54 protein-coding genes, 2 tRNA genes, 2 rRNA genes and 4 pseudogenes (1 of these 62 running past the window's edge) are annotated in these 56927 nt (G+C 62.5%); 47 read left to right on the forward strand and 15 right to left on the reverse strand.

The genetic code is table 11. From position 1 onward, the window contains the following. The 3 genes from V5734_RS02865 to V5734_RS02875 form a co-directional block, all read left to right on the forward strand. Window positions 1-514: ribosomal RNA gene (locus V5734_RS02865) — 23S ribosomal RNA — on the forward strand (it extends 2325 nt beyond the left edge of the window). 70 nt (window positions 515-584) lie between these two features. Then, window positions 585-699: ribosomal RNA gene (gene rrf, locus V5734_RS02870) — 5S ribosomal RNA — on the forward strand. 75 nt (window positions 700-774) lie between these two features. Then, window positions 775-851, forward strand: a tRNA-Met gene (locus V5734_RS02875). Between the two features lie 339 nt (window positions 852-1190). On the opposite strand, the gene V5734_RS02880 is transcribed toward V5734_RS02875, so the two are convergent. Beyond that, complete coding sequence (locus V5734_RS02880) at window positions 1191-1529, reverse strand: phage terminase small subunit P27 family (RefSeq protein WP_347312023.1); 339 nt, start codon at window positions 1527-1529, stop codon at window positions 1191-1193. A 161-nt stretch (window positions 1530-1690) separates the two neighbouring features. Continuing rightward, window positions 1691-2047: pseudogene (locus V5734_RS02885) on the reverse strand (transposase); the annotation flags it as partial. A gap of 145 nt (window positions 2048-2192) precedes the next feature. Here V5734_RS02885 and V5734_RS02890 point away from each other — a divergent pair. Then, window positions 2193-2282 (forward strand) — tRNA-Ser (locus V5734_RS02890). 332 nt (window positions 2283-2614) lie between these two features. Here V5734_RS02890 and V5734_RS02895 read toward each other — a convergent pair. From V5734_RS02895 to V5734_RS02910, 4 genes are all read right to left on the reverse strand, one after another. Next, window positions 2615-3343 (reverse strand): M48 family metallopeptidase, encoded by a 729-nt coding sequence (locus V5734_RS02895; protein ID WP_347312024.1) that lies wholly within the window; start codon window positions 3341-3343, stop codon window positions 2615-2617. Next, window positions 3333-4598, reverse strand: a complete 1266-nt coding sequence (locus V5734_RS02900) for a recombinase family protein (RefSeq protein WP_347312025.1) — start codon at window positions 4596-4598, stop codon at window positions 3333-3335. The genes V5734_RS02895 and V5734_RS02900 overlap by 11 nt, the downstream gene beginning before the upstream one ends. Continuing rightward, window positions 4598-5047, reverse strand: coding sequence for a DUF2924 domain-containing protein (locus V5734_RS02905; protein ID WP_347312026.1), 450 nt, complete (start codon window positions 5045-5047; stop codon window positions 4598-4600). The genes V5734_RS02900 and V5734_RS02905 overlap by 1 nt, the downstream gene beginning before the upstream one ends. 184 nt (window positions 5048-5231) lie before the next feature. Further along, a complete protein-coding gene (locus V5734_RS02910; RefSeq protein ID WP_347312027.1) occupies window positions 5232-5459 on the reverse strand; it encodes a hypothetical protein in 228 nt (75 codons plus the stop codon). Between the two features lie 175 nt (window positions 5460-5634). Between V5734_RS02910 and V5734_RS02915 the strand changes: the two genes are divergently transcribed. After that, the gene (locus V5734_RS02915) at window positions 5635-6354 is read left to right on the forward strand and encodes a hypothetical protein (protein ID WP_347312028.1); all 720 of its coding nucleotides are present in this window, start codon (window positions 5635-5637) and stop codon (window positions 6352-6354) included. 1191 nt (window positions 6355-7545) lie between these two features. After that, window positions 7546-7800 (forward strand): acyl carrier protein, encoded by a 255-nt coding sequence (gene acpP / locus V5734_RS02920; RefSeq protein WP_347312029.1) that lies wholly within the window; start codon window positions 7546-7548, stop codon window positions 7798-7800. An 826-nt stretch (window positions 7801-8626) separates the two neighbouring features. On the opposite strand, the gene V5734_RS02925 is transcribed toward acpP, so the two are convergent. Both V5734_RS02925 and V5734_RS02930 read right to left on the reverse strand, forming a co-directional pair. Continuing rightward, window positions 8627-8791, reverse strand: coding sequence for a hypothetical protein (locus V5734_RS02925; RefSeq protein WP_347312030.1), 165 nt, complete (start codon window positions 8789-8791; stop codon window positions 8627-8629). A gap of 79 nt (window positions 8792-8870) precedes the next feature. After that, window positions 8871-9176: a hypothetical protein gene (locus tag V5734_RS02930; protein WP_347312031.1), complete on the reverse strand. Its 306-nt coding sequence runs from the start codon at window positions 9174-9176 to the stop codon at window positions 8871-8873. 253 nt (window positions 9177-9429) lie between these two features. Between V5734_RS02930 and V5734_RS02935 the strand changes: the two genes are divergently transcribed. The 4 genes from V5734_RS02935 (at window position 9430) to V5734_RS02950 (ending at window position 12218) form a co-directional block, all read left to right on the forward strand. Continuing rightward, complete coding sequence (locus V5734_RS02935) at window positions 9430-10722, forward strand: site-specific DNA-methyltransferase (protein ID WP_347312032.1); 1293 nt, start codon at window positions 9430-9432, stop codon at window positions 10720-10722. Further along, on the forward strand, window positions 10719-10940 hold the full coding sequence (locus tag V5734_RS02940) for a hypothetical protein (RefSeq protein ID WP_347312033.1): 222 nt from the start codon (window positions 10719-10721) through the stop codon (window positions 10938-10940). The genes V5734_RS02935 and V5734_RS02940 overlap by 4 nt, the downstream gene beginning before the upstream one ends. 262 nt (window positions 10941-11202) lie before the next feature. Then, window positions 11203-11670, forward strand: coding sequence for a phage terminase small subunit P27 family (locus V5734_RS02945; RefSeq protein WP_347312034.1), 468 nt, complete (start codon window positions 11203-11205; stop codon window positions 11668-11670). Further along, on the forward strand, window positions 11667-12218 hold the full coding sequence (locus V5734_RS02950; protein ID WP_347312035.1) for a phage terminase small subunit P27 family: 552 nt from the start codon (window positions 11667-11669) through the stop codon (window positions 12216-12218). The genes V5734_RS02945 and V5734_RS02950 overlap by 4 nt, the downstream gene beginning before the upstream one ends. A 102-nt stretch (window positions 12219-12320) precedes the next feature. Here the strand turns inward: V5734_RS02950 and V5734_RS02955 are convergent, their stop codons facing one another. Then, window positions 12321-13010 (reverse strand): winged helix-turn-helix transcriptional regulator, encoded by a 690-nt coding sequence (locus V5734_RS02955; protein ID WP_347312036.1) that lies wholly within the window; start codon window positions 13008-13010, stop codon window positions 12321-12323. A 100-nt stretch (window positions 13011-13110) separates the two neighbouring features. On the opposite strand from V5734_RS02955, the gene V5734_RS02960 reads away from it, so the two are divergent. The 7 genes from V5734_RS02960 (at window position 13111) to V5734_RS02990 (ending at window position 20284) form a co-directional block, all read left to right on the forward strand. Next, on the forward strand, window positions 13111-13932 hold the full coding sequence (locus tag V5734_RS02960) for a class I SAM-dependent methyltransferase (protein ID WP_347312037.1): 822 nt from the start codon (window positions 13111-13113) through the stop codon (window positions 13930-13932). Between the two features lie 221 nt (window positions 13933-14153). Next, a complete protein-coding gene (locus V5734_RS02965; RefSeq protein WP_347312038.1) occupies window positions 14154-14840 on the forward strand; it encodes a recombinase family protein in 687 nt (228 codons plus the stop codon). Window positions 14841-15337: 497 nt separating this feature from the next. Continuing rightward, complete coding sequence (locus V5734_RS02970) at window positions 15338-16621, forward strand: ABC transporter substrate-binding protein (RefSeq protein ID WP_347312039.1); 1284 nt, start codon at window positions 15338-15340, stop codon at window positions 16619-16621. Between the two features lie 77 nt (window positions 16622-16698). Further along, entirely contained in the window at window positions 16699-17667 is a 969-nt protein-coding gene (locus V5734_RS02975; protein WP_347312040.1) for an ABC transporter permease subunit, read from the forward strand. Window positions 17668-17693: 26 nt separating this feature from the next. Continuing rightward, entirely contained in the window at window positions 17694-18818 is a 1125-nt protein-coding gene (locus V5734_RS02980) for a branched-chain amino acid ABC transporter permease (protein ID WP_347312041.1), read from the forward strand. Then, a complete protein-coding gene (locus V5734_RS02985; RefSeq protein WP_347312042.1) occupies window positions 18806-19567 on the forward strand; it encodes an ABC transporter ATP-binding protein in 762 nt (253 codons plus the stop codon). The genes V5734_RS02980 and V5734_RS02985 overlap by 13 nt, the downstream gene beginning before the upstream one ends. A 3-nt stretch (window positions 19568-19570) precedes the next feature. Beyond that, window positions 19571-20284, forward strand: coding sequence for an ABC transporter ATP-binding protein (locus V5734_RS02990; protein WP_347312043.1), 714 nt, complete (start codon window positions 19571-19573; stop codon window positions 20282-20284). Window positions 20285-20295: 11 nt separating this feature from the next. On the opposite strand, the gene V5734_RS02995 is transcribed toward V5734_RS02990, so the two are convergent. Then, window positions 20296-21045, reverse strand: coding sequence for a helix-turn-helix transcriptional regulator (locus V5734_RS02995; protein ID WP_347312044.1), 750 nt, complete (start codon window positions 21043-21045; stop codon window positions 20296-20298). Window positions 21046-21542: 497 nt separating this feature from the next. On the opposite strand from V5734_RS02995, the gene V5734_RS03000 reads away from it, so the two are divergent. The 9 genes and pseudogenes from V5734_RS03000 to V5734_RS03040 all read left to right on the forward strand — a co-directional run. Beyond that, window positions 21543-21854 (forward strand): urease subunit gamma, encoded by a 312-nt coding sequence (locus tag V5734_RS03000; RefSeq protein ID WP_347312045.1) that lies wholly within the window; start codon window positions 21543-21545, stop codon window positions 21852-21854. Window positions 21855-21876: 22 nt separating this feature from the next. After that, entirely contained in the window at window positions 21877-22374 is a 498-nt protein-coding gene (locus V5734_RS03005; RefSeq protein WP_347312046.1) for an urease subunit beta, read from the forward strand. Window positions 22375-22432: 58 nt separating this feature from the next. Beyond that, the gene (ureC, locus tag V5734_RS03010; protein WP_347312047.1) at window positions 22433-24142 is read left to right on the forward strand and encodes an urease subunit alpha; all 1710 of its coding nucleotides are present in this window, start codon (window positions 22433-22435) and stop codon (window positions 24140-24142) included. A 7-nt stretch (window positions 24143-24149) separates the two neighbouring features. Further along, window positions 24150-24662, forward strand: a complete 513-nt coding sequence (locus tag V5734_RS03015) for an urease accessory protein UreE (protein ID WP_347312048.1) — start codon at window positions 24150-24152, stop codon at window positions 24660-24662. Window position 24663: 1 nt separating this feature from the next. Further along, the gene (locus tag V5734_RS03020) at window positions 24664-25374 is read left to right on the forward strand and encodes an urease accessory protein UreF (protein ID WP_347312049.1); all 711 of its coding nucleotides are present in this window, start codon (window positions 24664-24666) and stop codon (window positions 25372-25374) included. 19 nt (window positions 25375-25393) lie between these two features. Next, window positions 25394-26008 (forward strand): urease accessory protein UreG, encoded by a 615-nt coding sequence (gene ureG, locus V5734_RS03025; RefSeq protein ID WP_347312050.1) that lies wholly within the window; start codon window positions 25394-25396, stop codon window positions 26006-26008. Between the two features lie 10 nt (window positions 26009-26018). Next, window positions 26019-26879: an urease accessory protein UreD gene (locus V5734_RS03030; protein WP_347312051.1), complete on the forward strand. Its 861-nt coding sequence runs from the start codon at window positions 26019-26021 to the stop codon at window positions 26877-26879. A gap of 66 nt (window positions 26880-26945) precedes the next feature. Then, window positions 26946-27533: a HupE/UreJ family protein gene (locus tag V5734_RS03035; RefSeq protein ID WP_347312052.1), complete on the forward strand. Its 588-nt coding sequence runs from the start codon at window positions 26946-26948 to the stop codon at window positions 27531-27533. A 176-nt stretch (window positions 27534-27709) separates the two neighbouring features. After that, window positions 27710-27814, forward strand: a pseudogene (locus V5734_RS03040) (IS6 family transposase); the annotation flags it as partial. Window positions 27815-28275: 461 nt separating this feature from the next. Here the strand turns inward: V5734_RS03040 and V5734_RS03045 are convergent. From V5734_RS03045 to V5734_RS03055, 3 genes are read right to left on the reverse strand one after another with little or no spacing between them, the layout of a single operon-like run. Beyond that, the gene (locus V5734_RS03045; protein WP_347312053.1) at window positions 28276-29946 is read right to left on the reverse strand and encodes a recombinase family protein; all 1671 of its coding nucleotides are present in this window, start codon (window positions 29944-29946) and stop codon (window positions 28276-28278) included. Continuing rightward, a complete protein-coding gene (locus V5734_RS03050) occupies window positions 29943-30359 on the reverse strand; it encodes a DUF2924 domain-containing protein (RefSeq protein ID WP_347312054.1) in 417 nt (138 codons plus the stop codon). Before V5734_RS03050 ends, V5734_RS03045 begins: the two co-directional genes overlap by 4 nt. Continuing rightward, window positions 30356-30577, reverse strand: a complete 222-nt coding sequence (locus tag V5734_RS03055) for a DUF3489 domain-containing protein (protein ID WP_347312055.1) — start codon at window positions 30575-30577, stop codon at window positions 30356-30358. Before V5734_RS03055 ends, V5734_RS03050 begins: the two co-directional genes overlap by 4 nt. Window positions 30578-31258: 681 nt before the next feature. Between V5734_RS03055 and V5734_RS03060 the strand changes: the two genes are divergently transcribed. Genes V5734_RS03060 through terL form a run of 3 tightly spaced genes read left to right on the forward strand, consistent with a single transcriptional unit; the run spans window position 31259 to window position 34524 of the window. After that, window positions 31259-32656 (forward strand): site-specific DNA-methyltransferase, encoded by a 1398-nt coding sequence (locus V5734_RS03060; protein WP_347312056.1) that lies wholly within the window; start codon window positions 31259-31261, stop codon window positions 32654-32656. After that, on the forward strand, window positions 32637-33059 hold the full coding sequence (locus V5734_RS03065; RefSeq protein ID WP_347312057.1) for a DUF5681 domain-containing protein: 423 nt from the start codon (window positions 32637-32639) through the stop codon (window positions 33057-33059). Before V5734_RS03060 ends, V5734_RS03065 begins: the two co-directional genes overlap by 20 nt. After that, a complete protein-coding gene (terL, locus tag V5734_RS03070; protein WP_347312058.1) occupies window positions 33052-34524 on the forward strand; it encodes a phage terminase large subunit in 1473 nt (490 codons plus the stop codon). Before V5734_RS03065 ends, terL begins: the two co-directional genes overlap by 8 nt. Window positions 34525-34609: 85 nt before the next feature. On the opposite strand, the gene V5734_RS03075 is transcribed toward terL, so the two are convergent. Beyond that, window positions 34610-35281 carry an AraC family transcriptional regulator gene (locus V5734_RS03075; protein WP_347312059.1) on the reverse strand — a complete coding sequence of 224 codons (672 nt, stop codon included), beginning with the start codon at window positions 35279-35281 and terminating at the stop codon, window positions 34610-34612. 54 nt (window positions 35282-35335) lie between these two features. On the opposite strand from V5734_RS03075, the gene V5734_RS03080 reads away from it, so the two are divergent. The 18 genes and pseudogenes from V5734_RS03080 (at window position 35336) to V5734_RS03165 (ending at window position 55716) form a co-directional block, all read left to right on the forward strand. Further along, on the forward strand, window positions 35336-37438 hold the full coding sequence (locus tag V5734_RS03080) for an adenine deaminase C-terminal domain-containing protein (RefSeq protein WP_347312060.1): 2103 nt from the start codon (window positions 35336-35338) through the stop codon (window positions 37436-37438). A 35-nt stretch (window positions 37439-37473) separates the two neighbouring features. Further along, entirely contained in the window at window positions 37474-38487 is a 1014-nt protein-coding gene (locus tag V5734_RS03085) for a BMP family lipoprotein (RefSeq protein ID WP_347312061.1), read from the forward strand. Window positions 38488-38541: 54 nt separating this feature from the next. Beyond that, window positions 38542-40050: an ABC transporter ATP-binding protein gene (locus tag V5734_RS03090; RefSeq protein ID WP_347312062.1), complete on the forward strand. Its 1509-nt coding sequence runs from the start codon at window positions 38542-38544 to the stop codon at window positions 40048-40050. After that, window positions 40047-41117, forward strand: a complete 1071-nt coding sequence (locus tag V5734_RS03095; protein ID WP_347312063.1) for an ABC transporter permease — start codon at window positions 40047-40049, stop codon at window positions 41115-41117. The genes V5734_RS03090 and V5734_RS03095 overlap by 4 nt, the downstream gene beginning before the upstream one ends. Continuing rightward, window positions 41110-42042 carry an ABC transporter permease gene (locus V5734_RS03100; protein WP_347312064.1) on the forward strand — a complete coding sequence of 311 codons (933 nt, stop codon included), beginning with the start codon at window positions 41110-41112 and terminating at the stop codon, window positions 42040-42042. Before V5734_RS03095 ends, V5734_RS03100 begins: the two co-directional genes overlap by 8 nt. Window positions 42043-42055: 13 nt before the next feature. Further along, window positions 42056-43846 carry an adenine deaminase gene (ade, locus tag V5734_RS03105; RefSeq protein WP_347312065.1) on the forward strand — a complete coding sequence of 597 codons (1791 nt, stop codon included), beginning with the start codon at window positions 42056-42058 and terminating at the stop codon, window positions 43844-43846. A gap of 251 nt (window positions 43847-44097) precedes the next feature. Further along, window positions 44098-44589 (forward strand): annotated as a pseudogene (locus tag V5734_RS03110) (IS110 family transposase); the annotation flags it as partial. Between the two features lie 684 nt (window positions 44590-45273). Continuing rightward, window positions 45274-45912 carry a hypothetical protein gene (locus V5734_RS03115; protein ID WP_347312066.1) on the forward strand — a complete coding sequence of 213 codons (639 nt, stop codon included), beginning with the start codon at window positions 45274-45276 and terminating at the stop codon, window positions 45910-45912. A gap of 252 nt (window positions 45913-46164) precedes the next feature. Beyond that, a pseudogene (locus V5734_RS03120) lies at window positions 46165-46281 on the forward strand (IS6 family transposase); the annotation flags it as partial. Window positions 46282-46339: 58 nt separating this feature from the next. Continuing rightward, window positions 46340-46756 (forward strand): DUF2478 domain-containing protein, encoded by a 417-nt coding sequence (locus tag V5734_RS03125; RefSeq protein ID WP_347313563.1) that lies wholly within the window; start codon window positions 46340-46342, stop codon window positions 46754-46756. A 523-nt stretch (window positions 46757-47279) separates the two neighbouring features. After that, the gene (locus tag V5734_RS03130; protein WP_347312067.1) at window positions 47280-48782 is read left to right on the forward strand and encodes a M24 family metallopeptidase; all 1503 of its coding nucleotides are present in this window, start codon (window positions 47280-47282) and stop codon (window positions 48780-48782) included. A 46-nt stretch (window positions 48783-48828) separates the two neighbouring features. After that, window positions 48829-50049 (forward strand): ABC transporter substrate-binding protein, encoded by a 1221-nt coding sequence (locus tag V5734_RS03135; RefSeq protein ID WP_347312068.1) that lies wholly within the window; start codon window positions 48829-48831, stop codon window positions 50047-50049. A 118-nt stretch (window positions 50050-50167) separates the two neighbouring features. Beyond that, complete coding sequence (locus tag V5734_RS03140) at window positions 50168-51025, forward strand: carbohydrate ABC transporter permease (RefSeq protein WP_347312069.1); 858 nt, start codon at window positions 50168-50170, stop codon at window positions 51023-51025. Then, window positions 51025-51861, forward strand: a complete 837-nt coding sequence (locus tag V5734_RS03145) for a carbohydrate ABC transporter permease (RefSeq protein WP_347312070.1) — start codon at window positions 51025-51027, stop codon at window positions 51859-51861. Before V5734_RS03140 ends, V5734_RS03145 begins: the two co-directional genes overlap by 1 nt. Window positions 51862-51866: 5 nt before the next feature. Then, the gene (locus tag V5734_RS03150) at window positions 51867-53042 is read left to right on the forward strand and encodes an ABC transporter ATP-binding protein (protein WP_347312071.1); all 1176 of its coding nucleotides are present in this window, start codon (window positions 51867-51869) and stop codon (window positions 53040-53042) included. Window positions 53043-53053: 11 nt separating this feature from the next. Continuing rightward, window positions 53054-53962, forward strand: a complete 909-nt coding sequence (locus V5734_RS03155) for an ABC transporter substrate-binding protein (protein WP_347312072.1) — start codon at window positions 53054-53056, stop codon at window positions 53960-53962. Continuing rightward, the gene (locus V5734_RS03160) at window positions 53959-54675 is read left to right on the forward strand and encodes an aspartate/glutamate racemase family protein (protein WP_347312073.1); all 717 of its coding nucleotides are present in this window, start codon (window positions 53959-53961) and stop codon (window positions 54673-54675) included. The genes V5734_RS03155 and V5734_RS03160 overlap by 4 nt, the downstream gene beginning before the upstream one ends. 57 nt (window positions 54676-54732) lie before the next feature. Next, window positions 54733-55716, forward strand: a complete 984-nt coding sequence (locus V5734_RS03165) for an IS481 family transposase (protein WP_347312074.1) — start codon at window positions 54733-54735, stop codon at window positions 55714-55716. Between the two features lie 12 nt (window positions 55717-55728). On the opposite strand, the gene V5734_RS03170 is transcribed toward V5734_RS03165, so the two are convergent. Beyond that, the gene (locus V5734_RS03170) at window positions 55729-56598 is read right to left on the reverse strand and encodes a MurR/RpiR family transcriptional regulator (RefSeq protein ID WP_347312075.1); all 870 of its coding nucleotides are present in this window, start codon (window positions 56596-56598) and stop codon (window positions 55729-55731) included. Window positions 56599-56927 lie beyond the last annotated feature (329 nt).

Consider the following 56927-nt stretch of genomic DNA (forward strand, 5'->3'; position numbering starts at 1 on the left):
CGAAAGACGGCCATAGTGATCCGGTGGTCCCAAGTGGGAGGGCCATCGCTCAACGGATAAAAGGTACGCTGGGGATAACAGGCTGATGATGCCCAAGAGTCCATATCGACGGCATCGTTTGGCACCTCGATGTCGGCTCATCTCATCCTGGGGCTGGAGCAGGTCCCAAGGGTACGGCTGTTCGCCGTTTAAAGAGGTACGTGAGCTGGGTTTAGAACGTCGTGAGACAGTTCGGTCCCTATCTGCCGTGGGTGTAGGATACTTGAGAGGAGTTGCCCCTAGTACGAGAGGACCGGGGTGAACGTTCCACTGGTGGACCAGTTGTCGTGCCAACGGCAGTGCTGGGTAGCTATGAACGGACAGGATAACCGCTGAAGGCATCTAAGCGGGAAGCCCCCCTCAAAACAAGGTATCCCTTGAGAGCCGTGGAAGACCACCACGTCGATAGGCCGGAGATGTAAGCGCAGCAATGCGTTCAGTTGACCGGTACTAATTGCTCGATAGGCTTGATTTGATCCAGTAGAAGCCAGACTTCTCTGGTCAAAAGCGAACTTGGACGTTGATTGCCCGTGTTTCTTTCTCGGTTTGGTGGTCATAGCGCGAGCAAAACACCCGATCCCATCCCGAACTCGGCCGTTAAGTGCCGTCGCGCCGATGGTACTGCATCCTAAGATGTGGGAGAGTAGGTCACCGCCAAACCTAGCAAGAAACACGGAATGTATCTCTCGACGATGTGGCCCCATACAATTCGAGTTGTTTACGGGCCAGAATTGGCGCGGGGTGGAGCAGCCCGGTAGCTCGTCAGGCTCATAACCTGAAGGTCGCAGGTTCAAATCCTGCCCCCGCAACCATCGTTACTTGCCTATCGCCCACGCCCCTCGCGTGGGCGTTGGCATTTTTACCTACCTCGTTGCGGCACAAAGATAATATCGCACCGAGCTCGCCATGAATTTCGAGTACGTTACCCTCACTCTCGGGGTGGACGACGACCTTCTCGATCAGGCCCCGCAGGATATTTGCCGCTTCACCCCGCGCCTCGTGCCGGTTCAACGTATCCGTGAGCGCCGCGACCTTCCGGCGGTAGATGCCGGCAAGACCCGGATGCAGTGGAACCGAGTCGGGCTCAGGCTCAGCTGTGAGACGGATCGAAAGTTCCGCCCGCTGCGCCTCAAGCCCATCCATTCGCGTTTTCATGCCGGTTTGAGCGCCTCGCCGGAAAGACCGCCGCGCAGGCGGCGAACCAGCGTGCGGAGCCACGAGAGGTCGCGAGGCGCCACGTCGTCCGGCGGCAGGACGCTCGCGATCCGCGACCGCGAAGCCGGCGTGATGCCGAGCTCGGCCATGTAGCGGCCCATCAGTTCCAGCTGCTTGTTTGCGACCGAGAGCCAGGGCGACTGCTGCACGTAGCCCGAGGGCGTCTTCAGCATCACCGGCGTCTCCTTGAGCCTCTCCTCCGCCTCGGCCCAGCGACCATATGCCTGGCAATAGGCGGCAAGGGCCGCGCGGTCGACTAGCGTCACGACGCCCATGCAGTAGAGCGGCTCAACGCCGCCTGGTGTGGCTCGAAACTTGTCACACTCGGGCTTGCGTGAGGGACAGATGAGCTACGAACCCGAAAACCCCCACAAGTGGTTTAGTGCCAGAGAGGTTTCCGAGTCGGTCCGCGCAGCCGGGGTCATGCGCCCGATCAGACGGCCCCTTTGGTCGCCTGATCCCCCTTTTTCGACCGCAGGCTGGTCGCCGGGCGGTGGGCCTTGAGGTAGGTCGCGTCGATTATCACCGTCTTCGGAACGGCGGCCTCGGCGGCCAGCCCGTCCATCATCCGGGCGAAGACCCCTTTATCGCTCCACCGCTTCCAGCGGTTGTAGAGGGTCTTCGGCGGGCTATACTCATTGGGCGCGTCACGCCACCGCAAGCCGTTGCGATTGATGAAGATCATGCCGCTCAGAACCCGCCGGTCATCCACGCGCGGCTTGCCGTGGCTCTTCGGAAAGAAGGGTTCCAGACGCGCCATCTGTGCTTCCGTCAGCCAGAAAAGGTTGCTCATCGGTCAGTCTCCCGGCGGCGGCCGAATCACGACGCGAGCCGATGATCAATGGGTCCTGACCCTAGGGAAAACTATGCAGACCCGACGCGAGCCCCACACCCTTTCCCCCTTGCCCCGCCCCCTCGCTGCCATTAAACGGGCAGGTGGAGTGGTGGCCGAGTGGTCGAAGGCACACCCCTGCTAAGGGTGCAGACGGGAAACCGTCTCGAGGGTTCGAATCCCTTCCACTCCGCCACTTGCCCCCGCGAACGCGTTCTCCCGATCCGGCTGCCGCCGGATTTTTCCGTTGTTTTCGAGGGTTATGCGGTAGGGGCTGAGCACTGGTCGCTGCGCCAGGAGGCCCGGAAGCGGTCTCTCAGGGCCGATATTCTCCGGACCTTATGACTGCGCCGATTTGGTGAATAGCTTGCAAGCTTCTGAAACTGTGAGGATTTCTAGAGTCTGAGGCTGAGCACTTCGATGCCAGGGGCGTTGGGCAGACGGGACCGGGATCGAAAACGTAAAAGCCGATATCCTGCGTTCTGGGATGCATGCCAGCAGAGCGACGGTCGGACTGCGGCACAAATGCTATGTGCTCCAATCATCATGCGCCAAGGGCTCGGCGTTGAGCTCGTCACGAACGATCCGCCAATTCGGAAGCATCCGGTCCAGAAGGGCCACGAACTGCTCTGTGTGGTTGCGCTCAAAGAAGTGCGCCAGCTCATGGACGATCACATATTCAAGACACTGCGGCGGCTTTTTGATCAGTTCGAGGTTCAACCAGACTCGACGTGCTTCGATATTGCAGGTGCCCCATTTGGTCTTCATCCGCTTGATGCCCCAGTTCGGCGTTGCGATACCGTATTCCGCCGCCCAGCGCTCCATTAGGGGTCTCGCTCGCGCACGAAGCTCTCGCCGGTACCAATCGAGGAACACCCGTTCTCGAATGTCCAGATCGCTGTCATCGCGCACATGGAGATCGATTGTCTTGCTGTTGCGAACCCGAACCTGCCCTGATCTGGCCCCCTCGATCAGGTTCAGTCGATACCGTTGGCCTAGGAAGAAGTGGGTTTCCCCTGATACGTAGCGTCGCTCGGATTGGCGCGGCTGCGCCGCGAACTTGGCCTGCTGGCGCTTGATCCAGGCAAGGCGGGTGACAACAGCGAGCCGCACGGCCTCGTCACCCATCTCTAGCGGCGCTGCAACGCGGACACGTCCATGAGGCGGGTAGACACCGAGGTGCAAGTTCTTGATCGGCTTGCGAACCACCTCTACCTCGAAGCCTCCAACGGTCAGCTGGGCGGCATCAGTACTCATCCTGGTTCCACACCAGTTCAAAGATTACGTCGAGCTGCCCAGGGTCAGCGACGTGCTTCTTGATTGCGTTCCGCACCTCCTTTTCCTTGAACTTGTTGCCCCGCCACGAGTCCTTTTTGGTGAGGCGGATTTCTTCGTCGATCGCCAAAGCCAGGGCCTCGTCCCCATCGAGATTGTCGAAAAGCGCGCGCTTCGCCTTCGAATTCAGCTCGGCTGGATACGAGGCGGTCGTTTCGGCGCCCTGGGCCTTTTTCGTAAGCTCGACTATCTGAGCGAGATACTCCTGATAACTCAGCGCCTCGCGCTTGCGCTGCTCGATTAGGGCGTCCAGCAGTTCGGACATCTTCTCATAGTACTTCGGATTAATCGGCGTCTCGTCGATGATCAGCTTCCGGACGTTGTTCTCGATCGTCTCCGCCACGGCTTCTTTGCTCTGACGAATGCCCTGGGGCAAGGCGTTGACCGCATCCGCCCCCCTCTCAACGATAAGCTGGATCAGCGAAACATCGTCAAAGGCCGAGATCACTTCGCTTTCTTCGGCGCGGATATAGGCGCGGTTGTTCAGCATCCTGTAGAGGTACTTCTTGTCGATCCGGTTGCCCATTGGCGTGCGGATGCCGCGTCGGTCCACCTCGCGCGCCAGTTCCGTAGCCGAGCCGATCTCGAGGAAGCCGGCGAAGATCCAGCGGACGTGCCCGGCGCGCTCGTCGTCGATCACCAGCTTGCGGTTCTCAACCCGGTAGCCGTAGGGCGGCACTCCCCCCATCCAGATGCCCTTCCTGCGGCTGGCGGCGATCTTGTCGCGGATGCGCTCGGCGGTGACCTCGCGCTCGAACTGGGCGAAGGATAGGAGAATGTTCAGCGTCAGGCGCCCCATCGACGTGGTGGTGTTGAAGGACTGCGTGACTGAGACGAAGGTCACGCCGTTGCGGTCGAACACCTCGACCAGCTTGGCGAAGTCGGCCAGCGAACGGCTGAGGCGGTCGATCTTGTAGACCACGACAACGTCGACCAGCCCGTCCTCGATGTCGGTCATCAGCCTCTGCAGGCCGGGGCGATCGAGCGTGCCGCCCGAGATGCCGCCGTCGTCGTACTGATCGCGGACCAGCACCCAGCCCTCGGAGCGCTGGCTGGCGATGTAGGCCTCGCAGGCCTCGCGCTGGGCGTGGAGCGAGTTGAACTCCTGCTCCAGCCCTTCCTCGGAAGACTTCCGGGTGTAGACGGCGCAGCGGCGTTTGAGCTTGATGTCCGCCATCAGCGTCCTCCCTGTCGTTTCAGACCGAAGAACACCCAGCCGTTCCAGCGCGTGCCGGTGATGGCCCGGGCGATCGCCGAGAGCGACCTGTAGGGCCGGCCCTGCCATTCGAAGCCATCCGTGGTGACGGTGACGGCGTGCTCGACGCCTTGCCATTCACGCAGCAGCCGGGTGCCGGTGATGGGCATCGTATCAGCGCGCATCCGGCTCTTCCTGCGGTCGCCGCCGTCCAACTCTTCACCGAGTCGTTCCAGCCGGCGGATCGTCTCGGGCTTCAACCCGCCATAGGCAAGCTCCTGGATACGGTAGGCGAGGCGGCTCTCGAGGTAGCGCCGGTTGAACGGTGGTGGCTCGCTGTCAAAGAGCTCACGCCACTGTGCCTTCAGCTCTGTCGTCGGCATGGTCTTGAGCGCGGCCAAACGCGCGGGGATCGGATCATGGGTGGTCATGCGGGTCTCCTATCGGGAGTTGCATGACCGCTCTGGTCGGGGGCGTAGTGAAGCGAACTTTCTCCGGTTCGGGCGGATAGTTCGCTTGACTGTCGGGCGCGGAGCCGAACCAGCCCGAGGGCGAGGATCCGACACAGTTCCGACCGGCGTTCCATCGGCGACATCAGGCGGGTGGGATAGGGGTTCACGCGTCGTCCCCGCCACGTCGCATACGGGACTCGAAGGCGAGGACGTCGTTGACGCGGTAGTGGATACCCGCACCGATGACCAGGTGTGCGGGCCCGTAACCCGATACCCGCCACCTCTGGAGTGTGCGGACCGATCTGTTCCAGCGCTTGGCGAGATCGCCCTGGCCAATCAATGACCATGTCTCGTGGACCATTGCGAACTTGTCGCGCGTGTTGTCTGTCATGGCTGGTCTCATCGCTCGATGTTCTACTCCCCTGGAGTTTGACACCGATCTTCGCAGCCGCCAAAATCGGCCAGTGTTGGCCCGATTTATTCGCGTGCAGTTTCACGCTTTGCATTGATATGAAATGTTAATTATTGAAATCCGGCCACGACCAAGCGCCAGGTGGGCATGAGAAATGACCAGATCCAGGAAGCCATGGGAGTTTGGGCGGGAGCACGAGGACTGGCCAGAAAGCTACGACACCCGCCCTGAATGGGAAAAACTCGACCCGAAGGACGGTATGCCCATGTGGGAGGGCCTCTATCACTTTGTGGACCGTGACAAGGCGGTGCAGCTCTTCGAACTCGACCAGGACGGCTATGGCGACGAAACAAACATCGATCCTTCGTGGTGGCCGGATGAACGCAAGGAGTTCGATGCGAAAGCGTTCCGCCATCGGCTGCTATTGATTGAACTCAAGGGTCGCCTCTGGGGTAAACTGCAACGCGGTGACGTCGTTGCCTACGGGTACTCGAGCCAATCTCCACTCGATGCGCCACGCCGACCAATACGGGCAGACCGCTGGAAGGAGTTTGAGTTCGATGTACGGCGATCCAGCGCCAGCGGGCCGGGTCTCGAGGTTACACAGATATTGATCAAGACGACGTTCGAAACTCCCGAAGTGGAGACAAGTCCGAAGACCGCATATTCCGCCGCCGACCTGCGGCGTTGGTACATGAGGCGATTAGAGGAATGCGCGCGCGACGGGCGGAGACCATCCCGCGAGGACGATCACCAAGATGCGAATTCGGCGATGAAGGCGCATGTCTCGAAGCGTGTCGTAGAGGATCTCCGACGTGAACTGGCGCCGGAAAGCTGGAAGCGCCGCGGCCGTCGCAGGCAAGGGTCGTCCTGAGACTTCAGGACAGGCCGGGGAGGCCGGTTTGGCCCGACATCGGTCTGTGGCGTGGAAGTGGGGATCGGGCCTTGCTTGGAGCATCGCCGAAAGGTGTCCTCGGGCATAGCGCGGCAATCGCTCCAGCTTTTGGTCGCCAACGAGCAGGCGAAACCCACCGGCCACGAATTGGCCGCACTTGGCATCACGCCGGCCGAGTATTCACTAATCCGGGCCCGTGCGACGGTTTAGGAAGGGGTAGCGTGTCACTGTACATCTACCCCGCCCCGAGACGGTACGATGCATCGTATCGACAGCGATCTGCTGACACCTGATGAAGGTGAGGACGGTGGCCCCTCGGGGTCGTGTAAGTTCCCAAGGCGGCACGAATCATCTGCCACACGGATTCGTGTGGACCGGCACGACCATGGGCATGTCGCCTCCTGTCGCTCGTTGGCGGGGTTTGTCTTAAAATGTCATTCTATCAATTGCTTAGATGATATTTTATCCTTGCTTGGATCGCTTCGCACGGGAGGAACACTTTCGAAGGCGCGACGATCCGGGATCGGCGGAGGGTTGTAAGACCGTGGCGTCGCGTTCAGACAGGGCCTGCCACGGGGCGGGGACAGAGGCCCAAGCGCAGTCCGAAAGGCCGAAGCGCGTCCCCCGGCACCAGACCCGGTGTCGAACGTAGCGGCCAACCTCGAGGCGAGGGTCAGATCGACCTCGAGGGCCCAAAGCGACGGGGCGGCTCCGACCGACACGGACAGCGGAGGGCACAGGGGACCAACCTTGGCGATCGCCGGGGCTGGTCGTCCTATGCCCTTGCTCCAGGACTCACCAACCGACACTGGGCAGTATTTAGTAGCGAGAGAACTCGAACGCGCCGTCCTTCGATCGGGAGTGAGCCTTCGCCTGCAAGCTGGCGCTCGGGTTCACGGTGCATCAGGATCAGGACGACGAGGACCGGACCTTCTCGCGCATCGTCGCCTGAAAGGTGCGCGACAGTCAGCTCTACGGGATCGAGAAAGGACAGATCAGGTTGACGTTCGATCGGGACCGGATGCGGTACAGCGCGATGGGCACGGAGTTGTAAGGCCGCCCGACAAGACCTGCCGATATGAACCTCCGTGCAATTCGGTCTTCGTCTCGCGCAGAACATGGTGTTACGCTCCGGACGCTGCATGACACGGATAAACCAGGACCTGCACCATGCCCGATACGGAAGACCAGCTTCGCACACTCACCGTCCGGATACTCGAGGTTGATCCAGCGCGCATCACGGCCACCACTCGGTTCGTCGAGGACCTGGGCGCTGGAAGTCTCGACACCGTCGAGCTCCTGATGGCATTCGAGCAGGAGTTCGACATCGAGATTCCCGATGACGTGGTCGAGACCCTCCGGACCTTCGAGGCCGCCGTCAACTACGTGCGGGCGAACAGATACCTGTCGGGCTCCGCCGCCTGAGAAGAGTCGCCAATGCCAGTATGAAGCCTGTCGGCTCAGCCTCTTCCTGGGCGGTGCCCGTCGATGCTCCTTGCCTGGTCGCTGCCGTGTGCCCTGTCCGCCATGCGTACCAATAGGCTGTGCGCACCGTGGCCCGACGTCTTTTCCGGATGCCACCGTGCGCCAGACCGATTCCCAATCGTTGGAGTATGTTTCGAATCCCGACATCCGCCTGTCGCTGGCAGGGCGCAAAACGGTCAGCACTTTGTCGGATTTGGCAGCGTAAGGGAACAATCGACACGGCGGATCGGGATCGTTGCGGCATTCCACCCACGGCATGTCCAACAAGACAAGTTCTCCCTCAGCGTGTGATCTGCGATCATGCTCCCCAAGTGATTACAGCCTGTTACCTGTTTCGAGTGAGCGAGTTGATGAGTACGAGATTTCGGGTTGGGTGGGTCCCGCCGGAGCGCAAGGTTCCGGCGGGATCGTTTTTTCGGGAGCTGCCATCCCGAGTTCCGGATGTGACGCCAGGGGTGGCCGGGCTCCTCGGCGCCGTCGTGGCCTCGGTGGCCATGGCTCTCGGCATTCTCTGAGCTTCGGTCGAAGCTGCCGGCGCATCATGCCGATCATGATCGAGATCAGATCACTTTTCTTCCGAAGCTGTTCTAATGCATCCAGTCTGACAGCGTGATCGGCATCGCCGGCCGGACGACGGGAGGATGCGATGAAGATCATGACAACGAGGGCTCTGGCGCCCGCTGTCGCGGTGCTGCCGGTGTCGAGCGCCGCGAGGCGACGGCGTCAACAGGAAGGCCAGCCTGGGCGCCTCCGATTGCGGTGCATGTCACCGATAGAGACCTGCTTTCTTATCTCGCTCCTTGTCCTTCTCCCTCACCAGGCGCCTGAGCGTGTGCTCAAAGTTCTCGGCCCATTCCGGCACCTTGACGTCCCGTTCAGACACCTGCTCGTCGGGCCCCGGTGTTTCCGTCGACTGAGTATGGTTCTGCATCTCCGAACAACCTTTCGATCAAGTTGCAGGCATTGAGAGCGAAGTTGGCCGAAACGGATTCAGCGCTCTGCGTTCGGCGTCAGGCGCCCAGCAGAAAGATCCGTGTAGAGACCCGATCCGGCTGCCGCTCATGTCCGAGCCGTCGGCGGGCGTTCTTCAGCTTCTCGCGCGCGAGCAACATTCGTTGGAGGGCGCGTTCCCGTTTCTCGTAAAGCTGCCGCATTCTGGAATGAGGTTCTCCGACCAGCATGGCGCCGGATCGCCGGTCGGCGGGGAACCAACTCTGCGCCTCCTTGATCGCGATCGTCCAGTTGCGATCGGCATCGAGATAGAGCCGGTAGGATTTGACGAGGACCCGGCGCTGCACATCTAGATCGGGGTGCATGACACCTCCTTCTTCTCGGACTCGCGCCGACAAATCGTAGCAGATCACGCACGCGACTCAAGAACCGGGCCGGGGGGCAGCCCGATGTAGATCGTCTGCGAGGCCGCGCGCGCATCCGATCGGGCCATTGGCGCCGCAATTGTCGCCCGCTGTCGCCTCGTGTCACTTATTGTCAATCTATTCAATGACTTGACCTAGCGTTATACTGTTCCCAAAGGCAGGCGCCCCGCAAGGACGGGGGATCGGGGGCAGGATGGCGGCACAGGCAGCGAGATCGAGGGACGGGCATGATCGGGGCGGGGCGCTCGCGGTCGACTATCGCCCTGTTGGCGATCTCATCCCCTACGCCCGCAACGCCCGGACCCATTCCGAGGCGCAGGTGGCGCTGATCGCCGGCTCGATCCGGGAATACGGATTCACCAACCCTGTTCTAGTCGACGGCGCGAACGGCATCATCGCCGGGCATGGACGGGTGATGGCGGCGCGGCAGCTCGGGATCTCTGCGGTACCGGTGATCGAGCTGGCCCATCTCAGCGAGGCGCAGCGGCGGGCCTACATCCTCGCCGACAACCGGCTTGCGGAACAGGCGGGCTGGGACAGGGACCTGCTGGCCCTCGAACTCGGCGATCTGCGCGACCTCGGCGTCGACCTGATGGAGCTCGGCTTCGAGGCCGGCGAGATCGACGCGCTCTTTCGGTCGGCAGAGGTCGATCCGCGCGAGGACGTGGTTCCGGAGGTCCCCGAGGCGCCGGTCAGCCGTCCCGGCGATCTCTGGGTGCTGGGCAGCCACCGCCTGCTCTGCGGCGACGCGACAAGTGGAGAGGCGGTCGCCCGGCTCCTGAACGGTGTCATCCCACATCTCATGGTCACCGATCCTCCGTACGGGGTGGCGTACGACCCGGCCTGGAGGAATGAAGCGGGTCTCTCGGAGACGAAGCGCACGGGCAAGGTCCTGAACGACGACCGGGCGGACTGGCGCGACGCCTGGGCGCTCTTTCAGGGTGACGTGGCCTATGTCTGGCACGGGGCGCTGCACGCAGGCACCGTGGCCGAGAGCCTTGTGGCCTCGGGCTTCGCGATCCGCAGCCAGATCATCTGGGCGAAGGAACGGCTGGTGCTGAGCCGCGGCGATTATCACTGGCAGCACGAACCCTGCTGGTACGCGGTGCGCACGAAGGCGAAGGGACACTGGGCGGGGGATCGCAAGCAGACGACGCTCTGGCAGATCGCCAGCCGGGACCAGGACGCGGCGACGGTGCACGGCACCCAGAAGCCGGTCGACTGTATGCGCCGGCCGATCCTCAACAACTCGAGCCCCGGCCAGGCGATCTACGAGCCCTTCTCGGGATCGGGAACGACCCTGATCGCGGCCGAGACCACGGGACGCGCCTGCCATGCGATGGAACTCGACCCGGCCTATGTCGACGTCGCTGTCAGCCGCTGGCAGGCGTTCACGGGCCGGGAAGCCACGCTGGACAACGATGGACGCGGATTTGCAGAGATCGCGGCCGAGCGTGCGGCAGTGGGCGGGGAGGAACGGTCATGACCTGGGTGCGCCTCATGTATCTGGCAATCGTCGGCGTGAACGTCATCGCGGGCACGATCGTCCTGATCATCGCGCAGCTCGTGACCTTCCCGGCCCTGGGGCTTGCCTGGGCACCGGTCCACGCGTTCCAGGCGGCGGGGCTGCTGACGCTGTCCGCTCTCGCGCGCGGGACCCTCGCGTGGCTCGTCAGGCGGATCGACGAAGGGAGGTCGGCATGAGGTGCGGCCGGATGTGGAACGGGGACCCCCGGGGGGGAGGGTCAATCCCTGGGGCCTTGGGGGTCGGGACCGCCGGGGGAGCCTGGCTACCACAGCCGCGAAATTGCCGACCGGGTATCCCCTGCCGAAATGCGCCGGAAAGCCCGCATTTGCGGGGGGATGGGGTTGTTGAGCCCATGGTTCAATTCGGTGAACAGTCGACAAAGTCGGGGGTGGTTCGCGGGCGGATTCCCTTCCGCCGCCCACCCGGGAGGCCTTTGAGATGAGAGGCCGCAAACCGAAGCCCACGGCGCTGAAGCTGATCGACGGCAATCCCGGCAAGCGCGCCATCACGGGCCGCGAGCCGAAGCCGCCCCGGACGCAGCCGACCTGCCCCGCGCATCTCTCGGCCACGGCGAAGACCGAGTGGAAGCGGCTGGCTTGTGTCCTGAACGAGATCGGACTTCTGACCCAGATCGACCGGACGGTTCTTGCCGCCTATTGCCAGGCCTACGGTCGATGGGTCGAGGCCGAACGCAAGCTCGCCGAGACCCCGCCGCTCCTGAAGACCCCGGCGGGGTACGTGCAGGTCTCGCCCTGGATCACCATCTCCAACAAGCAGGTCGAGCTGATGACCCGGCTGATGGCGGAACTGGGCTTGTCGCCATCCTCGCGGTCGCGGCTCGCCGTCCAGATCCCGAACGGTCCGAAACCGTGGGAGTACGATCCCGAGAGCAGGAGGAGGGGGTGACGACCCGGGGGCGCAAGCCGAAACCTACTGCCGTGCGTCGGCTCAACGGCAATCCCGGCAAGCGGGGTTACAACCATCTCGAGCCGGTGCCGCCAGAGGGACTGCCCGACTGTCCGCCACATCTGTCGGAGCTGGCACGGGCGGAGTGGGACCGCATCGCGGAACCGCTCCACGGCATGGGCGTCGTGACGCTGGTCGACCGCGCGGCCCTTGCCGCCGATTGCCAGGCATACGGTCGCTGGGCCGAGGCGGAGGAGAAGCGCAAGGAAACGCCGGTGATGCTGAAGACGCCCTCGGGCTACGTCCAGCAGTCGCCCTGGCTCTCGGTCGCCAACAAGCAGCTGGAACTGATGGGCCGCTACATGGCCGAGCTCGGCATCACGCCGGCTTCGCGCTCGCGCGTCGCGGCCTACATCGCCGCGCAGGAGAACAAGCCCTTCGAGTTCCGCCTCCTGTTCCAGTCTTCCGATGGTTCCGTCCACGACCAGGACGGCAATCTCGTCGAGGCCGGCGATCCCAAGCCGGTGATCCACCGCGGCATAATGTGAGGCGCCTTGAGCCGCGGAGCGATTGGTTTGATTGGGCGCCGAAACATCTGGGCCGCTCTGTTGAGAGGAAGGTCAGCTGTGATCCCGTAGCGCTCGCGCCGATCAGATACCCGCACGCTCGGACGGCACTCGCGCAAGAGGGCTGAGATTGAGCCATTCGACGAACCTGCGCGTCGCCCAGGCGTCTCCGAGCACCTCAAGCCGACCAGTGTCGAGTGCCGTCGTCGAGGACAGGTCGCCACGGATGATGTAGATCGCGTCCGGAAGAGTGCAGGCGAGGTAGATGTTCACATCGCCACCCGGATCGTTCAGACAGAGTTCACAACGCCCCTTCTGGTTCAGAAACCACCATAGCCGCTTCATCTCGGTCTGATCGGTTAGTTCGAGCCGGATCAGGCACCGTTTGTTGCCAAAGGCGTTCGGGTTGGCCGAGCTCTCGAGGCTCCAGACCAGCAAACCAAGATCGATCTCATGATCCATCAACTCGCGCCGTGTCCAACGCTGCCCCCAGAAACCCAGCGCCTCTACCAGCGGAACCAGTTCGTATCCTGCCGCGGTCAGGATGTAGCCGGGGCGCTTTCTGCCTTTGTCGTGACGCGAGACGACTCCTTCGGCCACGAGCCACTTCAGGCGCGCGGAAAGAAGCGACGGCGACATCAGCGGAACGCCCCTACGCAATTCGGAGAACCGGCGCGGCCCTGAAGCCAGGTCTCGAATGATCAGGGCGTTCCAACGCTCACAGAATATTTCCGCGGCCTTTGCGACAGGACAGAACTGACCGTAGGATTTCACCCTGCGCGCCTTTCGGTTCGCTACAGATTTCGAACTATATCTCAAAGCGCCATTTGCGTCACGCTGAGCCCCTCCGCAAAACCAGCCGAGGAGTAAGGCTATGACAACGAATGCCGCGACCGCAGGACAGGTCTCCAAACCTGCCGCACAAATCTATGATGAATTCTTCGTCCCGGCCCTCTTCGGACGGTGGGCCGCGCCGCTGTGCGAAGCCGCTCAGATCGGTCCAGGACAGGAGGTGCTGGACATCGCCTGCGGAACCGGCGCCACGACCAGGGCGGCCGCAAGTCGTGTTGGTCCAGAAGGCCGCGTCGTTGGTCTCGACCGCAACCGGGGAATGCTCGATGTCGCACAGTCCCGTGCGCCCACTGTGAAGTGGATCGAGGCAGTCGCCGAAGCGCTACCGTTCGCCGACGGCGTGTTCGATGCGGTTCTCTGCCAGTTCGGCTTGATGTTCTTCGACGACAGGACAAAGGCTCTGAACGAGATGGCGCGCGTGGTCCGACCCGGTGGCCGGATTGCGTTGTCCGTATGGGATGATGTCGCGCGTTCGCCTGGATACGCTGGCATGATCGCGCTGATCCAGGACATGTTCGGCGATGAAGCCGCCGAAGCGCTGAGGGCACCATTCATTCTGGGTGACAAGCGTGTGCTGCTGCGCATCCTGGAGGATGCAGGATGGGTCGGCACAAATCTAACGACCGCAACCGGAACAGCCCGTTTCGCATCGATCCGCGACTGGGTGCGGATGGATGTGCGCGGATGGACCCTCGGCGACTTTATCGACGATGACGGGTTTGAAGCACTGGTTACAGCGGCGGAAGAGTGTTTGGGTGAGTATGCCGCGAGCGACGGCACAGTCGAGTTCCCCGCCCCGGCGCATATCGCCGTTTGGAAGCGCAAGCCTGAGGTGACCGGGTGACGCCTTGCGCAGAATGGGCTTCTCAATAGTTTGCGCCATAGTCGGTTTTGCCCGTTCGGCGGATCTTTGGGGTAGTCATGCGCGAGAGGCCGGCCTCCGACGTGCACTGGCCTCGCGCATCCCTCGGGACCGCTCCGTGCAGCAGATACCGCTACGAGACCTTGCGAACCTACGGTACACACCTGCGCAACGAACGTTAGGCAGTTTTGTACACCCCGCCCATGTTGGCCACAGCGCCCCGGTTCATCGCCTACGAGCGGGTCTCCACCGCCAGGCAGAGGCAATCGGGACTGGGGCTCGAGGCGCAGCGGAAGACGATCGACGACTTTGCGGTTTCCCGTTCAGCCGAGGTCCTGGCCCGCTTCACCGAGGTCGAGAGCGGCCGCAACCCCGACAGGCCGGAACTTGGCAAGGCTATCCAGTTGGCACGGCTCACAGGGGCCACACTCGTCATCGCCAAGCTCGACCGGCTGTCGCGCAACGCGGCCTTCCTGCTCACCCTTCGGGACTCCGGCGTGAGGTTCATCGCCTGCGACATGCCCGAGGCCAACGACCTGACCGTCGGAATCATGGCGCTCGTCGCCCAGCAGGAGCGCGAGGCAATCTCGCGGCGGACGAAGGAGGCGCTGGCGGTGGCCAAGGCTCGTGGCGTCAAGCTCGGCAACCCGAACGGGGCCTCGGCGCTGAGGCGGGCCGGTAAGGGCGGGGCACCTCTTCGTGCGGCAGTCGCTCGAAACGCCGATCAACACGCCCGCGATCTGGCGCCCATCCTCGACGACCTCGCTAGGCACGGCATCACCAGCCTTCGAGGGATCGCGACCGAACTCAATGCCCGCGGTATGCGCACCCGGCGGGGCGGGCCGTGGCATGTGTCGAACGTGCGGAACCTGTTGAGGCGGTTGGGATAGGGGCGCCGAAGGAAGGCGCGCCGGATGGATGTGTCCGGTAGGACGCGGGGCGCGGCGACATCGTCGAACCACCTGAAGGACTTCACATGTGCAACCCGATTAGAGAAGACCGGTTCGAATCCGTCTGACACCACCTCAGGACCAGCGGTCAGACGCACCGCGCACAAAGGCCGGACAAATACCGCAACCTGCTCCGATCGACATCGCTCAAGAAAACCTTTTTAAAACAATAGCCGTCTACAAATTACACCGTCTGACCTGGCGTCGAAACCGCGGGGGCGCGCTCTTCGGCCGGGCGTCAGGCTCTACCCGAATGGGGGAGCAAATACGGGGAAATGACAGACGCGGTCGGTCCCATAAAGTCAACTGGGTAGACAATATCGACCCGCGCCGGGGCGCGGCCGGATTGGTCGCTGGGAATCCCATCGGAGACTTGCCTCCGCAAATACAACGAACGCGCGGGGCGCGGCCCGCGGATCGACAACAAGGAGACCATCATGTTTCGAAGCGGGACTAGCCGACTGAGGACGACGACGCTGATCTGTGCAGGCCTGGCGGGATTGGGTGCCGGAGCCGCTCAGGCGGCCACCGATGAGGAGATCGTGATATGCGCGATCGACGACACCACCGGCAACCTGGCGGCCATGTCGACCCCCAAGACCTGGGGCTACGCGCTTGCGGTCGAGGAGATCAACGCGGAAGGCGGGATCATGGTCGACGGCGCCGAGAAGACTCTCAGGCTGGCGCAGTATGACGGCCAGTCCGATGTCGGCCGCTACGGCCAGCTGACCCAGCAATGCATCTACGAGGATGAGGCCGACGTGGTGATGGCCGGCTATACCGGCGCCGAGCGCGAGGCGGCGCGGGTCGAGGCGGTCCGCAACGAGACAATATTCTGGCACAACAATCAGGGGGAAGGCGGCATCGCTGACCGCTATTCGTTCTTCTCCGGGCCGACACCCGAGCAGCAGGTGCTTCCGGCGCTCGAATGGATGATCGGCGAGTTCGGGCCGCGCATGACCTTCATCGGCGCTGACTATAATTTCTGCCGCGCCATCGGCGCCTGGGTGCGGACCGCCGCCGGGCTGTACGGCGGCGATCTGGTGCTGGAGGAATACTTCCCGTTTGACGTCAACCAATGGCAGCAGACCATCGGCGATATTCAGGGCGTTGATCCCGATTTCCAGGTGCATTGCCTGGTCGGTGGCGACCATGTGCAGTTCTATCCGCAGGCAGATGCGGCGGGGCTGAAGACGCCGGTCTGGTCCAACGTGACGATCTCGGATGGCTACGAACACAAGATCTTTCCGCCGCCGCAACTCGAGAACATGCATGTGCCGCCGGGCTATATTGAGGACGTTCCAGGCGAGGCCAGCGAGAGCTTCGTGCAGAAGATCCGCGAACGTCATCCGGACGCGCCCTATGTCAACGAACATGCCGCCTTCGGCTATGTCGCGGTGAAGGCGATGGCCAAGGCCTGGGCGGCGGCCGGCACCACTGAGACCGAGGCGGTGATCGACGCGCTGGAAGCCGGGGTGACCGTCGAGGACGCGCCCGGCGGGTTCTGGAGCCTCGCCGGCGACCAGCACCATGCCGCGATGCCTACCTATCTTTTCCGGGTCGAGGCCGACCATTCGCTTGCTCTCATCAAGGAACTTGGGGTGACCGAGCCGACCTTCCTCAAGGACATCGGCGTCGATGTCCGAGAGCTCGGGTCGGGCGAGGGCGAGACCTACCTGCCGACCGACAACCCGGCCTGGGCCAAGTTCTTCAGCCAGTAGGGCGCCGGCGGGCGCTGGCTTCGGCCGGCGCCCGCCTCCGCAACCCACCACGACTTACAAAGGTTCGAGCCAGGCCCATGGACGCTTTCACACAGATCTTCGGTTTCGCGTTCCAGTATCTCGACAGCGCTGCATATCTCATTCTCGCGGCGCTCGGGCTGTCGATCATCTTCGGCATGATGGGCGTCATCAACATGGCGCATGGCGAATTGATGATGGTCGGCGCCTACATCACTGCGCTCTGTATGTATGCGGGGGTTCCGGCCCCGATCGCGATCCTCCTCGCCGGGGTCGGGGCGGGGCTGGTCGGGATGGTTCTCGAGCGGCTAATCATTCGGCACTTCTATAAGCAGATCCTGTCGTCGCTGGTAGTGACTTGGGGGCTGTCAATGATCATATCACAGCTTTTCCTCATCATGTTCGGCCCCAACATGCCGAGCCTTCCGACGCCGTACTCTGACATCAAGATCCTCGTCGGCGGCGATATTGGGCTGGCAATTGTCGGGGCCAAGGGATTTGCGCAGGTGACTGCCGATACCGGCCGTATGCCGCTGGGGGTCGAGAGCTTTGGCATCTATCGGCTGATCATGTTCGTGGTCGCGGTGCTGATGGTGCTGGCGGTCTGGCTGTTGCTGCAAAAAAGCGAGTTCGGTGCCCGGGCGCGCGCCACCATGGACAACCCGACGATGGCCAATGCGCTGGGGATCTCGACGCCGCGCATCTATGCCCTGACCTTCGGGCTGGGCTCGGCGCTGGCCGGGCTCGCGGGCGGGCTGTTTGCACTCACCTCGGCGATCACGCCCTATTTCGGCGCCGCCTATACCGCGCGGGCCTTCATTACCGTGGTCGTCGGCGGCGCCGCCGGCATCATCAACGGGCTAGTCGCGAGCGTCGCCGCGCTGGGTGGGGTGCAGACCGTGCTTTCGAACATGTTCAGCGTCTATATCGGCTTTGTCGGCATGATCGCCGCGGCCTTCCTCATCCTGCTTTTCATGCCCACCGGCATCTCGGGATACATCGAGAAGCTCAAGGGGCGATCCAGATGACCGGCCCCGGAGACGAGATTATCACCATGACCATGTATAAGAGACATCCGCTGGCGTTCCTCGGGTTGATCGAGGGACCGCAGACGATGGGGCGCGGCTGGCCGTTCTGGCTGTGCTTCGCGATTATCGTCGTCCTGGCGTTTTTGGCGCCTACGCAATTCGGCATCAAGCCCTACCGGGTGAACGAGTTTCTGGTCTCGGGCTTTCTTGCCGCCAGCCTGTCGATTCTATGGGGATATGCTGGCATCCTGAGCCTTGGCCAGGCGGCCTTCTTCGGGGTCGGCGGCTACGTATACGGGATCATCGGGATCAACCTCTTCGAGGTCACCGGCAACACCCATCTGGCGCTTGTGGGTGGCATTCTCGCGCCGACGGTCTTTGCCGCCGTGGTAGGGGCAGTGATGTTCTATGCACGGCTCAAGGGGGTCTACATCGCCATCCTGATGCTAGTGCTGTCGCTGCTGCTCGAGACCTTCATGCTGCAGACCGCCGATCCCAACGTCTATCACGTCGGCGATGCGCTGCTGGGCGGTGCGAACGGGCTGCGCCCGGCCTCGGACATCCCGTCGATCGCCTTCGGCTGGGGCGAGGCGGCGCTGGAGATCAACGGCCGGCGCGAGGGCTTCTACTATTTCGCGCTGACGCTGCTGATCGTCGTCTACCTCGGGCTGCGGATGCTGCTGAACTCGTCGTTCGGCTATCTGCTGGTCGCGGTGCGCGAGGATTCGGATCGGACCGAGACGTTCGGATACGATGTGCGGCGGATCAAGCTGGCGGTGTTTTGCCTGTCGGCGGTGTTGGCCGGGTTGGCCGGCTCACTCGACACGGCGCGCATTAACCGGGTGGATCCGGAACTGGTGTTCAGCGTCTCGGCCAACATCATGGTGGTGATCTGGGTTGCGGTCGGTGGCCGCAAGGATCTGACCACGGCGATCCTCGGGGCGATCTCGCTCGAATGGGTGTATTTGTGGCTCACCACCTCGGGCAGCCCAGAATACGCCACCTTGGTGATGGGCGGTATCCTCGTCGTTGCGATGCTGATCGCCCCTGAGGGACTGTTCGTCTGGATCGGTACTCGCCTAGGAAAGCTGTCGGGCCGCGTCCGGCGGCCGCTGGCAAAAGCAAAGGAGGCGCATCAATGTCGGCCCTGACCCTAGAGGCCGCCGGGACCGCGGCGGACGGCGTGACGCGGCCGATCCTCGAGATCCGAAATGTGACTAGGTATTTCGGCGGCGTGCGGGCCACCGACAACTTGAGCCTCGCGATCGCGCCCGGAGAACTGCACTGCATGATCGGCCCGAACGGCGCCGGCAAGAGCACATTATTCAAGCTGCTGATGGGCACCATCCGGCCCACGAAAGGCCAGATCTTCTTTAACGGCGAGGACGTCACCCGTCTGCCGCCACACGAGCGCGCCCGCCGGGGGCTGGGGATCAAGTTTCAGAACATGCAGGTCTATTCGGACCTGACCGTGTTCCAGAACTTGTTCATCCCGCTGCGCCGCCACCATGCGCCGGCGACGATGCCGGCGCTGGTGGCCGAGATACTTGACCGGATCCACCTGTCAGGGCTCGCGAACGAGGTCGTGCACAATCTAAGCCACGGGCAACAGCAATGGCTGTCAATCGGAATGTCGATCGCGCTCGAACCCAGGGTGCTGCTCCTGGACGAACCGGCCGCGGGCATGGGCCGGGAAGAGACGCATTCGACGACGGAGATCATCAAGTCTCTGAACGCCGACGGCATGACCATAATCGTGATCGAACATGACATGGAGTTTATCCGCAACCTCGGATCGCGGACGTCGGTGCTGCATCTCGGCGCACTGTTCGCACAGGGGCGCTACGAGGAGATCGAGACCAACGACGACGTGCGCAAGATCTACCTCGGCAAGGCGTGACAGATGGCGACCAATCCAGTTCTCAACGTGAAGTCACTGCGCTCCGGCTATGGCCGGGTCGGGGTCATCAACGGCTTGAGCTTCGACGTGAAAGAGGGCGAGATCGTCGCCATCGTCGGGCGCAACGGCGTCGGTAAGACGACGCTACTGAAGACGCTGATCGGCGAGTTGCCGTGCCAGGGCGGGACGATCGAGTTCCGGGGCCGGGCGATCGACGCAATGTCGGCGGCAGATCGGGCACGGCTCGGGATCGGCTACGTGCCGCAAGGGCGCGGCCTGTTTACCGGGCTGACGGTTGAGGAAAACCTGCGGCTGGGCAAACTGGTCGGCGGACGGCCGCGCGAGATGAATTTCGAACGCGTCTACGGCTTCTTCCCGATCCTGAAGACGCGCCTGTCGCAGGTGTCGGGCACGATGAGCGGCGGCCAGCAGCAGCAGCTGTCGATCGGCCGCATCCTTGTCGGCAATCCGTCGATCATGCTGCTCGACGAGCCGTCGGAAGGCATCCAGCCGAACATCGTCCAGGAGATCGGCGCAATCATCCGCCGCATCCGCGACGAGGAGAAGCTGACGGTGATCCTCGTCGAGCAGAATCTCGACCTGATCCAAGCCAGTGCTGACCGTTGCATCGTGATCGACAAGGGCCGGATCGTCGACGAGGTCCTGCCCTCGGATCTTGACGATCCGGAGATTGCGCGCAAGTACCTAGCCATCTGAACGCCACGCGTCTAGGTCGTCAGCACCCCGAGGCGGACCGCCTTAGCCACCGCATGGGTGCGAGTGCTTGCGTCGAGCTTCAGCATCGCGTTCTTGATGTGCAGCCGCACCGTTTCCACCGAGCGGTCGAGGATCATCGCGATTTCTGGCGAGGTCTTGCCGTGCGCTGCCCAACGCAGGCATTCGCTTTCACGCGGCGACAACAGGTTCGACAATGCCACCTCGACCTCGTCGAGGAATCCGCGATTCGAGATCGATTTATGGAAGGTGTGGGTGAGGTGGAACATCGTTTGGTAGGTGTTCGAATAGAGCGTATCCCACGTAGCGCTACTGGTGCGGTCCACGATCGCGCTCACCACCGCGAACTTTCCCTCCGGAAGGTGAATGGGGATCGTCATGCCCCTTTCCAGGCCATAATCGGCAAGATACCGCCACGCTTCGCTTTCCTCGCGACCTAGCATATCGCTGGATTGGACATCGCTCCAATCGAACGGCAGGGTGCCATTGAAACAGGCGTGGTAATAGGGATCGTGCGCCTCAAATTCACGCCACTTGTGCTCCCAGCCCCTTGGAAAATTGCGAACGTTGAGTCTGAGCGGCACCCACTCGTTTTCTCCAATCCGAGGGTTTACCAGTTGACGGGCATACAGAACCTGAGTGAAGCCGAGACCCTGAACGATTTCGTATAGGATGTCGAGTGAGCTTTCGAAGCTCCTGGCATCCTTAAGTCGGTCGTGCAGTTCTTGTGTACACTTGTCCATTTGCGCGCCGTCACCTCCCCCCCGGAAAATTTGTCTAGCCTCTGTCGGTTCGGCGTTGCCGCCTGCCGCGCAATCTGGCGCAGTCGTGATTAAGATCGCAGCACCGCGGCCCGAGCTTGTCAAGGCGCAAGGTGACGTAGCGGAAGACCTGAACCCGGAATGTTGTCGGCCGCTGCCTTCCGAAGGGCGCTGAATCGGCACCGTGACGTCCCGAATGGCGGTAGCGGACGCGCACCGGGCGCCGCGGCACGGGCGGCCGGCTCCGTCGTTTCTGCGGTCATGATCAGTACGGCTCTTAAAAAAGCGGCCCGAGGCTGGAGCCTCGGGAGGGCGGGCGCCGCAGCTACCCGATCGGGTAACCCCCTTAAGGGAATAGTGCGACGGGAGGCATTTTGCTTCAATGGGCATATCCGAACCCGAGCCGCAAAACCCGCGTCCCGAAAACGCGGAACCGGCTGCCGAGGCGAGACACACAGTACCGACGGAGCGTTGCGTCTATGCACATGACCTTGCGAGAAGAAGAGCGACTTCAAATCTGGACGGCCGCCGAAATGTCCCGGCGGCGGCTAGAGCGGGGCATGAAGCTCAACTATCCCGAAGCCGCCGCAGTGATCTGCGACGAGATCCTGGAACGCGCCCGTGAAGGCTCGATCCCGATGCTCACAGACATGATGGAATACGGCGCCACCATCCTGAAGCGGGAACACGTCATGGATGGCGTGCCCAACATGATGAAGATCCTTCAGGTGGAAGCTCAGTTCCCCGACGGCACCAAGCTGGTGACCGTGATGAATCCGATTCGCGACTGATACCCTATTCCGAGGACTTCTCATGGCCAAACCGTTCTGGACTCCGCCGCCCCTGCCCAAATCGATCATTCCCGACGAAGCCTTCGAGGTAGGCGACCGCGCAAATTGCGGGGTAATCGAGTTCGCCGATTCCGACATCGAGATCAATCAGGGGCGCCCGACCAAGGAGATCGTGATGATCAATACGGGCGACCGACCGGTGCAGATCGGCGCCCATTACCACCTAGCGGAATGCAACAAGGCGATGGCTTTCGATCGCGAGGCGGCCTTCGGTTATCGCCTCGACGTGGCGTCGGGCACCGCGATCCGCTTCGAGCCGGGGCAGAGCCGCAAGGTCCAGATCACCACCTATGCCGGCCGCGAGATCGCCTATGGCATGAACAACATGACCAACGGTTCGCTGCGGTCGGACATCATCAAGGCGCAGACCGTGCGCCGCCTACGCGCCGAGGGCTACTGCTTCGAAGGCGACGCCTACCCGGTCAAGCCGTCGCCCGACAGCAAATACGCCAAGAAGTGAAACCCAATTAACGGACAGGACCCCCTTCGGGGAACGGTCCGGTCCAGGAGAATCCGACATGAGCATCAAGATCACCCGGCCCGACTATGCCGCGCAATACGGTCCCACCAAGGGCGACAAGGTCTATCTTGCCGATACCGGGCTCGTCGCCGAGATCGAGGACGATCTGACCACCTACGGCGACGAGATGGTGTTCGGCGGCGGCAAGACCATCCGCGACGGGATGGGTCAGGGATCGAAGTGGAAGGCCTCGGATGGGGCGCTCGACATGGTGATCACCAATGCGGTGATCCTCGATCCGATTCTGGGCTGCATCAAGGCCGATATCGGAATTCGCAATGGGTTGATAGTGGGTGTCGGCAAAGCGGGCAACCCCGACACGATGAACATCACCCAAGGGCTGATCGTGTCGCCCAACACCGACATCCTATCGGTCGAGGGCCGCATCGTGACGCCGGGCTTCATCGACATCCACCCACATTTCGATTCGGTGCAGCAGCTTTACGAATACCAGAACGCCGGCTTCACCACCGTTATCGGCGGCGGTTCGGGCCCCAAGACCGTGGGGATCGAGTGTCCAGGCGCTTTCAACCTCCAGCGGATGCTCGAGGCGATGGCGGATTTCCCTCTCAACTACGGCAATTTTGGTAAGGGCAACGCCTCTACGCCCGGGGCGTTGGTGGAGCAGATCCTCGCCGGGGCCACCGGCCTCAAAATCCACGAGGACTGGTCGTCGTCGCCGGCCGCCATCGAGATGACGATGGAACTGGCCGACGAGTACGATTTCCAGGTCCAGATCCACGCCGACACGCTTAACGAGACCGGCTACTACGAAGACACCATCGCCGCCATCAACGGCCGAGTGATGCATATCTACCATTGCGAGGGTGCCGGCGGCGGCAACGCCCCCGACATGATGCAGATCGTGGGCGAGCCGAACCTCATGCCCTCGTCCACCAATCCCACCAACCCCTTCTCGATCAATACCTACGACGAAGAGATCGACATGCTGATCACATGTCACAATCTCAATAAGAATGTCCCGACCGACATCGCCTTCATCCAGGGCCGCGCCCGGGCCGAGACGATGAGGGCAGAGGACGTGCTGCACGACATGGGCGCGATCTCAATGATCGGGTCGGATTCGCAGGGTGTCGGTCGGGCGGCGGAATCGGCGCAACGGGCGTTCCAGCTCGCCGCGGTCAACAAGGTACGCTACGGCCGGCTGTCGGAGGACGGACCATCGAATGACAATTTCCGCATCCAGCGCTACCTAGCAAAGGTCACGATCAACCCGGCCATCACCTTCGGGGTGAGCCAGTATGTCGGCTCTATCGCTCCGGGCAAGCTTGCGGATTTGGTGATCTGGCGACCCGACCATTTCATCGCCAAGCCGGAGACGACGCTGAAGGGCGGGTTCATTTCGCACGCGGTGATGGGCGATCCGGCCGGATCGCTGATGACCGGGCAGCCGCTCAAATATCGGCCGCAATACGGTTCCTACGGGGCGAACCCGTCGCGGCTATCGTATTCCTTCGTCACCAAGGCGGCGATCGAGAACGGGCTCGAAAGCCAGTTGCGCACGCATCAGACGCTGATGCCGATCCATGGCACGCGGACGATCTCGAAGCGGGACATGGTACACAATTCATACATGCCAAACATCGAGATCGATCCGGAGAGCTACAACGTCTACGTCGACGGCGAGCGCATCACCGTGAAACCCGCCAAGACGCTGCCGTTGTCGCAACTCTACTATTTCCGGTGAGGCGGGCATGTCTGTGATCATCCAAGTTCTGCATCACGCCAACGACCGCCCCGCGGCGGGCGACGAGGATCCGGTTTTCCTGACCTCGGAGCAGCGCGCGAGCCCGCATGGTGTGCTCACCAGCTTCGGCGGTCGCACCCTGCGCATCTCGCTGCCGCGCGGTAGCGAGCTGGGCGACGGCGACGTGCTGGCCCGCGACGGCGACGTGTCGGTGGTGGTCCGGGCGGCGGCGGAGCCGCTGTTCCGGTTGGCGCCCGACGAGGCGCTGCACTGGGGCGTTGCGGCGTTCCATCTTGGCAACCTGCATCGCCCGGTGCGGTTCACCGACACCGCGATGCTGACGCCTGCGGATGTCCGGGTGGCCGACGTGCTGCGCGATGCGGGCATCGCCTTCGAGCCAGTCAACGCACCGTTCGTGGGGCGTCGCTTCGGCGCCTATTCGGGGCATGACCATGACCATGACCACGATCTCGACTACCACGGGGATCACACCCATCACCGCCACACCCACGAGCCCTAGGATGTCGTCCAACTTCGCCGCGCAGGATCAGGAACGGCAGCTCTTCCTGCTTCAGATCGCCAATTCCTCGTTTCCGACCGGCGGGTTCAACCACTCCTACGGGTTCGAGACTTGGTTCCAGAGCGGCACGGTGCACGATGCCGTGTCGTTCCGGGTCGCCTGCCGCGATTGGCTACGCTACGGCTTGGCGCGGTCCGAGGGCATTGCAGTGGCGCGGGCCTGCGAAATGGCCCGGTTCGGCGATCTCGACGGCTTGCCGGCGCTGGATCGCAAGCTGGGGGCGCTGAAACTCAGCCGCGAGGCCCGCGCGGCCTCGTCGATGACCGGCCAGGCGCTTTTGGAGGCGTATGCCGACATCTTCGGCCGCCCCGGGCTCGAGGATTTCGCGCGCCGGGCCGAGGCAGGCACCGTCGAGGCCCATCACGCGGTGGTCTTCGGCGCCATCTGCGGCGCGCACGATATAGGCGCTCCGGAAGCCGTGCTAACCTTCCTGCAGGGCGCCGTGACCAGCCTTGCCGGGGTTGCGTGCCGGCTCATCCCGCTGGGGCAGGTCGAGACCCAGCGCGCGATCACCGAAAGCTGGCCCTTCATCCAGGCGTTCAGCAGCGAGGTTATGGAGTTCGGAATTGACGACATGAACACCGCGATGCTGTCGCTCGACGTGGCCGCGATGCAGCATGAAACGCTGCGTACACGGCTTTGCATTTCCTGACGCAACCAAGGAGACTCCCGTGCGCCGACCTGTAAGAATTGGACTGGGGGGCCCCGTAGGGGCCGGCAAGACCTCGCTGCTCGTATCGCTGTGTCGGGCGCTGGGCGGGCGTTACTCACTGGGGGTGGTGACGAACGACATCTACACGAAGGAAGACGCCCGGTTCGTGGTCGACGTCGGCGCGCTCGACACCGAACGGGTGATCGGCGTCGAGACAGGGGGCTGTCCACACACCGCCATCCGCGAGGACGTGTCGATGAACGCGCATGCTATCAAGACGCTCCAGAAACGCTTCAACGCTCTCGATATCATCTTCGTCGAGAGCGGCGGCGACAACCTGGCGGCGACCTTCAGCCCGGAGCTGGTGGACAGCCACATCTACGTCATCTCGGTCGCGCAGGGCGGGGACATACCGCGCAAGGGCGGCCCCGGAATCGAGAAGTCGCCGCTGCTAGTGATCAACAAGGCCGACCTGGCGCCGTATGTGGAGGTGGATCTGACGCGGATGGAATCCGACGCGCGCACCAAGCGCGCCGGCAAGCCCTTCGTGATGACTAACATGAAAACCGGCGCCGGACTGGACGAGGTGGTGCGCTGGCTCGAGCGCGACGTCCTGCTGCTCGAACGCGCCTGAGGAGCAACACGTGATCCAAACCAACATCTATCCCGATCCCGATTGGATCGTCGGCAAGCAAGCGCTGATGAATGTGCGCGCTCATGTCGTCAATGGCCGCACCATCGTGCAGCCCTCGACTTGGCGCATCCCGTTCCAGTGGCAGGGCTACCACTACCAGGATCACGACGACCAGCCGTTCATGCTGATGGTCAATTCCGGCGGCGGGTTCGTCGAGGGCGACGGATCGTATTTCTACGGCAGCGTCGAGGAGGGCGCGCGGGCACTGTTCACAACCACCGCCTCGGGCAAGTTCTACAAGTGCCTCAACGGCATGACGTCGACCGAAGTGGTGGAGTTCAACGTCGCCCCGGACGCTACGCTGGAATATCTGCCCGACGAGGCGATCCCCTATGAGGCCAGCCGCTCGAAGCGCCGCATCCTTGTCAACCTGCACGAGTCGAGCCGCATGTTTGCCTCCGACATGGTGTCAGCCGGGCGGGTGCATTACGGCCGCGAGATCTTCAAGTTCCACGCGCTCGAGTCGAGTTTCGAGATCCAGTTGGAGGGTGAGACACTGGCGGTGGACCGGATGCGCCTCGACGGCCCCGAGGAGGTCTCGGATCTCGAACGGCTGTGGGGCGGCGCGCGCCACGCAGCGTTGATCTTTGCCTATGCGCCGGATCTGCCCGACGAGGCGCAGGAACTGGTGCGCCTGCATTGTGCCGATGTCGATGACACACAGGTTGGGGTCAGCCGGATCGGCAATCTACTGTCGGTCCGCATCCTCGCTACTGAGACCTGGCAGGCGCACGAAACCATTTTCAAAGCCTGGATGGCCCTGCGCCCGGCGATCGCCGGCAAGGCGGCGCGTCCGATCCTCAAATGCTGACCCCTTTGCCGCGGCGTCGTCGCCGCCACAGATCCCCAAGACCCTGAAACGAAAGGATTGTGCATCATGAAACGCCTTCTGCTTCCTCTCGCCCTCGCGGTGACCGCCAGCCCGGCCGTCGCGCATCTAGACCCGGGCACACATGGCTCCTTCGTGGCCGGCATGTCGCATCCCGCGTTCGGTCTCGACCACGTGCTGGCGATAGTGGCCGTCGGCCTCTGGGCCGGGATGATGGCCGGCCGCGCCCGCTGGGCGGTACCGTCTGCCTTCGTGGCGCTGATGGTTCTGGGCTTCGGGCTGTCGGTGGCGGGGTTGCCGCTGCCGCTGGTGGAGCCGATGATTGTTGCCTCGGTGGTGGTCGTCGGGCTGCTGGTCGCCGCGGCGGTGCGCCTCGATCCGCGCCTCGCCACGGCGCTGGTCGGGCTCTTCGCTGTCTTCCATGGCCATGCGCATGGCAGTGAGCTGGGACAGGCCGGGGCGCTGGGCTTCGGCCTCGGCTTCTTGATTGCTACTGCGGCTCTGCAGGGCGCCGGGATCGCACTGGCGCTCTTGGCCGAGCGGGCGGCCGAGAAGCTGGGCGGCGTCGCGCCCGGTCTGGTGCGCGGCGCTGGCGGCCTGACGGCGCTGGCGGGGATCGGCCTACTGGTGAGCTGAGCGGGTCACGCCACCCCCGGGTGCGCGTCGGGCCGACCGAGACCTCCTCCCCGGAGCAACTACGCCGTCCGAAGCGCTTCGGGCGGCTTTTTTCTGGACGCATCGGGAATGGGTGTCGGGGTCATTTCAGAAGAACTTGCCTTGAGACATGACAATGCACGGTCTAGCGTCCGTTCATGTCGAAACGCAGCCCTTTCAAATACATCAAGCCGAACCCCGAGGTCATCCGCCTAGCTTTGATGCCGTATGCCCGGTTCTCGCTATCGTTGCGGCAAGTCGAGATTCACTGGGTGCGCGCTGCCGGTGTTGAAAACCAGAGAACTGTCACGCAATTTCAATGGTTTGAGAGGTGGAGAAGGTTCGACGTCAGGCCCATTCCCTCCGCCAGCGACCCCCGTCTCCTTCCCTGACGCCGTTTTCTCGCGGAATTCCCGCGCCATTTCGGGCGTTTAGCCATCGCTCCGGAGCACAGAGACGCACGCCATCGCCGGACTTTGCCCGCAACCCGCCTGCCGTCTCTCTCGGCTTAAACGCCCGGTGCGCTTTTCCCTGTTCGGGCTGGATTTACAGCGTATTTCGCGATTTCTCGGTCGATTTGGCCAATTGCGAACCGGATTCATGTTGCCATAACAATGGGTTGACTGCGCTATTCCCTGCGCCATCGAACAGGGAAAGAATTCGGCCGAACAGGGAATGATCGGGTGGCGATCAGGGAAGGGTTTGCCGGGAACAGGAAAACCCCTCAGCGGGCGGCGCCGAGGAGTCGTTCCTGCGCCGCCCAGTCGAGCGGAAGCGGTGCCTTGACGAGACGGTCGAGCGTGAGCTCGGGCGGCTGGCGTCCCTCGAGGATCGCGTTCTGGAGGCGCGGCGAGAGGCCGGCGAGATGGACGATCCGCGCGAAATAGCGTTCGGCGACGTTTTCCGCGGCGGCGATTTTGCCGAGCGGCGCACCGTCTTTCAGCGCGTCGGCCCAGCGATGAGCGTTGCGGAGCGCCCGGATGAGCGTGGTGTCGGGTGCGGATTCCCGGTCTCCGGCGATGATCCGGGTCTCCACGCCACGCCGGCGGCAGGTGAAGGGAGCTTCGATCCGGAGGAGCGCAGGATCGAGTCGCCCGGCCTGGAGGCTTGTCGCCGCTGCCAGGGCGCCGCGCCCGAGGTCGATACCGATCCGGCCACGCGCGAGGTCGACACGGTCGATCAGTGCGGCGGCGGCATGGCACCCGCCCGTGCCGATTGCCTGCGCCAGCGCGGCGACCGCTTCGGATGCCGGTCCCACCTCGGCGGCGTCGGGGTTTTCGAGAGCCGCGTGCCGGTCGGCGCGGGCGGAAAGATGCGCGGCCACGATCCGCGCGACCGCCGCCTCGAACCCGGTGGCCGGCAGGCGCCAGCCCGACGGATCCGGTCCGCCCGAGATCAGCCGGTTCGACACGTAATAACGCAGCTTCCGGCCCCGGCGGATGGTATGGGTCGGGGTGAGACCATCGCCGGTCTCGTCCCGGACCTTGCCCTTGAGCGGTGCGTCAAGATCGGTCGACGCGCCGGAGGGCGCACCCCGCCGCTTTGCCGACGCGGCCTGCAAGAGGTCCTGGACCGCATTCCACTGGTCCTCGCCGACGATGGCCGGGTGGGTGCCGGGCCAGCACTTGTCGCGGTGCCGGATCTGGCCGCGATAGACCGGGTTCGTCAGGATCTTGTGGATCTGGCCGCGGCTCAGGGCCCCGCCGCCCTGCCGGCGTCCGCTGGCAAAGTGATGGTGCTTGGAGCGGAGGCCTTCGCGCGCGGCCGCCTCGGCCGTGCCGCGCAGGTTGTGATGGTCCGCATAGAGCGCGAAGAGCCGGCGCACGATCCGGGCCTCGTCCTCGTTGACCACGAGTTCGCGGCGCTGCCGGTCGGAATGGGGATCATAGCCAAGGGGCGGGAGGCCGCCCATCCAGAGGCCCTTTTGCTTCGAGGCGGCGATCTTGTCGCGGATCCGCTCGGCCGTGACCTCGCGTTCGAACTGGGCGAAGGAAAGAAGCACGTTGAGCGTGAGCCGGCCCATCGAGCTCGAGGTGTTGAAGGCCTGCGTCACCGAGACGAAGGAGCAGGAGGCGGCGTCGAGCCGCTCCACGAGCTTGGCGAAGTCGGCGAGCGCGCGGGTCAGGCGATCGATCTTGTAGACGACGACCATGTCGATGCGGCCGGCATCGATGTCGGCGAGCAGGCGCTGCAGGGCCGGGCGCGCGAGCGTGCCGCCGGAGACGCCGCCGTCGTCGTAGCGCGCCGGCAGCATCTTCCAGCCCTCGTGGCGCTGGCTGGCGATATAGGCGGCACAGGCCTCGTGCTGCGCATCGAGCGAGTTGAACGCCTGGTCGAGCCCCTCCTCGGAGGACTTGCGGGTATAGATCGCGCAGCGGATCACCGGCTTCGTCATGATGCCGCCGCCGCGTTCAGCCCGAAGAAACGCGGGCCCGACCAGTGCGCACCGGTGATCTCGCGGGCAATGGCCGAGAGCGAGCGGTAGCGCCTGCCGTTCCAGTGATAGCCGTCCTCGGTCACATCAACCACGTGGGTGGCTCCGTTCCACTCGCGCATGAGCCGGCCGCCCGGCTTCAGGGCGCGCGTCGATGCCTTGACCTCGCCTCGAGATGTCCGGTCGAGCCGCGAACGGAAGCCCGGGGCAAGCCCGCCGGAGCGACGGGCCTGGATCTCGGCGGCAAGGAAGCGCCGCAGGAACGGCTGGCTGATACCGCGCGGCGCGGGCCGGCCGAAGATCTCCGACCAGCAGGTGACCAGTGACGAGCGGTCCATCGCTTCGAGATCGGCGAGGGTGGGCAGGGCGGTCACTGGTCGCCCTCCGCCGCTTCGGTCACCCGGTAGCGGGTGGCGTCGCCGGCGCTTGCCGGCGCGATCCGCTCGATCATGGTGCCGGACTTGCGCAGCGTGCTCAGGGCCGCGCGGACCGTGTGCGGCTGCCAGGCGAGGGCGGCGCCGATCTCCGCGATACTCGCGCCCGCTTGTGTGGCGAGCATTGCCGCGAGGCGCGCGCGCTTGCTGGTCCGCACCTGGCTGTTCTCCCTTAGGGCCTTTGATGTCGCCCGGTTTGTGGCCGCTGCTTTGGGCCCGGCTTCGGTGGTGGTCCTGCATTTGCGTGTCATCTGGGTCTTCTCCCCGCATCGTGGCGGCCCCGCGACATGCCGGGCCCGGTACCAGGAGAAGCCCGGCACAGGACCCGGGCGTGGCAACAGGAACGCTTGCCGGGACGGAGAAGTCCAGCGGTAAATGCCAGGTAAACGAGAGGCGCGATTGACAAATAATCTGTGACTAAGTATTTGTGAAAAAATAAAAAATACACATTCTCCCCTTGATGGGGTTTGCCTGACCACCTACATCGTTGCTATGCGGCGGGTAGTGCCGACAAGATACATGCACAAACGACGGAATGCCTTAAAGGCCGACTGGTACATACGAGACGAAGCATCCCAGCAGACGCCCAATGATCGACACGATAGAGCAAATAAGCACCGGCAGAAGACGCCACGGCACGACGCCCTCGATAGATATCTCAGCGCAGAACGCACCTGATTTCCGTACGGCCTGACAACTGTGTATCGGCCCCGCGCCGTTCCAGCAGGACCAACCGGCGGCCTTGACCATGATGCGGCGCCTCGCGCGCGCATCGCTCACTTTCCCTCAATCCTGACGCCTCCGCCGGGTCCCGGCGGCAGGTAAACACGGAGATAGCCATGCGCACGACCAATGACCCCGCCTGCGGGAACGAACCGTCTCTGCCTGCCGGCAGCAACCCGCCTGTCGACGTGATCCGGCACCTGCCGCTCGCGACGCTCAAACCTTACGCCCGCAACGCCCGGCGGCACGGCGACAGGCAGATCGACCTGATCGCCCGCTCGATCCGCGAGTTCGGTTTCGTGAACCCGGTGCTGATCGACCGGGACAACGCGATCGTGGCCGGGCACGGCCGTTACGAGGCGGCGCAACGCCTTGGCCTCGCGACCGTGCCGACGGTACTGCTCGAACATCTGACCGATGCCCAGGTCCGCGCTTACCGGATCGCCGACAACCGCATCGCGGAGCTGTCCGACTGGGACGCGGATCTGCTGCGGCTCGAGATCGTCGACCTTTCCGATCTCGAGTTCAGGGGCGAGCTTGACTTCGATCTCTCGCTCACGGGCTTCGACACGCCCGGGCTCGACATCATCCTCGACGGCAAGGCGGAAGGCGCGGAGCAGGTCGAGCAGGTGGAATTGCCTGACGCGGAAACGCGCGCCGTCACTTACCCGGGCGATCTCTGGACCCTTGGCGCGCACCGCCTCCTCTGTGGCGATGCGCTTCGCGAAGATAGCTACGCCCGGCTCATGGACGGCGAACGCGCGCGGATGGTGTTCACCGACCCGCCCTACAATGTGCCAATCAGCGGCCATGTCCGGGCCGGTGGCAGCGGGCATCGGGAGTTCGCGATGGGCGTCGGCGAGATGTCGGACGCGGAGTTCCGCGATTTCCTCGCGACCAGCCTGCGGCGCAGCACGTCGGTTCTCATGGAGGGTGGTATCGCGTTCGCCTGCATGGACTGGCGCCATGTCGAAGATCTCATCGTCGCGGGCAAGTCCGAGAAGCTGTCGCTCATCAACCTCTGCGTCTGGGCGAAGACCAATGGCGGCATGGGCAGCCTCTACCGCTCGAAGCACGAACTGGTCTGCGTCTTCAGGAAGGAGGGCGCGAACCATGTCAACAACGTCGAGCTGGGGCGCCATGGCCGCTACCGCACCAATGTCTGGGACTATCCCGGTGTCAACACCTTCCGGAAGGGGCGTGCGGCGGATCTAGCCGACCACCCGACGGTCAAGCCCACGGCGCTCATCGCCGACGCGATCCGCGATGTCAGCCACCGCGGCGAGATCGTGCTCGATCCCTTCGGCGGGTCGGGCTCGACGCTCCTGGCCGCCGAGAAGACCCGGCGCCGGGCGCGACTGATCGAGCTCGACCCGCTCTACTGCGACGTCGTGATCCGCCGTTGGCAGGCCCTGGCCGGCGGCTCCGCCGTCCTGGCCGGGACCGGCGAACGCTTCGACACCCGTGCTGCAGCCTTGGAGACGGAGGCCGGCCATGTCCAGGAAACCCGGTGACGGCACCTATGACGTCGGCTACGGCAAACCGCCTCGGGCGAGCCGCTTCCAGCCGGGCCAATCCGGCAATCCCCGCGGCCGGCCGAAGGAGGTGAAGAGCATCAACGACGTGCTCCAGAAACGTCTCCACACCAAGATCAAGGTCCAGGAGAACGGTCGGTCGAAGCAGATCACCTTGCTCGAGGTGATCATCGGCCGCCTTCTCAAGCGCGCTGCCGAGGGTGACAACCGCAGCATCACCATCGTCCTGAACCAAGTGCGGCTGCTGAAGGAGGTCGAGGAAGGCAGGGCAGACATGGCCACGCCCGAGCGGGACCGCCAGGTGCTCGAGGAGTTCGCCCGGATGATGGGCGGTTCCCTCGACGACCTCCTCAGCGACGCGGAGGAACGCCCCGATGCCTGACGGATCCAATGTCAACGCGCTACTCGCGCGAGAAGCGCAGAGGCGCTGCCTCTACCTCTTCCTGATCGGGGCGTTCGACATCCTGTGCCCGGGGGACAGGTTCGCCCGGGCCGACTACCTCGAGGCCATGTGCTACGCGTTGCAGCGGGTGGCAGAGGGCAAGTGCACCCGCCTTATCATCTCGGTGGCGCCCCGCCACCTGAAGAGCATCTGCGCCTCGGTGCTTCTACCAGCGTTTATCCTCGGGTATGACCCGACCCGGAAGATCATGGTCGTGAGCTATGGGGGCGACCTCGCGAAGGCCCACGCCGAAACCTTTCGCAGACTGGTTCAGAGCGCGTTGTACCGGTCGCTCTTTCCGGCCGTGCGGCTTGACCCGCGATCGATGGCCTGGGACTCTATCAAGACGATGCAGGGCGGAGGCCGCATGGCGATGTCGCTGACCGGCGCCATGACCGGATTTGGTGCGGACGTCATCGTGCTCGATGACCTGATCAAGGCGGGCGATGCCAACTATGAGACGATGCGCGCGCGGGTCCGGACGCAGTTCGACCAAGCGATATATTCGCGACTGAACGACAAGCGAACCGGGGCCATCGTGTCTGTTGCCCAGCGTCTCCATCTTGACGACGTCACCGGGTACCTGCTCGAAAAGGGCGGCTTCGAACACCTGGTCCTGCCCTCGATCGCGCAGAAGCGGACAGTGCTCCCGCTTTACGGAAATCGCACATTTACCCTGGAACCCGGCAGCGTGCTCAATCCCGCCCGGGAACCGCGCTATGTGCTGGATCGCATCCGGGGGGATATCGGAACCTATGCGTTCAATGCTCAATACCTGCAGGACCCTGAACTGGCCGACGGCCAATACCTCATGATAGAGGACTTGGACCTCGTGGATGAGCTACCCGATCTCGATTGCTTCGTCCGACGGGTGCAGAGCTGGGATACGGCCGCGAAGGACGGTCCGAACGCGGCCTACTCGGCCGGCTTGACCTTCGGATGGCATCGCGAGGAGGAGCGCTGGTACCTCCTTGACGTATGCCAGGAGCGCCTGAGCTACTCGGATCTCAAGGACCGCGTGATTGGTCTGCGCAAACGCTGGAACGCCGAACGCGTGCTCATCGAGGATGCGGCGATGGGAACCGCGCTGCTGAGTGACCTGCGCACGCACGGACATACCTGGAGCCGCCGCGTCAACGCGACCGAGGGCAAACTGGAACGGTTCCTTCCCGCCACGGATTGGCTGAAGTCCGGCTTTCTTGTGATTCCGAAGGATCGGCCGTGGTTCGATCCGTTTCGCCGCGAACTCCTGGCGTTCCCCAGTCATACCTTCCGAGACCAGGTCGATGCCCTCGTGCAGTTCCTGCACTGGGCCAAGCGCCGGGGCGACGCATTCCTGGACACCGACCCGCTCTCAGGCCGGCGCTTGGGCCTGCGGAGACGGGAGAGCATCCGCACGAGGTAGCATTGCGGGTCTGCCTGACGTTGAGTGACTCATTGCATCGAGGGCTCCGTCTCGTTCCCAAACCCTTACCTTACACACTGACCACCTAGTTTTTCCCACTCCTCAAATCGACGGTGCCGCGCCATTTCTTTGCGCGCAGATTGCGTGGCGTAATCTGATACCGCTCTTTGATCTTGCGCGAGAAATGATTGGGCGTTTTGAACCCCGTCTGATATGCGATCTGACTGATCTGCATACCGGTATGGCGCAGCAGGTAAGCTCCACGCCTCACGCGAAGGCGCCAAAGGTATTCCAGCGGATTTTCACTGAACACAGTCTTGTACAGCCTGTTCAGATGCTGCGGCGACAGGCCGGAGACGCCGGCCAGCATTTCCATCGTGATGGGCTGGTACAGGTTAGCCTCGATGTAGCGCCGGACAAGTTGCACTTGCGGCGGGATCTCGGAAACCGTCTGTTGCAGCTTTCTTCGGGTCAACAGCTCTTCGAGAACGGCAATACCCAGAGCGGAGCGGAAATCGCGCATGTCCGAGTAACTGTCCATCGGAAGGTCCGCCCCCGCTTTCATCAGCGCAGTCGCGGCGGGTGACACATCCATCGGACCGCAGAACGGAACAAGTGCGGCGATTTTCTCGGCGTCCAGTTCGCCGGACACGTACTGGCACCACAGGACGTTGCACATGACGGCAGGCCCGTAACGGTATTCCAGCCTTTGCGCCGAGGCCACGAAGGCGACACTCGGGGCCGAAAGCCGAAACACGCTTTCGTCGCATCGTATTTCGACTTGTCCTGTCCGAAGATATATCGCTTCGAGTTGGCATCCGGTCATCGGACCAAACTGATCCCCGGAACCATAGGTCGTTTCGCCGAACGTGAACGATGTTCCGGGCCGAAGAATATTCGCAATGGATATGTTTTCGTGTGTCGGTGTCGAGGTCATCTTGCGCCGGTCGAAATGAACGTCGTTTTTTGCGATATTTTGAGGCACACCTTCAACATGCCGAGCGTTCTTGGCAAGCAGCCGATTGGAAAGGCAGATTTCGTATGTTCATTTCAGATACTTTTAGGGGGCGACAGGTACGTGAAACTTGTTGCTGCACCCAGAGGGATTGATGACACTCCCGGAAAACGGGAGACAAGTTTCGTGAACCTGAGAGAAATGATCCGCGCCGGAAACGGCGATGTCAAAGCCGACCTGGTGGTCCGCAATGGCCAGTTGATCAACGTCGCCACAGCTGAAATCTATGCCGCCGAAGTTGCCATCAAGAGCGGGCATATTGTGGCGATCGGCGATGTCGAGTACTGCAAGGGACCCGACACCCGATATCACGACGTGGATGGGCGCTACCTGGCGCCGGGCCTGATCGACGGGCATCTTCATGTCGAATGCTCCAAACTGTCTGTTTCGAGCTTCGCCGAACTCGTGGTTCCCTATGGCACCACGTCGATCGTGTCGGGCCTCGACCAGATCCTTGTGGTTTCGGGGCTCGACGGCGTCCGACATTTTCTGGACGAAGCCAATGCCGGGCCGATGACCATTCACTGGGGCGCCCCGTGCAAGACCCCCTACACGATGCCGCGTTCGACGGTGAATCACTATTTCGGACCCGACGATCACCGCGCGACGCATGAATGGCCCGAATGCATCGGCATCTGGGAAACGGTGCGCGAGTTCATCCAGGAAGAAGACGATCACGTTCTCGAGGCGCTGGAGATAGCCCGCAAGCACAAGCTGCCGGTCTTTGGCTGTTCCCCAATGTGCAAGGGATCGAAACTGGCATCGTATGCCAGTGCGGGTATTCGCCTCGACCATGAAAGTTACGAAGTGACCGAGGCGCTGGAGAAGATGCGCAACGGAATGTTCATGCTGATCCGCGAAAGCTCGATCAGCCATTTCCTCGAGGAGAACATTCAGCTCGCCACCAAATACGTCCCCCTTGCGGATCACCGGATCAGCTTCTGCACCGACGATGTGGTGGCCACGGATGTGCTCAAGCGCGGGCATGTGGACAACATGGTGCGCATGGCCATCGCGGCCGGGGTTCCGCCGATGGCAGCGATCCAGATGGCGACGATCAACAGCGCCGTGGCGTGCCAGATCGACCACAAGGTCGGATTGATCGCTCCGGGCCGCCAAGCCGACATCCTGCTGGTGGACAGCCCGGAGACGTTCAATGTCGAGCAGGTCATCGCCAAGGGTCGTTTCGTGGCCGAAGGCAACCGGATGATCGCGCCTGTCAGACGCCCCGCGCGCCCGGCCTTTCTGACCGAGACGATGAGGGTGGCGCCGGTCAGCCCCGAGGATCTGAAACTGCGTTCTGACGCCGAAGCGGTCAAGGTGCTGGCGATGAACATGTCGCGCGACGTTCCCTTCGTGCGCAATCGCCGGGATGCCGTCTTGAAGGTCGTCAACGGAGAAATTGCCCCCGATACCGAGCAGGACGTCCTGTATGTCTGCGTGGTCGAACGCTATGGCAAGACGGGCAACCGGCCGGTCGCCTTCGTGTCGGGCTTCGGGCTGAAATACGGTGCGATGGCCACGTCGACGGCGCCGGATGACAACAATATCGTCTGCATCGGGACGAACGCCGACGATATGGCGGCTGCCATCAATTGGGTCATCCGGGAAGGCGGCGGTCAGGCCTTCGTGAAGGACGGCGAGGTTGTGGTCGGCCTGGAGCTGCCGATTGCCGGAATCGTTTCGGACATCGCCCCGAAAGAGATGGCGGCCAAGGAAGAAGCTCTCGATGCCGCCGCGAAGGCGGCGGGCTGTGAGCTGGAATGGCCGATCATGAACATGTTCGTGTTGTCGATCACTGCGATCCCCGAATACGCGATCACCGATCTGGGGGCTGTGGATTGTGTCGGGTTGAAGATCTTTGACCCGGTCTTGGAAGAACTGGAGTTGCAGGACTAGGCGATCCAGGACGAAGAACCATAGGGGAGTAAACCATGAAAACGCTAATAAATATCGTGGCTGGTGCCACGCTTCTGGTCTCGACCGGCGGCTACGCGGCGGCCGAAGCGCCGACGGAACTCGGGATCGGTCTGATCCTGTCCACGGGTCCGGAGGCAGCATGGGACGCAACCCTGCTGCGCGATATCGAGACTGTGGCAGAAGAAGCTCCTCACGGCCTCGATATCTCGTTCAAGAGCATCAACGGGGTCTGGGGCGAGGAAGCCCGCGACGCGATGGACCTTCTGGCCAAGACCGGCAAATACCAGATCATCTGGGCACACAGCAGCTATTCCGATCAGGTCAAGGCGCTACAGGAGAAATACCCGGACATCCTGTTCGTCGTCGTCGGATCGGGCAATGAAGGTCTGGGCGGTAATTCCTACTGGGTCTACAAGCGGGTGCATGAACCGTCCTATCTGCTTGGCGTCATGGCGGGCCGGCTAACCAAAAGCGACGTGGTAGGTGTGGTCGGGCAGTTCCCGTCCGAGGATGTGAACGATCAGATCAACAGCTTCTTCGCCGGTGCGCGCGCGGTCAATCCTGACGTGAAGCGCAAGGTTGCCTTCATCGAAAGCTGGTACGATCCGGCCAAGGCCGACCAGTTCACCAATGCCCAGATCGCGGCGGGGGCGGATCTGACCTTCCAGCTGGTTGCCAGTTTCGAGAGCTGCGAGAAGGCCAAAATCATGTGTTTCGGCAATTACGTCGATGAAGGCGAAACCTCGCCCGACTCGGTCGTTGCCAGCGCATTGATTTCCTGGAACCAGGATCTCAAATGGGTCATCGACGCGTGGTACGATCACGCCGCCAATGGCACGCCGTATGAAGGCAATACCAAAGAACACTGGATCCCCATGGCTGACGGCGGCTCGACGCTTTCCGGCTATCACACCTATGAAGACAAGCTGCCAGCAGAGCTGAAAGAAGAAGTCAGCGACCTTTCGGCGCAGATCTCCTCGGGCGAGCTGGAAATTCCGGTGGACCTGTCTCTGCCCACATCCGACTGATCATCGTAAGGCCCCCGAAGTCGACGGGGGCCTCCATCCGATAGGTCCAGACCGATGAACACTCCGACCCTCCAGGTGCGCGGTATCTGCAAGAGCTTCGGCCCAGTCCGCGCCAACCACGATATCAGCCTCTCCGTCGACGCAGGCGAGCTTCTGTGCCTGTTCGGAGAGAACGGTGCCGGAAAGTCCACGCTGTCCGCGTGCCTGACCGGACTCTATCGGCCTGACAGCGGTGAAATCCTGCTGCACGGCGAACGGCTGCACCTTTCCTCGGCTGCGGATGCGATCCGCAAGGGCATCGGCCTCGTGCATCAGCATTTCGTTCTCGTCCCGGATTTCACGGTCCTTGAAAACATCGTCATCGGTTCCGAACGGGGTGTCATCGTCCGATATGCGGAAGCCGAGGCCAAGCTGCGCCAGATCTGCCAAACCTATGATATCGACATCGACCCGAACGCGCTGGTGGGAGACCTTTCGGTAGGCGAACAGCAATGGGCGGAGTTGCTCAAGGCGCTGTATTTCGACGCGAAGGTGCTGATCCTCGACGAGCCGACTGCAACGCTCGACATTGAAAACTCCCGCAAGCTCTTTCGGATCATCGACAAGCTCAAGGCGGATGGCGTGGCCCTCATCCTGATCTCGCATTTCCTCGACGAGGTGATGCAGGCGGACAAAGTGGCGGTCCTGCGGCAGGGCGAGGTGATCGGCATCACGCCGACGGCAGAGACGACACCGCAGGAACTGACCCGCATGATGGTCGGACGTGATCTGAAGCCGCAGGTCCGGCAGGCAACGCCGGTCGGCGCCCCCCGCCTGGTGCTCGAAAACGTCACGGTGGCGGGGCCGGGCGATGTCCCGGCGCTCGACTCGGTGTCCCTGACCGTACACGCGGGAGAAATTCTGGGCATCGCCGGTGTCGCGGGCAACGGGCAGAATCCGCTGATGGAGGTGATCGCCGGTGTGCGCAAACCCGCATCGGGCCGGATCACGCTGGATGGCACGGTGATCGGAGGCGGGAATGCCCGCTCCATCAAGGATATGGGCCTTGGCCACATCCCCGACGATCGCTTCGCTCAAGCCCTCGTGCGCGATCTGTCGATCGAGGAGAACCTGATCCTCGGCGATCACAGGGACGGTTTCGCACGGAAAGGCTTCCTCGATTTCGACAAGATCCGCGCAAATGCCGGCAAGATGATCGAGGAGTTCCGGATTTCCGCACCGTCGCCCGAAACGCTTGTGCGAAACCTGTCGGGCGGGAACGCGCAGCGTGTCATCCTGGCGCGGGAGAAACGCCTGGCCACGAAGGTTCTGCTGGCCAATCAACCGACCCGGGGCCTCGATGTCGGCGTGATCGAGTATATCTACATGCGTCTGCTTGAAAAACGCGCCGAAGGGGTCTCTGTCCTGATCGCCTCGTCCGAGCTGCGGGATCTGCTGAACTTGTGCGATCGCATCGGCGTGTTGTTCCAGGGCCGTCTGATGGGCATCGTCGACGCCAGGAATACCAATCTCGAGGAGATCGGGCTTCTGATGGCCGGCCGGCCGCTGGAGAATGCGGCATGATCGAGATCACATCGCGACAGTCCGCCGGCTGGCAAATCACGCTGGCGGCCTATGTGCTGGCGCTGCTTTTGGGATTTGCACTTTCCTCTCTGCTGGTCCTGGCGAGCGGTGCCAGCGTTACCGAAGGGTTCAGTGCCCTTTACGAAGGTGCGTTCGGTTCTCGCGAGGCGATTCTGCAAAGCCTCGTCGCCGCGACGCCGCTGATCTTCACCGGTCTGGCGACGGTCATCGCCTTTCGCGCTGAAATCTGGAGCATCGGCCAGGAAGGGCAGATGTTCGCAGGGGCCATGTGCGGCTATTGGGCAAGCCTCCACATGGGCGGCATGACCGTGTGGATCGCGGTGCCCGTCATCATCATCGCTGCGATCTCTGGCGGGGCGGCACTCGGCGGATTTTGCGGCTGGCTGAAAACCCGCTTTGAGGTGAACGAGATCATTTCGACGGTGATGCTGAACTATGTTGTCATCTACCTGCTGTCCTACCTTCTGGCCGGCGGGCCGTGGACCGAAGAAGGTACGACCTCCTATCATCAGACGCCGATCCTGGCGGAGAATTTCCATCTTCCGTTGCTTCTCGACGACGTGAAGCTGCATATCGGTTTCCTGCTGGCGCTGCTCGCCGCGGCGGTTTGCTGGATCATCATCAAGAAGACGCCTTTGGGATTCGAGCTTCGCGCACTGGGGTTCAACCCCACCGCCCTGCGGTTCAAGGGCGTCGACGTATCCCGCACCGTGCTGATCGTCATGTGTCTCAGCGGCGGGCTCGCGGCAATGGCGGGCGTGTCGGAAATCTTCGGCGTCAACTACCGCCTGCGTGGCGACGTCATGACGGGGCTGGGCTTTACCGGCATCATCGTCGGCATGATTGGCGGGCTTAACCCGATCGGCGCGGTGATTGCGGCGCTGCTCTTCGGGGCGCTGACCAACGGATCACTCTACATGAGCGTGCTGTCGGATATTCCGCCCTCGCTCGTACCGGCCATGCAGGGGATTTTGCTGCTCTGTTTCCTGAGTGCGGCGGTCCTTGTCCGATATTCGATCCGGTTTCGGAGGCCCGCCAATGTCTGAATTGCTGTCACCCGAAATCCTGATGTCGATCTTGACCGCATCGGTGGGCGTGGCGACCGTGATCCTGCTGGCGGCTTTGGGCGAACTTGTGACAGAGCGCTCAGGCATCTGGAATATGGGGGTCGAGGGTACCATGCTGACCGGCTGCCTGATCGCCTATCTGGTGATGACGGGTACCGGCTCGCCGGTTGCTGCCGCCCTGGTCGCGATGGTTGCAGGTTTGGCAGTGGGTCTCTTGATCGGATTCATGACGATCACCCTGCGGGTGGATCATTTCGTCACCGGTCTCGGCTTCAACCTGCTGGCCAGCGGGCTTACGCTGTTCTGGTTTCGCAGCTATGTGGGCGGGGCCAGCCCGCCGACCTATTCCACCATCGACCGCGTGCCTGTTCCGCTTCTGTCGAAGATTCCCGTGGTCGGGCCAATTCTCTTCGATCAGCACCTGCTGACCTACATCACGTTCCTGAGCGTGCCTGTCATCGCTTTCTTCCTGCGGCGAACGACCTACGGGCTGGAAACACGCGCCGCCGGGGAAAACCCGCAGTTCCTCGAGGCGAAAGGGCTGTCGGTGGCGACCCGGCAATACAGCGCGGTCTTGTTCGGCTCGGCCCTGACGGCGCTAGGCGGGGCTTTCCTGATGCTCGCCTTTGCCGATCAGTTCCGCCCGGATATTTCCGGCGGCCGGGGCTGGCTTGCGATCGTCGCCGTCATCGCCGGCAACTGGCGCCCCGCGCGCACGATGGTCGCCGTCCTGATCTTTGCCATTCTGGACAGCGTGGCCGTACATGCCCAGGGTGTCGGTGTTAACATTCCCTACCAATTCTTCCTGATGCTACCCTATGTGGCGTCGATCCTGCTGCTGGTGTTCATCCGAAGCCGATCGGGCCAGCCCGCCAAACTCGGCGTACCCTATCTGAGACATTAGCCTAGAGGTGATCATGCCTGTTCAAACCTGGACCGAGGCCGCCCCCCGCCTGATCGACGTGGCGACGGGACGGAAAGCCGCCGATACCGTCGTGCGTGGCGGAAAATGGGTCAACGTCTATTCGGGCGAGATCATTCCGCGAACCGATATCGCCATCGCCGCCGGACGTATCGCCTATGTCGGCCCGGACGCCAGCCATGCGGTCGGACCGGAGACGAAGATCATCGAGGCCAAGGGCCGTTACATGGTGCCGGGGTTGTGCGACGCGCACATGCATGTGGAAAGCGGCATGGTCACGGTGACCGAATTCGCCCGCGCCGTGATCCCGCATGGCACCACGTCCATGTTCATCGACCCGCACGAAATAGCCAATGTGCTGGGGCTGAAGGGCGTGAAGGTCATGCATGATGATGCCGCGCGCCTGCCGATCAACGTGCAGGTGCAGATACCCTCCTGCGTACCTTCGGCTCCGGGGCTAGAGAATGCCGGGGCGGATCTGTCGGTTGAAGACGTGATGGAAGCGCTGAACTGGCCGCAGGTTTGCGGACTGGGTGAAATGATGAACTTCCCGGGCGTGGCGATGAACGATCCGAAGATGCTGGGCGAAATCGGTGCCACGCAGGAAGCGCGAAAGACCGTGGGCGGGCACTATGCATCGCCCGATCTTGGCTTGATGTTTCACGGCTATGTTGCCGGGGGCCCGGCCGACGACCATGAAGGTACCCGCAAGGAAGACCCGATCGCCCGCGTGCGGCAGGGAATGCGCGCCATGCTGCGGCTCGGTTCGGCCTGGTACGACGTGGCCGAACAGATCAAGGCCGTCACCGAGGATGGCATGGATCCCAGGAATTTCATCCTTTGCACGGATGACAGCCATTCCGGCACATTGGTGCGCGATGGTCATATGAACCGGGTTGTCCGCCATGCCATCGCGCAAGGGCTGAAGCCGATTACCGCCATTCAGATGGCCACGCTGAACACTGCACAGCATTTCGGCATGGAGCGCGACATCGGTTCCATCGCACCGGGGCGGCGGGCGGATATCATCCTGACCTCGGACCTGGCCTTGCTGCCGGTGGAACTTGTGATCGCGCAGGGAGAAATCGTGGCCGAGGACGGAGTGCTCAGCGCTGATATTCCCGAAGCGGACTATCCTGCCTTCTGCCGCAACACGGTCAAGCTCGGCCGCGCGCTTTCGGCCGATGACTTCGACATTTTCGCTCCCGAAGGCGCTCAGCAGGTGCGGGCGCGCGTGATCGGCGTGATCGAAAACCAGGCCCCCACACGGGCGCTGGAAATGTCCTTGCCGGTCAGAAACGGCCTGGTGCAAATGGACGCGGACAAGGACGTTTGCCAAATTGCCCTGGTGGAACGGCATCGCGGAACCGGCGGCGTCGTCAACGGGTTTGTCTCGGGTTTTGGCTATGACAAGCCCTGCGCGGTCGCCTCGACCGTGGCCCATGACAGCCATCATATGATCGTCGTCGGCACCTCGAAGCTAGATATGGCGGCAGCGGCCAACCATCTTGGTAAGATCGGGGGCGGCATTACCGTCTTCTCGGAAGGTCAGGAACTGGCCACGGTCGAATTGCCAATTGCCGGCCTGATGTCCGACGAGCGTGCTGAAGTTGTTGCCGGAAAGGCAGCTGCAATGATAGAGGCCATGGAGGCCTGCGGCTGCATTTTGAACAACGCATATATGCAGCATTCGCTTCTGGCACTCGTCGTTATCCCTGAGATCCGTATTTCGGATCTGGGGATCATCGACGTTACGACATTCAAAAAAGTTGATCTTCTTGTCTGAGCGGTGGTCACCACATTTAGTGGAGTGTGGAAGGCAGATTCCGAGCGAATTCAATTGAGCGGGGTAGGGCGGTCTCGTAGCGTGGGGGGACGACGAACAAGGTGTTTTCAGAAGAATCTGATCTGCTACGCTCGCGCCGGCTCGGTTGTTGTTCTCGTCGGCGCTCTGCAAGGTCTTTTCCCTTACAGATCAAGTTTTTGTGTCCAATTTCGACAGTAAGAGGCAGGAAGGGGCGGCTAGGCCCGATTCCTCTGACATTACCGACCTTGGGGATTCAGCTCGAAACTCTCGCTTTAGAAATCCGCAGCATCGAGCGTCAGTTGTTGGCGTGGCATCGGCAGAACCTGGCCAGCCAGCGGCTCGAGACGATCCCGGGCGTGGGCATCATCACCGCCACTGCCATCGCAGCGAGCGCTCCGGACCCATCCGTTTTCAAATCGGGGCGTCAGTTTGCGGCCTGGCTCGGGCTTGTGCCGCGACAGAACTCGTCGGGAGGCAAGGACCGGCTAGGGCGGGTGTCGAAGATGGGCAACGGCTACCTGCGTCGATTGCTTGTTGTAGACGCCACCTCCGTCACACGACGGGCGCCAAACATCGATACACGAACAGGCGCTTGGGTCCGGTCTCTGCTGGAACGCAAACCGACACGGCTTGTTACCGTGGCTATCGCAAACAAGACGGCGCGGACCGCATGGGCGCTGCTTTCGAAGGGAGAGCCCTACAGGGCCTCACCGGCCAACTGACCGAAAAAGGAATGCATCCGGCGACCCAATGGCGCCGCGACGAGATGCAAGGGCAGAAGAGAGTGATGATGAGCGAACGGGACCGCTGCCGGGACACCCCGAGGTGCTGTCAGGGCCTTCAAGCTCGTCCGTCTGATAGGGACCCGGTACGCGGACTTCATCAAGGCCAGCGGTCAGACGGACCGCATCAACCGGCCGGACACATGACCGCCACCCGCAACGCTCATCCGATGCTCAAATCAACCCTTGCGCAAACGGAGCCGTCCACACATGACAGCACCCAATGATGTCGAAACCCTTAGGACGTTCGGAGCCGCCGTGAACTACATCCGGGCGACGCGGGATCTGACGGGCACTGCCGCCTGACACACTCAGCCGGCGGTCCGCTTGCACTACCGAGATTGGTCGTTGTTGGGCAGGCTCGATCGCTTCTTTTCGTCATCGCGTTTGGAACCGAGCCGATGAACACGAAACAGGTCGTGCTTCGATCAGCCCGGTGTCTTCTCAGTTCCTGTTCTCAGGTCTTGTCAGATTTAATCGCTGATGTATGTTTCGAGATGGGAATTTCAGTGCCGATCTTCGTCGCATGCTTGACCACGGTCCAGCAAACATAGGGATTGTTCCCCAGCGTCAGAGCAGGGCGGCGGGGAAGAACGGGCCCCAACTTTTGCTCTGACAGTACCCATGGAGCGCGTCCTTCATGGCTACGGCACCATCGGCAACGACAACCCGCTGTCGTCCGCCTACGATATGTTCGTGGATCTGCCACAGACAAGCTACGATCCGGACAAGGTCAAGTTCTATCTCCAGAGGGCCGGATTGACCGAGTTGAAGGTACCCCTTGCAGTTTCGGAAACGCCCTATGCCGGAGCGACCGATGCTGCTGTCCTCTTCAAGGAGCAGGCAGCACAGGTCGGCATCGAGATCGATGTGATCAAGCTACCCGAAGATGGCTATTGGGCCGAGGCCTGGAACATGGAAATTCTCCAGGCTGACCGATGGAGCGGCAACCTCAACGCGGATGTGATGATCACACAAGCCTATTCCGCCGCGGCAATCGAGAGCCAATACAACGTGACCCGAATGAACGACCCTCGGGTCGAGAAACTTCTGGTGGAAGCACGCGGCGAATTTGACGCTGTAAAGCGAAAGGAAATGTACGGCGAAGTTCAGCGCATCATCCACGACGAAGGTGGCGCAATCATCTGGGGCTTCGGCAATTTTATCGATGCGACATCGACCAAGGTCGAGCACGGCGAGTTGTCGGGCGTTGCTCAACTCGATGCTGCCCGAGCTGCGGAACGCTGGTGGTTCTCAAGCTGAATGATGCGACCTGTCGGCTAGCGCGGTCGCACCAAGAATATGTACGGAGGAGCCGCTGATTTGCGACTCCTCCGGGCTATGTGGACGGATGCTCCGGAATACGCAGCCTATGACGGCAGGGCGCTGTCAAAGAAACCTAGCTTGAGGAGGGCAGGCGGCTTGAGGTGGGGCAGGGAGCCGGCTAGCGTTCTTCCAAGCACTGTCAGACCAACTTGGCTTGAGGCGACACTGGTTCCCAGCTAGCGTCTCGCCATGACCCAGCGCTCGCCCTTCAAGTACTTCCGGACCAGCCCCGAGATCATCCGGCTGGCCGTGATGATGTACGTCCGCTTTCCGCTGTCGCCCCGGAACGTGGAGGACCTGCTGCACGGTACGCGGCAAGGCTACCCCGTGGTTGATCGCCGATGGCCTTCGGCTCTCTGGTTCCGTGCGTGCCGGACGGGCCGACCCAAGCGCCCATCGTTGTGATGTGGACCTGCGAGTACTGCCAAACGGCCCGGAGTTTCGGATCAGCCAGCCACTCGGGACTGGATCAAGGGGTTGCCGCCTTGACGGAAGCGTGATCGAAAACATTGCCGCCGCCGTGGAGGCGCGCCTATGCGGCGCGGATCTGCTGCTTGTCAACAAGTTCGGCAAGCAGGAAGCGCAAGGCCGCGGTCTCTGTTCAACCATCGCGATGGCAATAGAACTGGGGATACCGACTCTGGTCGGAGTGAACGAGATGAACGCGCGAGATTTTTTGATGTTCTCTGGACACATGGCCCGAGAATTGGCGCTCGAGATCGGTGCCATACGGGCTTGGCAGGCCCTTCCTGGTCGGTCGAATACCCTTGCTTTGGCTTGAGACTCGACTGGTGTGCGAAGGCGTTGACTATTGCTGTGCGATGCCCCCCCGAGGTGCTGTCAGGGCCTTCAAGCTCGTCCGTCTGATAGGGACCCGGTACGCGGACTTCATCAAGGCCAGCGGTCAGACGGACCGCATCAACCGGCCGGACACATGACCGCCACCCGCAACGCTCATCCGATGCTCAAATCAACCCTTGCGCAAACGGAGCCGTCCACACATGGCAGCACCCATCCTTTCCATATTTATCCCCCGCGGCACTCAGGGGCGACGTGAGGCGGTCCCGAAGTGTACGCCGTTTAGGCATTTGCACAAATTTTATGCATTAACTTGTCGACGTGGAGCTTGACCGAGTATGAAATTTTTATTGCAAATCTAAGAATTTTTTCGACATTTGCCAGAAGTGCTAAAGGAAGAAAATGGCATTTCTCAACAAGTGTCTTTCTTCTCAGGTGAACGATTACCTATGAAATATTTGGGTTATTAGAGTAAAGTTCACCCATCACGATGCGATCATTGAGAGTTGGAAATCCAGCGCAAAATTACGAAATATTTATTGCGATGTCCTGAAATCTGCGCCAACCTCGATTCCAAAGGGAGCACAGATATGCTGAACACCGCCAGACGCAGCGCCATGGCCGTACCATCGGAGAACCTACTTCAGGGGTTCCAACCCGATTTTGAGTTCACCCCCGTCGACCCCTTGCCGGAGGCGGAATTTGTCGAGAGGCTGCGGCATATCCGGCGCGAGGCCACCGTTGCGGGGCATGATGTCATCCTGGCCCATGCCGACAGCATCGGCGCTTACCGCGTGTCCAACTCATACCTGCGCTATATCTGCGACTGGATGCGCGAGGGTGTGCTGGTCATCCCGACCGACGAAAACCTGCCGCTGACATTGTTTTCCTTCTACAGCAGCTCGGTCCTGCTGCCCCCGGGGGGCGAGCCCGTGCTGGTCGAGGATATCTGGCAGGTCGGCACCTGGGGGCGCGAAACCTATAATCGGCCGGGCCGCGCCAAGGACCGCGTGGTCGAGGCGCTTGGCACCCATCTGGAGCGCGGTGGCCTGGCCTCCAGCCAGATCGGCCTGTTCGGCGACGCGACATCACAGCCCTACTGGGATGAGCTGGCCGGGCGTCTGCCACGCAGTCGGCTGGTGCCGGACGCCGAGATCATCGAGCGGATGCAGCGCCGCCGCAGCAAGCGGGAGCAGGCCGTCATCCGCGCTGCGGCGCAACTGGCCAGCATCGGGATGCAGGCCGCCTATCATGTTACGCGCCCGGGTGTCACCGATTACGAGATCTATGCCGCCTTCACCTTTGCCCAGATGGCGCGGGGCGGTGAATGGGGCGATGGCTATCAGATCGGCATAAATCGCTTTGGCACGCATTGCGGCAAGCCTTATGGCCATGTCGTGCGCTCGGGCGATCTGATTAACCTCTATATCTCGGCGGTCAGCTATCACGGCTACACCGCGCAGATCGCCCGCATGATCGCGGTGGGCAGCATCACGGACAAGCAGGAGGAGGTGTTGCAGATGTGCGTCGAGGGGGTCGAGGCCGCCGCTGCGCGGGTCCGCCCCGGCGCCCTGGTCTCCGAAGCTGCCGATGCGTCGTTCGAACCCTACATCCGGCGCGGGTATCTGACTTCGGCCGACAGCCGCACCATGCCTTACAACTGGTCCTCCAGCGATGACGGTTCGCCAAGGCTGATCCCGCGCCGCCATGTGCCGGATGTCGACTGGGAAGCGCAGGGCCGCAAGCTGATGCACGTCTATCCGGCCACGCATGGGCCGCATAACCCGAATGTCGGGCACTCGATCTCGATGCCGAAGTTCCGGCCTTACAACATCGCCTCGAACAACCATGACAGGTTCGAGGAGGGCATGACCTTCGTGCTGCACTCGCAATGGCTTGAGCCGGAGGTTGCGGGTGCCAATATCGGTGACTGCTATCTGGTGACCGACAACGGTTGCGAAAACCTGAGCTGCGATACCCCGCTTGCAGTTCACCGGGTCAAAGTCTGACCTGCCCCTTCCTAAATCATAACAAATCGACCAACAGGAGAATTAAATGGCCTTTTCCGCCCTGGCGCGTGCTGCGCTGCTTTCAACCGTCATGGCCTTGCCGCTGCATGCGGAAGAGCCGGTGAATTTGGTAATCTCGAACTCGCAATGGCTGGACGCCTTGCGCGGTGAGGGGCTCTGGAATGCCGTCAAGGCATATGAGGCGACCGCGCCCGGTGTGACGCTGGAATCGCTGGGAATCCCCTCCAAGGATTACGGCGACCGCCTGATGACCGAGTTCGGGGCAGGCAAGGGCCCTGACATCGCCATCATGCAGGAAGGCGTGTTCTTTGCGCTGGCGGATGCGGGCCTGCTGGTTGATGTCGGTGCCGCAGTCGAAGGCGTCAGCCTGAATGCCACCAAGGACAATGGCATCATCGACGGGGTTACGCTGGGCGTTCCGTGGCAGCGTGCGGCCTATGCGCTGATCTACAACGCGGATCTGGTCGGGGCGGCGGGCGTTGCGGTTCCGACCACCGTGCCGGAACTGATCGCCAGCGCGCAAGGCGTGCAGGACAAGACCGGCGCTATCGGCTTCACCTCGCGGCACCAGATCAGCGACTTTTCCGGCTTCTATATGGATTTCCAGAGCTGGGCCTACGGTCATGGGGTAAGCTGGGTCGATGCCGAGGGCAAGCTGACCATCAACACGCCCGAAGCGGCGGCGGCCATTGCGGCCTTCAAGCAGGTGTATGATGCGAAGATCATCCCGGTCGGAGACGACATGCCGACGCAGCGCACCCGGTTCAAGGAAAAGCAGGTCGGCTTCAGCATCGACAATTCCGGCGGCACGCTGAACATTGCTTCCGGTGGCGCGATGGAAAGCAGCCGCATGAAATCGGCGGCGATGCCTTTCCCGCATCCGGGGGCGCATCAGCAGATCTATGTGGCGGTGAATGCCAACAGCGAACACCCCGAGGAAGCCATCGCCTTTCTGAAATGGCTGGTTACACCGGAAGCCCAGGCGGCGCTGCGCAAGGCGTCGGGCCCCGATGCGCTGGCAACCGATGTGCCGCTGGATGCGGATTTCGTGGCGAAGAACCCCTGGGCACCGGTCTTTGCCGAGCTTGCACAGCAGTCCCACTCGGTCCTGATCCCGGGCTACGAAGTGGAGACGACGCAGATCATGCGCCCGGTGATGGAGGCGGTCGAGGAAGTTCTGGTCACAGGCATCACTCCGGAGGAAGCTTTGGCCAAAGCGCAGGACAAAGTCGACCAGATGTTCTGAGGGGCAAAATGCCACGAGGGGAACGATCATGACCTATTCTTTGCAATCCGGGCGGTCAGCTGCCGCCCGGCCCACGGCGGGAAGCCGTCCGGCCCTGGCGGCAAAAATCAGACCGCTGATGCCTTATGCCTTCATGATGCTGCCGGTCATCTATCTGGCCATCTTCATGTTCTGGCCCCTGGGGCGCCAGATCTGGCTCAGCTTCACCCGCACGCGGCTGGCCAATCCCAACCGCAGCGAGTTCATCGGGCTGCGGAACTATGAACGTCTGTTCGATAACCCGGATTTCTACACCGCGCTTTACGTCACCGTAACCTATTCGTTGTTGGCGGTGCTGATCGGGGTGGCCGTTGGAACTGTCGCGGCACTGGCCATGAACCGGCCATTTCCGGGGCGGACGCTGGTACGGGCCATCCTGCTGTTCGGCTGGGCGGTGCCCAACGTGGCGGCGGCGCTGATCTGGCTGTGGATCTTCAACGAACGTTCGGGCGTGCTGAACAGCATCGTCACCGGGCTGGGGCTGGAGCGGATCACCTGGCTGACCAGCACCGACATGGCCCTGTCCTCGATCCTTCTGGTCACGGTCTGGCAGGTGGCGCCTTTCGTCATGCTGGTCATGCTGGCCGCGCTGCAATCCGTTCCGCAAGAGGTGAAGGAGGCCGCCCGCGTGGATGGCGCGGACGCGCTGAACATCTTCCGCGCCGTGACCTTGCCGCATGTCATGCCGACCTTGCAGCTGGTGTCGCTACTGGTTGCCGTCTGGTCGATCCGACGGTTTGACATTATCTATCTGCTGACCGGCGGCGGCCCGATCGGAAGCACCAGCACCCTGATCGTGAAACTGCGGCAGGTTGCCTTTGAAAACCACGACCTCGGCCTTGCCAGCGCCTATGGCGTGATCGGCCTGATCCTGGCCCTGTCGGTTGCCGCCGTGCATGCCGCCTTCAACCACCATCGCCAGAAAGGGCAAAGCTGATGAACCGGCTGACCTCCGCGACCAAAACCTTGCTGCAAGCGCTGCTGGTGCTGCTTCTGGTCGTCTTCGGGGGCTTTCCGATTTACTGGATGGCCACCACCGCGCTGTCGACCAATGCCGAGCTTTACAACAGCGGGCAGGTGCCTTGGCCGCAACTGTCAAACCTGCCCACCGCGCTGGAGGAGCTGACGAAGCTGCCGCTGCTGCGCTGGCTGGGCAACACCGGGATCGTCGCGGTGGGAACCACGCTCCTCAGCCTGATCCTTGGCTCGCTTGCGGGCTATGGCCTCAGCCGGTTCCGCTTTCATGGCAAGGGTATCATCGGCTTCCTGCTGTTCATGACGCAGGTTGTGCCCGAAGCGCTGATCCTTGTGCCGCTTTATGCCATGTTCATCAGCCTTGGACTGTTGAACAGCCTGACGGGGCTGGTCCTGGCGAATGTCGGCTTCTCGCTGCCGGTGGCGGCCTTCATCATCAAGGGCGCGATCGACGCGGTGCCTTACGAGATCGAGGAATCCGCCGCTGTCGACAACTGCCCGCGGCTGAGTGTGCTGACCATGATCGTCCTGCCGATCATTGCCCCCTCGCTGGCTGCTGCTGCGGTGATCGCCTTCTTCGCGGGCTGGAACGAATACCTGTTCGCCGCGACCTTCTTGATGGACAACTCCCTTTGGCCCGCCAGCGTCGGCCTTGCCTCCTTTATCGGGCAGTATGAAACGCCGCTTTCCGCCGTGATGAGTGCCGCCCTGATCTTCAGCCTGCCCGCCGTCGTCTTTTTCCTGCTGATCCAGCGCAAGATCGTGGCGGGCATCACTGCCGGCGCCGTGAAAGGATAATCACCATGCCCAACATTCAGCTTGACCGGGTCCACAAGGCTTTTGGCGAGACTCAGATCATCCCGCAGTTCGACGCCAGCATCAACGATGGCGAGTTCCTGGTTCTGCTTGGCCCCTCCGGCTGCGGAAAGTCCACGCTTTTGCGGATGATCGCGGGGCTTAGCGACATTACCGATGGCACATTGCGCTTTGACGGCCGCGATGTGGGCAACTGGACGCCCAGCCAACGTGGCGTGGCCTTCGTGTTTCAGTCCTACGCGCTTTACCCCCATATGACCGTGCGGGAAAATATCGCCTTTCCCTTGCTGATGGACCGTTTCCGCAAATGGCATCACATTCCGGTCGTCAGCAGCTTCGTGCGCTGGCGGATGATGCATGAGCCCGGGATCGTCGAGCGGACGGACCGCATCGCCGCGCAGCTTGAGCTGACCGCGCTGATGAACCGGCGCCCGGCAAACCTGTCGGGTGGTCAGCGGCAGCGCGTGGCGCTGGCCCGGGCACTGGTGCGCGATCCCTCACTCTACCTTCTGGACGAGCCGCTGTCGAACCTGGATGCCAAGCTGCGGACGCAGATGCGCTCCGAGATTTCTGCGCTGCATCAGCGAGTGCAGAAAACCTTCATCTATGTGACCCATGATCAGGTTGAGGCGATGACCATGGCGACCAAGATCATCGTCATGGACAAGGGCGTGATCCAGCAGATCGGTACGCCCGATGAGATCTACGCGCGGCCCGCGAACACCTTTGTTGCCCGCTTTGTCGGTGCGCCGCCGATGAACCTGATGAACGTCACGATCAGCGGCAACGCGCTGACTCTGGACAGATGCACCTGGCAGGCAGCTCACCCGCTGCCGCAGGACGGTCAGGCAATCCTGGGTATCCGGCCCGAGAATTTCCGCCTGGTGCCGGAAGGGCAGGGGCCGCTTCCGGTCGAGATCGTGCTGGTGGAACGGCTTGGGGCCGAGGTGATCCTTGGCTGCCAGGTGCTTTCAGGCCAGGCCGGCAAGGCCGACGCATTGCTGCGACAGGATCTGATCCATGTCCGGGTTGCCGGAAATCCGGGCCTTTCGCATGGCGACAGAGCCGCGCTGACTTATGACGCGGATCGGCTCAACTGGTATTCCACGGAAACCGGGGTGGCGCTTGACGCCTCAGGGGCATCGCTGTGGCAGTCGGCATGAAGGGCAGGACCATGACCCCCTTTCATGTCACGGCGACAGGGCACAGCCTGAACTATCTGCCCGAATATGTGGCCGTGGATCAGGGCTTTTTCGCGGATGAAGATCTGACGGTCACCGCCAGCGTGCCCCGGCCCTGGGACCGGGTGCTGGACGACCTGCGTGACGGCACTGCCTCCGCCGCACTTGGCGGCATCTGGGTGCCGTCGATGTATCGCGACCGTGCCGACCATCTGGTACCCTTTGCCCAGATTGCGGCCCGCGCGCCCCTTGCCCTTCTCGGGCGCGAGGCGGCGGCAGATTTTTCCTGGCAGGCACTGCCGGGCAAGACCGTGCTGATGAAGGGCAGCAACGGCGCTAGTGTCGGGCTGTATTTCAAGATGCGCCTGCGAGAGGAGGGTATTGACCCCGGGCGCATTGGCTTCATCCAAGATCTTGACGGGGCGATGCTGTCGAAACTGTTCCTTGGCGGCTTGGGCGACTATCTTGTGATCGACTATCCCGGCGCGCTGAGACTGGCGGCGGCTGGCGGGTGTCACATCGTGCAGGCCTTTCCGGTTCAGGGCGGCCCGATCCCGTGGAGCGTCTATTATGCGCTTGGCCCAGCGGATGACGGGCGGGTGCAGCAGCAGGCCGTCTTTTGCCGGGCCTTGCAGCGCGGCATGGACTGGATTCAGGCGCGGGAGCCGGAAAGCTACGGTGATTTCCTGACCCGCATCTTCCCGGCGCTGCCGGTGGATATCCTGCTGCGCGCCGCGCGAACCTACCGGGAAAACGCCATGTGGACGACGCCCTTGATTGACCCGGAGGGCTATGAAAGGTGGCAGCTCGGTATTGCTGACGGGCACCTGATCAGCGCGCCCATCCCCTATGAAACGCTGAACGATCCCCGGCCCACCGCCGCGCTGAGGGCTGCGGCGTGAAGATCGCGGTCATCAATCCCAACACAACAGCCTCCATGACCGCCGCCATCGGGGTGGCGGCACGGAGTGCGGCGGCGCCCGGCACCGAAATCCTCGTTGGCCAATCCACATCGGGGCCGGTGGCCATCGAAGGGCCGTTCGACGGCGCGCTTTGCCTGCCGGGCCTGTTGCGGGCCATCGCCCGGGCCGAGCAGGCAGGGGCCGTGGCCCATGTCATCGCCTGCTTCGATGATACCGGGCTGGATGCCGCCCGTGCCATGTCGGTGTATCCGGTGATCGGGCTGGGCGAGGCTGCCCTGCATCTGACCAGCCTGCTGGCGCAGCAGTTCTGCGTGGTGACGACGCTGTCCCGCTCGGTTCCCACCCTGCGGGCGAACATACTGCGCTATGGGTTCGAGCGGCGCTGCCCGCACGTTCTGGCCAGCGACATTCCGGTTCTTGACCTGCATCGACCGGAAAGCGGGGCAAGGGAGCGCATCCGCGCGCTGATTGCGCATGGCATGCAGAACGGTGCCGAGGCGGCGATTCTGGGGTGTGCCGGGATGGCTGATCTTGCGGCGGGACTGACGCAGGACCTGGGCCTGCCGGTTGTCGATGGCGTGGATGCCGCCGTGCGGCTGGCAGAAACGCTGGTCTGGTCCGGGCATCGTCCGTCGAAGGTCGGGGGCTGGGCGCTGCCCGCCCGGCTTGATCAGCTCGCCGTGACAGCCTAGGTGTTTAGTCCCGGGGTGTGGTGGTCTACCAATCTGTGACCATCACAAGGATGCCCTATGGGACTTCTTCACGGCAGCGCCACGACCACGCACACCATCCGAGCTCTCATACAGCGATCGCAGGCTTCGAACGCGGCGCTGAGCCGGGGACTCGGTATCAACGTCAAGACCGTGGCCAAGTGGCGAAAGCGGGAGCGCGTCGAAGATGCCCGGATGGGGCCGAAAGAGGTGCGTTCAAGTGCCCTGAGCCCAGACGAGGAAGCAGCGGTCGTGGCTTTTCGGCGCCACACGCTGCTGCCACTGGACGACTGCCTCTACGCGCTGCAGCCTTCGATCCCGCATCTGACACGCTCTTCCCTGCATCGCTGTCTGCAAAGGCATGGCATCAGCCGTTTGCCCGAAGTCGAAGGCGACAAGCCGAAACGGAAGTTCAAGGTCTACCCGATCGGGTACTTTTTCATCGACATCGCGGAAGTTCGTTCCGGAGAAGGGAAGATCTACCTGTTCGTGGCCATTGACCGAACATCAAAATTTGCCTTCGTCGAGCTTCACCAGAAGGCCGGAAAGGTGGTCGCGGCCCGGTTTATGCGCAACCTGATCGCCGCTCTGCCTGACCGGGTCCACACCGTTCTGACTGATCGAGCCATTGGGCCGCCATTGGTCCGAGAGACAATGGCGAGGGGCGTCCAATTTGCCAACCGGCAACAGGAGCGCCACGCGATGGTCCATATCTTCGGCCGGGTTTGCCGGCAGAACGGGATTGAGCACCGGCTGACGAAAATCAACCATCCCTGGACTAACGGCCAGGTCGAACGGATGAACCGCACGATCAAGGAAGCAACTGTCAAGCGGTACCACTACGAGACCCACGCCGAGCTGGAGGGCCACCTCGACGCGTTCATCGTCGCCTACAATTATGCACGCCGCCTGAAGACGCTGAAGGGCCTCACGCCGTTCGAATACATCTGCAAAATCTGGACAGCAGAGCCAGATCGATTCATCTTGAATCCAGTCCACCAGATGCCGGGACTGAACACCTAGGGTCGGCGCCCCTCACTCCCGGCGCGGCGTCGCCACATCGTCCATTAGCTCGACAAAGCGGTCGATGCGCTGGAAATGGGCGACGCTTGCGTTTTCTTGCTGCGAATAGACGTTCCAGGCAATGTAGTCGATCACCGTGGTTGCGGCCGACAATGAGTTAAATGGCGCGGGAGAATGACACCGGCAGCGGATCGTATGGTCCGCTGCCTTGGCGCTTTCAGCGGCACTGATGTCGGTGATCAATGTTACCACCGCGCCATTGCCGCGCAGCTCCTGCAACAGGCGTGGCAAAAGTTTCGGTCGGCGGCGGAAGGCAAAGACCATGACCAGATCGCCCGCGCGCACCCCCGCCAGTTCATGTGCCATCGAAGTGCCGGTTCCCGGCAGCACCCTGACATCGTCCTTGACCAGCCCGAAGTAATGCGCGGCGTAATGCGCCAGGCCGAAGCCGTTGCGTAGGCCGATGATCCAGACCCGCTTTGCCGACACCGTTACCTGACAGATCGCCTCCAATGTCGCAGCGGGGATGCTATCTACGGTGGCGTGGATGTTGTCGATGGTAGATTGAACCACGGTCGAAAGTGAGACCCTGTCGGGGACGATCTCGGGAGCGTCGATTGCGCCGCCCTGTGGCGAACCCCAATGGGTCGCTTCCCGGATCTGCCGCTTCGCCGAAGGGTAGGAGCTATATCCCAATGTGCGGATCAGTCTTGCTGCCGTGGCGGTCGATACCTTTGCCTCGGTCGCCAGTTCCGCAGCCGTGTAGAGCGCCAGGTCCATCTGATGTTCAAGCATGACATCGGCCAAGCGGCGCTCCGCAGGCGACAAAGTTGCATATACCCCGTAAATGCGGGCTTCCAGAGATCGCGTCGAACTGTTCATCGCGTCTCCTGCGTTTTCGGAACGGTAGCACGAAATCTAAAGATCGGCGCGGCACCATTCCAGCCCAAAAGACCCATAAAATCATTCTGACTGTTGAGCGGCGCGCAATAAGCTCTCGCTGCGGCGTGAACCGCGTCCCAACGAACCGGTTATCCATGAGGGCGTTGTCAGAAAACTTGGCTTGAGGCGGAGCAGGCGGGCGGGCGCTGTCAAAGAAACTGGGCTTGAGGCGGGCAGGACTGTCTCGTAGCGTTCACGCATGAAGAAACGCTCGCCCTTTGAGGAGCCGCGTTCTCCGAAAGATCGTGAGGTGCCCCTAGATTTGTAGA

Origin of the sequence: Defluviimonas sp. SAOS-178_SWC, from assembly GCF_039830135.1 — a bacterium.
Lineage (GTDB): Bacteria > Pseudomonadota > Alphaproteobacteria > Rhodobacterales > Rhodobacteraceae > Albidovulum.

Excerpts from the sequence above, each read along its gene's own strand:
- V5734_RS03140 (WP_347312069.1), top strand. The coding sequence starts at position 50,168 with ATGCCTTATGCCTTCATGATGCTGCCGGTCATCTATCTGGCCATCTTC.
- V5734_RS02905 (WP_347312026.1), bottom strand. The coding sequence starts at position 5,047 with ATGACCACCCATGATCCGATCCCCGCGCGTTTGGCCGCGCTCAAGACC.
- terL (WP_347312058.1), top strand. The coding sequence starts at position 33,052 with ATGCCTGACGGATCCAATGTCAACGCGCTACTCGCGCGAGAAGCGCAG.
- V5734_RS02960 (WP_347312037.1), top strand. The coding sequence starts at position 13,111 with ATGACAACGAATGCCGCGACCGCAGGACAGGTCTCCAAACCTGCCGCA.
- V5734_RS03000 (WP_347312045.1), top strand. The coding sequence starts at position 21,543 with ATGCACATGACCTTGCGAGAAGAAGAGCGACTTCAAATCTGGACGGCC.
- V5734_RS02915 (WP_347312028.1), top strand. The coding sequence starts at position 5,635 with ATGACCAGATCCAGGAAGCCATGGGAGTTTGGGCGGGAGCACGAGGAC.
- V5734_RS03135 (WP_347312068.1), top strand. The coding sequence starts at position 48,829 with ATGGCCTTTTCCGCCCTGGCGCGTGCTGCGCTGCTTTCAACCGTCATG.
- V5734_RS02980 (WP_347312041.1), top strand. The coding sequence starts at position 17,694 with ATGACCATGTATAAGAGACATCCGCTGGCGTTCCTCGGGTTGATCGAG.
- V5734_RS03170 (WP_347312075.1), bottom strand. The coding sequence starts at position 56,598 with ATGAACAGTTCGACGCGATCTCTGGAAGCCCGCATTTACGGGGTATAT.
- V5734_RS02900 (WP_347312025.1), bottom strand. The coding sequence starts at position 4,598 with ATGGCGGACATCAAGCTCAAACGCCGCTGCGCCGTCTACACCCGGAAG.
- V5734_RS03020 (WP_347312049.1), top strand. The coding sequence starts at position 24,664 with ATGTCGTCCAACTTCGCCGCGCAGGATCAGGAACGGCAGCTCTTCCTG.
- V5734_RS03165 (WP_347312074.1), top strand. The coding sequence starts at position 54,733 with ATGGGACTTCTTCACGGCAGCGCCACGACCACGCACACCATCCGAGCT.
- V5734_RS02975 (WP_347312040.1), top strand. The coding sequence starts at position 16,699 with ATGGACGCTTTCACACAGATCTTCGGTTTCGCGTTCCAGTATCTCGAC.
- V5734_RS02925 (WP_347312030.1), bottom strand. The coding sequence starts at position 8,791 with ATGCAGAACCATACTCAGTCGACGGAAACACCGGGGCCCGACGAGCAG.
- V5734_RS03015 (WP_347312048.1), top strand. The coding sequence starts at position 24,150 with ATGTCTGTGATCATCCAAGTTCTGCATCACGCCAACGACCGCCCCGCG.
- V5734_RS02945 (WP_347312034.1), top strand. The coding sequence starts at position 11,203 with ATGAGAGGCCGCAAACCGAAGCCCACGGCGCTGAAGCTGATCGACGGC.
- ureC (WP_347312047.1), top strand. The coding sequence starts at position 22,433 with ATGAGCATCAAGATCACCCGGCCCGACTATGCCGCGCAATACGGTCCC.
- V5734_RS03005 (WP_347312046.1), top strand. The coding sequence starts at position 21,877 with ATGGCCAAACCGTTCTGGACTCCGCCGCCCCTGCCCAAATCGATCATT.
- V5734_RS03155 (WP_347312072.1), top strand. The coding sequence starts at position 53,054 with ATGACCCCCTTTCATGTCACGGCGACAGGGCACAGCCTGAACTATCTG.
- V5734_RS03150 (WP_347312071.1), top strand. The coding sequence starts at position 51,867 with ATGCCCAACATTCAGCTTGACCGGGTCCACAAGGCTTTTGGCGAGACT.
- V5734_RS02965 (WP_347312038.1), top strand. The coding sequence starts at position 14,154 with ATGTTGGCCACAGCGCCCCGGTTCATCGCCTACGAGCGGGTCTCCACC.
- acpP (WP_347312029.1), top strand. The coding sequence starts at position 7,546 with ATGCCCGATACGGAAGACCAGCTTCGCACACTCACCGTCCGGATACTC.
- V5734_RS02940 (WP_347312033.1), top strand. The coding sequence starts at position 10,719 with ATGACCTGGGTGCGCCTCATGTATCTGGCAATCGTCGGCGTGAACGTC.
- V5734_RS03035 (WP_347312052.1), top strand. The coding sequence starts at position 26,946 with ATGAAACGCCTTCTGCTTCCTCTCGCCCTCGCGGTGACCGCCAGCCCG.
- V5734_RS03100 (WP_347312064.1), top strand. The coding sequence starts at position 41,110 with ATGTCTGAATTGCTGTCACCCGAAATCCTGATGTCGATCTTGACCGCA.
- V5734_RS03060 (WP_347312056.1), top strand. The coding sequence starts at position 31,259 with ATGCGCACGACCAATGACCCCGCCTGCGGGAACGAACCGTCTCTGCCT.
- V5734_RS02985 (WP_347312042.1), top strand. The coding sequence starts at position 18,806 with ATGTCGGCCCTGACCCTAGAGGCCGCCGGGACCGCGGCGGACGGCGTG.
- V5734_RS03115 (WP_347312066.1), top strand. The coding sequence starts at position 45,274 with ATGGAGCGCGTCCTTCATGGCTACGGCACCATCGGCAACGACAACCCG.
- V5734_RS02970 (WP_347312039.1), top strand. The coding sequence starts at position 15,338 with ATGTTTCGAAGCGGGACTAGCCGACTGAGGACGACGACGCTGATCTGT.
- V5734_RS02930 (WP_347312031.1), bottom strand. The coding sequence starts at position 9,176 with ATGCACCCCGATCTAGATGTGCAGCGCCGGGTCCTCGTCAAATCCTAC.
- V5734_RS02880 (WP_347312023.1), bottom strand. The coding sequence starts at position 1,529 with ATGGGCGTCGTGACGCTAGTCGACCGCGCGGCCCTTGCCGCCTATTGC.
- V5734_RS03145 (WP_347312070.1), top strand. The coding sequence starts at position 51,025 with ATGAACCGGCTGACCTCCGCGACCAAAACCTTGCTGCAAGCGCTGCTG.
- ade (WP_347312065.1), top strand. The coding sequence starts at position 42,056 with ATGCCTGTTCAAACCTGGACCGAGGCCGCCCCCCGCCTGATCGACGTG.
- V5734_RS03065 (WP_347312057.1), top strand. The coding sequence starts at position 32,637 with ATGTCCAGGAAACCCGGTGACGGCACCTATGACGTCGGCTACGGCAAA.
- V5734_RS03090 (WP_347312062.1), top strand. The coding sequence starts at position 38,542 with ATGAACACTCCGACCCTCCAGGTGCGCGGTATCTGCAAGAGCTTCGGC.
- V5734_RS02910 (WP_347312027.1), bottom strand. The coding sequence starts at position 5,459 with ATGACAGACAACACGCGCGACAAGTTCGCAATGGTCCACGAGACATGG.
- V5734_RS03095 (WP_347312063.1), top strand. The coding sequence starts at position 40,047 with ATGATCGAGATCACATCGCGACAGTCCGCCGGCTGGCAAATCACGCTG.
- V5734_RS02995 (WP_347312044.1), bottom strand. The coding sequence starts at position 21,045 with ATGGACAAGTGTACACAAGAACTGCACGACCGACTTAAGGATGCCAGG.
- V5734_RS02935 (WP_347312032.1), top strand. The coding sequence starts at position 9,430 with ATGGCGGCACAGGCAGCGAGATCGAGGGACGGGCATGATCGGGGCGGG.
- V5734_RS02990 (WP_347312043.1), top strand. The coding sequence starts at position 19,571 with ATGGCGACCAATCCAGTTCTCAACGTGAAGTCACTGCGCTCCGGCTAT.
- V5734_RS03085 (WP_347312061.1), top strand. The coding sequence starts at position 37,474 with ATGAAAACGCTAATAAATATCGTGGCTGGTGCCACGCTTCTGGTCTCG.
- V5734_RS02895 (WP_347312024.1), bottom strand. The coding sequence starts at position 3,343 with ATGAGTACTGATGCCGCCCAGCTGACCGTTGGAGGCTTCGAGGTAGAG.
- V5734_RS03045 (WP_347312053.1), bottom strand. The coding sequence starts at position 29,946 with ATGACGAAGCCGGTGATCCGCTGCGCGATCTATACCCGCAAGTCCTCC.